46 protein-coding genes and 1 pseudogene are annotated in these 50024 nt (G+C 66.9%); 33 read left to right on the top strand and 14 right to left on the bottom strand.

The genetic code is table 11. The annotated features are described in order from the left end of the window. Window positions 1-124 precede the first annotated feature (124 nt). Both ACZ4AA_RS36325 and ACZ4AA_RS36320 read left to right on the top strand, forming a co-directional pair. Complete coding sequence (locus ACZ4AA_RS36325) at window positions 125-1246, top strand: hypothetical protein (protein ID WP_467612302.1); 1122 nt, start codon at window positions 125-127, stop codon at window positions 1244-1246. A gap of 270 nt (window positions 1247-1516) precedes the next feature. Then, entirely contained in the window at window positions 1517-2674 is a 1158-nt protein-coding gene (locus tag ACZ4AA_RS36320) for an ISAs1 family transposase (protein WP_467612299.1), read from the top strand. 122 nt (window positions 2675-2796) lie between these two features. Here ACZ4AA_RS36320 and ACZ4AA_RS36315 read toward each other — a convergent pair whose 3' ends face one another. From ACZ4AA_RS36315 to ACZ4AA_RS36300, 4 genes are read right to left on the bottom strand one after another with little or no spacing between them, the layout of a single operon-like run. Further along, on the bottom strand, window positions 2797-3858 hold the full coding sequence (locus ACZ4AA_RS36315) for a Wadjet anti-phage system protein JetD domain-containing protein (protein ID WP_467612296.1): 1062 nt from the start codon (window positions 3856-3858) through the stop codon (window positions 2797-2799). Beyond that, entirely contained in the window at window positions 3855-8312 is a 4458-nt protein-coding gene (locus ACZ4AA_RS36310) for a hypothetical protein (RefSeq protein WP_467612293.1), read from the bottom strand. Before ACZ4AA_RS36310 ends, ACZ4AA_RS36315 begins: the two co-directional genes overlap by 4 nt. A 24-nt stretch (window positions 8313-8336) precedes the next feature. Beyond that, complete coding sequence (locus tag ACZ4AA_RS36305; RefSeq protein WP_467612290.1) at window positions 8337-9158, bottom strand: hypothetical protein; 822 nt, start codon at window positions 9156-9158, stop codon at window positions 8337-8339. Next, a complete protein-coding gene (locus ACZ4AA_RS36300) occupies window positions 9155-10705 on the bottom strand; it encodes a hypothetical protein (protein WP_467612286.1) in 1551 nt (516 codons plus the stop codon). Before ACZ4AA_RS36300 ends, ACZ4AA_RS36305 begins: the two co-directional genes overlap by 4 nt. Before the next feature lie 287 nt (window positions 10706-10992). Between ACZ4AA_RS36300 and ACZ4AA_RS36295 the strand changes: the two genes are divergently transcribed. The 3 genes and pseudogenes from ACZ4AA_RS36295 (at window position 10993) to ACZ4AA_RS36285 (ending at window position 12138) form a co-directional block, all read left to right on the top strand. Then, the gene (locus ACZ4AA_RS36295) at window positions 10993-11208 is read left to right on the top strand and encodes a transposase domain-containing protein (protein ID WP_467612283.1); all 216 of its coding nucleotides are present in this window, start codon (window positions 10993-10995) and stop codon (window positions 11206-11208) included. After that, window positions 11168-11360 (top strand): annotated as a pseudogene (locus ACZ4AA_RS36290) (IS110 family transposase); the annotation flags it as partial. The gene ACZ4AA_RS36295 and the pseudogene ACZ4AA_RS36290, both read left to right, overlap by 41 nt. A gap of 208 nt (window positions 11361-11568) precedes the next feature. After that, a complete protein-coding gene (locus tag ACZ4AA_RS36285) occupies window positions 11569-12138 on the top strand; it encodes an HD domain-containing protein (protein ID WP_467612280.1) in 570 nt (189 codons plus the stop codon). Between the two features lie 10 nt (window positions 12139-12148). On the opposite strand, the gene ACZ4AA_RS36280 is transcribed toward ACZ4AA_RS36285, so the two are convergent. Together ACZ4AA_RS36280 and ACZ4AA_RS36275 are read right to left on the bottom strand one after the other, a co-directional pair. After that, on the bottom strand, window positions 12149-12616 hold the full coding sequence (locus ACZ4AA_RS36280) for an NUDIX hydrolase (RefSeq protein WP_354814710.1): 468 nt from the start codon (window positions 12614-12616) through the stop codon (window positions 12149-12151). Window positions 12617-12623: 7 nt separating this feature from the next. Then, entirely contained in the window at window positions 12624-13373 is a 750-nt protein-coding gene (locus tag ACZ4AA_RS36275; protein ID WP_467612277.1) for an XRE family transcriptional regulator, read from the bottom strand. A gap of 98 nt (window positions 13374-13471) precedes the next feature. On the opposite strand from ACZ4AA_RS36275, the gene ACZ4AA_RS36270 reads away from it, so the two are divergent. The 10 genes from ACZ4AA_RS36270 (at window position 13472) to ACZ4AA_RS36225 (ending at window position 22647) form a co-directional block, all read left to right on the top strand. Continuing rightward, window positions 13472-14170 (top strand): haloacid dehalogenase-like hydrolase, encoded by a 699-nt coding sequence (locus ACZ4AA_RS36270; protein ID WP_467612274.1) that lies wholly within the window; start codon window positions 13472-13474, stop codon window positions 14168-14170. A 226-nt stretch (window positions 14171-14396) separates the two neighbouring features. Beyond that, entirely contained in the window at window positions 14397-15413 is a 1017-nt protein-coding gene (locus ACZ4AA_RS36265) for a hypothetical protein (RefSeq protein ID WP_467612271.1), read from the top strand. After that, window positions 15413-17458 (top strand): phosphoketolase family protein, encoded by a 2046-nt coding sequence (locus tag ACZ4AA_RS36260; RefSeq protein ID WP_467612308.1) that lies wholly within the window; start codon window positions 15413-15415, stop codon window positions 17456-17458. The genes ACZ4AA_RS36265 and ACZ4AA_RS36260 overlap by 1 nt, the downstream gene beginning before the upstream one ends. After that, complete coding sequence (locus ACZ4AA_RS36255) at window positions 17455-18525, top strand: enolase C-terminal domain-like protein (RefSeq protein ID WP_467612269.1); 1071 nt, start codon at window positions 17455-17457, stop codon at window positions 18523-18525. The genes ACZ4AA_RS36260 and ACZ4AA_RS36255 overlap by 4 nt, the downstream gene beginning before the upstream one ends. Further along, complete coding sequence (locus ACZ4AA_RS36250; RefSeq protein WP_467612266.1) at window positions 18507-18953, top strand: hypothetical protein; 447 nt, start codon at window positions 18507-18509, stop codon at window positions 18951-18953. The genes ACZ4AA_RS36255 and ACZ4AA_RS36250 overlap by 19 nt, the downstream gene beginning before the upstream one ends. Beyond that, window positions 18950-19615 carry an HAD family hydrolase gene (locus ACZ4AA_RS36245; RefSeq protein WP_467612263.1) on the top strand — a complete coding sequence of 222 codons (666 nt, stop codon included), beginning with the start codon at window positions 18950-18952 and terminating at the stop codon, window positions 19613-19615. Before ACZ4AA_RS36250 ends, ACZ4AA_RS36245 begins: the two co-directional genes overlap by 4 nt. Then, window positions 19612-20409: a class I SAM-dependent methyltransferase gene (locus ACZ4AA_RS36240; protein WP_467612260.1), complete on the top strand. Its 798-nt coding sequence runs from the start codon at window positions 19612-19614 to the stop codon at window positions 20407-20409. The genes ACZ4AA_RS36245 and ACZ4AA_RS36240 overlap by 4 nt, the downstream gene beginning before the upstream one ends. Continuing rightward, entirely contained in the window at window positions 20406-21245 is an 840-nt protein-coding gene (locus tag ACZ4AA_RS36235; RefSeq protein ID WP_467612257.1) for a creatininase family protein, read from the top strand. Before ACZ4AA_RS36240 ends, ACZ4AA_RS36235 begins: the two co-directional genes overlap by 4 nt. Beyond that, window positions 21229-21993, top strand: a complete 765-nt coding sequence (locus tag ACZ4AA_RS36230) for a phytanoyl-CoA dioxygenase family protein (protein ID WP_467612255.1) — start codon at window positions 21229-21231, stop codon at window positions 21991-21993. Before ACZ4AA_RS36235 ends, ACZ4AA_RS36230 begins: the two co-directional genes overlap by 17 nt. 3 nt (window positions 21994-21996) lie before the next feature. After that, window positions 21997-22647 carry an L-threonylcarbamoyladenylate synthase gene (locus tag ACZ4AA_RS36225; RefSeq protein ID WP_467320111.1) on the top strand — a complete coding sequence of 217 codons (651 nt, stop codon included), beginning with the start codon at window positions 21997-21999 and terminating at the stop codon, window positions 22645-22647. A gap of 366 nt (window positions 22648-23013) precedes the next feature. Here the strand turns inward: ACZ4AA_RS36225 and ACZ4AA_RS36220 are convergent, their stop codons facing one another. From ACZ4AA_RS36220 to ACZ4AA_RS36205, 4 genes are all read right to left on the bottom strand, one after another. Beyond that, window positions 23014-23853: a phosphotransferase family protein gene (locus tag ACZ4AA_RS36220; RefSeq protein ID WP_467612305.1), complete on the bottom strand. Its 840-nt coding sequence runs from the start codon at window positions 23851-23853 to the stop codon at window positions 23014-23016. Between the two features lie 32 nt (window positions 23854-23885). Next, the gene (locus ACZ4AA_RS36215) at window positions 23886-25364 is read right to left on the bottom strand and encodes a helix-turn-helix domain-containing protein (protein WP_467612252.1); all 1479 of its coding nucleotides are present in this window, start codon (window positions 25362-25364) and stop codon (window positions 23886-23888) included. A 105-nt stretch (window positions 25365-25469) separates the two neighbouring features. Continuing rightward, window positions 25470-26201 carry an HAD family hydrolase gene (locus ACZ4AA_RS36210; protein ID WP_467612249.1) on the bottom strand — a complete coding sequence of 244 codons (732 nt, stop codon included), beginning with the start codon at window positions 26199-26201 and terminating at the stop codon, window positions 25470-25472. Then, window positions 26198-27715, bottom strand: a complete 1518-nt coding sequence (locus tag ACZ4AA_RS36205) for a helix-turn-helix domain-containing protein (protein WP_467612246.1) — start codon at window positions 27713-27715, stop codon at window positions 26198-26200. The genes ACZ4AA_RS36210 and ACZ4AA_RS36205 overlap by 4 nt, the downstream gene beginning before the upstream one ends. A 348-nt stretch (window positions 27716-28063) precedes the next feature. On the opposite strand from ACZ4AA_RS36205, the gene ACZ4AA_RS36200 reads away from it, so the two are divergent. From ACZ4AA_RS36200 to ACZ4AA_RS36165, 8 genes are all read left to right on the top strand, one after another. Then, the gene (locus ACZ4AA_RS36200; RefSeq protein WP_354822161.1) at window positions 28064-28258 is read left to right on the top strand and encodes a hypothetical protein; all 195 of its coding nucleotides are present in this window, start codon (window positions 28064-28066) and stop codon (window positions 28256-28258) included. A 214-nt stretch (window positions 28259-28472) separates the two neighbouring features. Then, window positions 28473-29477, top strand: a complete 1005-nt coding sequence (locus tag ACZ4AA_RS36195; protein ID WP_384362382.1) for a hypothetical protein — start codon at window positions 28473-28475, stop codon at window positions 29475-29477. Between the two features lie 79 nt (window positions 29478-29556). Next, window positions 29557-31086 (top strand): amino acid permease, encoded by a 1530-nt coding sequence (locus ACZ4AA_RS36190; protein ID WP_467612243.1) that lies wholly within the window; start codon window positions 29557-29559, stop codon window positions 31084-31086. After that, the gene (locus ACZ4AA_RS36185) at window positions 31086-32516 is read left to right on the top strand and encodes a glutamine synthetase family protein (RefSeq protein WP_467612240.1); all 1431 of its coding nucleotides are present in this window, start codon (window positions 31086-31088) and stop codon (window positions 32514-32516) included. Before ACZ4AA_RS36190 ends, ACZ4AA_RS36185 begins: the two co-directional genes overlap by 1 nt. Window positions 32517-32547: 31 nt before the next feature. Next, entirely contained in the window at window positions 32548-33396 is an 849-nt protein-coding gene (locus ACZ4AA_RS36180) for a helix-turn-helix transcriptional regulator (RefSeq protein ID WP_467612237.1), read from the top strand. Further along, window positions 33393-35363 carry an ABC transporter ATP-binding protein gene (locus ACZ4AA_RS36175; RefSeq protein ID WP_467612234.1) on the top strand — a complete coding sequence of 657 codons (1971 nt, stop codon included), beginning with the start codon at window positions 33393-33395 and terminating at the stop codon, window positions 35361-35363. Before ACZ4AA_RS36180 ends, ACZ4AA_RS36175 begins: the two co-directional genes overlap by 4 nt. A 431-nt stretch (window positions 35364-35794) precedes the next feature. Continuing rightward, window positions 35795-36214, top strand: coding sequence for a hypothetical protein (locus ACZ4AA_RS36170; protein WP_467612231.1), 420 nt, complete (start codon window positions 35795-35797; stop codon window positions 36212-36214). Beyond that, entirely contained in the window at window positions 36211-37413 is a 1203-nt protein-coding gene (locus tag ACZ4AA_RS36165; protein ID WP_467612228.1) for a hypothetical protein, read from the top strand. Before ACZ4AA_RS36170 ends, ACZ4AA_RS36165 begins: the two co-directional genes overlap by 4 nt. Before the next feature lie 634 nt (window positions 37414-38047). Here ACZ4AA_RS36165 and ACZ4AA_RS36160 read toward each other — a convergent pair. Genes ACZ4AA_RS36160 through ACZ4AA_RS36150 form a run of 3 tightly spaced genes read right to left on the bottom strand, consistent with a single transcriptional unit; the run spans window position 38048 to window position 40969 of the window. After that, window positions 38048-39232: a cytochrome P450 family protein gene (locus tag ACZ4AA_RS36160; RefSeq protein WP_467612225.1), complete on the bottom strand. Its 1185-nt coding sequence runs from the start codon at window positions 39230-39232 to the stop codon at window positions 38048-38050. 4 nt (window positions 39233-39236) lie between these two features. Next, a complete protein-coding gene (locus ACZ4AA_RS36155; protein ID WP_467612222.1) occupies window positions 39237-40406 on the bottom strand; it encodes an MAB_1171c family putative transporter in 1170 nt (389 codons plus the stop codon). A 17-nt stretch (window positions 40407-40423) separates the two neighbouring features. Continuing rightward, on the bottom strand, window positions 40424-40969 hold the full coding sequence (locus ACZ4AA_RS36150) for a regulator component (protein ID WP_467612219.1): 546 nt from the start codon (window positions 40967-40969) through the stop codon (window positions 40424-40426). A gap of 351 nt (window positions 40970-41320) precedes the next feature. Between ACZ4AA_RS36150 and ACZ4AA_RS36145 the strand changes: the two genes are divergently transcribed. Continuing rightward, window positions 41321-42163 (top strand): helix-turn-helix domain-containing protein, encoded by an 843-nt coding sequence (locus tag ACZ4AA_RS36145; RefSeq protein WP_467612216.1) that lies wholly within the window; start codon window positions 41321-41323, stop codon window positions 42161-42163. 54 nt (window positions 42164-42217) lie between these two features. On the opposite strand, the gene ACZ4AA_RS36140 is transcribed toward ACZ4AA_RS36145, so the two are convergent. Beyond that, window positions 42218-42664, bottom strand: a complete 447-nt coding sequence (locus ACZ4AA_RS36140) for a Secondary metabolite protein (protein ID WP_467612213.1) — start codon at window positions 42662-42664, stop codon at window positions 42218-42220. Window positions 42665-43087: 423 nt separating this feature from the next. Here ACZ4AA_RS36140 and ACZ4AA_RS36135 point away from each other — a divergent pair, with 423 nt between their 5' ends. The 9 genes from ACZ4AA_RS36135 (at window position 43088) to ACZ4AA_RS36095 (ending at window position 49791) form a co-directional block, all read left to right on the top strand. Further along, complete coding sequence (locus ACZ4AA_RS36135) at window positions 43088-43414, top strand: transcriptional regulator (RefSeq protein WP_359316062.1); 327 nt, start codon at window positions 43088-43090, stop codon at window positions 43412-43414. 1 nt (window position 43415) lies between these two features. Then, complete coding sequence (locus ACZ4AA_RS36130; RefSeq protein ID WP_467612210.1) at window positions 43416-44435, top strand: hypothetical protein; 1020 nt, start codon at window positions 43416-43418, stop codon at window positions 44433-44435. Further along, window positions 44435-45142 carry an ATP-binding protein gene (locus ACZ4AA_RS36125; protein ID WP_467612207.1) on the top strand — a complete coding sequence of 236 codons (708 nt, stop codon included), beginning with the start codon at window positions 44435-44437 and terminating at the stop codon, window positions 45140-45142. Before ACZ4AA_RS36130 ends, ACZ4AA_RS36125 begins: the two co-directional genes overlap by 1 nt. A gap of 116 nt (window positions 45143-45258) precedes the next feature. Then, window positions 45259-45858 (top strand): WhiB family transcriptional regulator, encoded by a 600-nt coding sequence (locus tag ACZ4AA_RS36120; protein ID WP_467612204.1) that lies wholly within the window; start codon window positions 45259-45261, stop codon window positions 45856-45858. Further along, window positions 45855-46859 (top strand): DUF2637 domain-containing protein, encoded by a 1005-nt coding sequence (locus ACZ4AA_RS36115; protein ID WP_467612201.1) that lies wholly within the window; start codon window positions 45855-45857, stop codon window positions 46857-46859. The genes ACZ4AA_RS36120 and ACZ4AA_RS36115 overlap by 4 nt, the downstream gene beginning before the upstream one ends. An 89-nt stretch (window positions 46860-46948) precedes the next feature. Then, the gene (locus tag ACZ4AA_RS36110) at window positions 46949-47173 is read left to right on the top strand and encodes a hypothetical protein (protein ID WP_467612198.1); all 225 of its coding nucleotides are present in this window, start codon (window positions 46949-46951) and stop codon (window positions 47171-47173) included. 146 nt (window positions 47174-47319) lie between these two features. Next, window positions 47320-47793 carry a plasmid mobilization protein gene (locus ACZ4AA_RS36105; protein ID WP_467612195.1) on the top strand — a complete coding sequence of 158 codons (474 nt, stop codon included), beginning with the start codon at window positions 47320-47322 and terminating at the stop codon, window positions 47791-47793. A gap of 2 nt (window positions 47794-47795) precedes the next feature. Continuing rightward, window positions 47796-49541, top strand: coding sequence for a relaxase/mobilization nuclease domain-containing protein (locus ACZ4AA_RS36100; protein ID WP_467612192.1), 1746 nt, complete (start codon window positions 47796-47798; stop codon window positions 49539-49541). Window positions 49542-49614: 73 nt separating this feature from the next. Continuing rightward, complete coding sequence (locus ACZ4AA_RS36095) at window positions 49615-49791, top strand: hypothetical protein (protein ID WP_467612189.1); 177 nt, start codon at window positions 49615-49617, stop codon at window positions 49789-49791. The last annotated feature ends 233 nt before the right edge of the window (window positions 49792-50024 follow it).

Genomic DNA, 50024 nt, shown 5'->3' with positions numbered 1-50024 from the left:
GCGGCGAGAACCCGGAGACCGCCTCTGGCATATGCCCTGTCTCGGCTCAGTTACATTGAGCGGTTCACGCGCGGCCGGGCGACAAGCATGAAAAAATTAAGCAATTGTACCGACTGGGGGAAATATGGAAAATAGCGGACTGATTTCTACGGTAGTCGAAATATTCGTCGGGGCGGCAAGTGGTGCAGCGAGCACAATCGGGCAGGGTGCTGGCACTGCAGTGGTCGACCTGGTCCGCCGGCAGTTGGGCGACTCCGAGGAGGGCGAGACCGCTCTGACGAATGTCACGAGCAATCCCACGGATCTGGCCTCAGCAAATGCGCTTCGTTCCCTGCTCGCACATGAGTTGGATTCCAACAGTGATTTCCACGATAAGATCGTACGCGCGCTGGCCGATCCGCAGTCATCCGATTCACCCCAGTCCTACTCGCACAGCGTAGTAATCGGTGGTTCCTCCCGGGTTCGCAACAGTCATATTTCACTCGGACCGCTGACGATCAACAACACGCGGGGAAGTCGAATCTCACTGGCTGTTTTAGGCGCCGTAGCGGTTGCGCTCATTTCACTGGGAGGCTACGGCGCCGTGCGACTCATTTCCGACAGCGGAAATAAATCCACCGATTCTGGAAATTCTTCAGTTACTAGCGGCGGTCAAGCCGAAAAAACCTCTCCACGGGCGACACCAAAAAGCGGTTCAAAAGCTTCAGATCCGTGCATTGCTGCAGGTGGTACGCCTCCGCATAAGCCGTCTTTGGGTGCGGGTAATATCCGCTCCGGCGGCTATCCTTGCATTCTTGATGCAGGGAAATCTTACGCCTACAGCGATGGGCTCACCCTTAAAGTTGATCCGTTCAAGCAATTTTACGGGACATCGCTCGATGGGCAGCCAATTTCAATCAGGACCAGTCAGGTCGTAATCTCCGTGAGAGTGACCGTTTTGAACGCCAGCAGCAAACATCTCGTGCTTGGGGAAGATTTTTCCTCCGACGGTTACAAATTCGTTTCCGTCGAAGCTGGCGACAATGAATACATCGGAGACTACGTCGGTGGCAGCAACCACCTGGATTCATCCAGTGGAACGCTGGCTCCCGGACAATCCAAGACCTTCGAATATTTCCAAGCCATCGATCCCGAAAAAGACGGAAAGTTGATAAGACTCGTCCTTACCCGCTCCTGGACACCTCCCAGTGGCTCGGAATTCGAAAATGACGTTGCATGGGACAGTTCGATTCCTGGAGTGAACTGACCGCACTGCCAAGCGATGCCACGAGCCGCGGCGTACGAGAGGTAGAGAGCGGTCCTGCCGGTGTAATTCCGCTCTGCGTTCGAGGCAGGGTCGTTGCGTGAAGGTGCTGTGTTCTGATCTTTCGCTGACGTCCAGTGATGTGACGTCATGTACTGCTTTTGGCTGGCGGGTTGACCCGGGTACAGATACAGGCACGGTGCCGGTGATCATGTGAGTGTCGAAGTCCCATGAGTACCGAGCGAGCCCGTGCCTGCACCCGTATCTTCTCCCATGTCCTGCGCGCTGGACCAACTGGCCCGCGCGAACCGGACTCCACCCCTGGCCGCGGCGGTGGATCTGTTCCAGTTCCTGGCGATCGTCCCGGACCCGCGTGATCCCCGCGGACTGCGGTACCCCCTGGCGGCTCTGCTGTCGGCGGCGTCCGCAGCCGTCCGGACCGGTGCCCGGTCGCTGGCCGCCATCGGGGAGTGGATCACCGACGCTCCCCGCTGGGCGCTTCGGGCGCTCGGCTTCCCTCCAGATCCGCTCACGGGGTCAGTTCCGGTCCCGCATCCCGGGACTGTCCGCCGCCTGCTGGCACGACTGGACGGTGACACCTTCGACCGGGCCGTCGGCAGCTTCCTCGCCACCCGCAGCCCCGCTGGCGAACGGAGGGTGATTGCGGTCGACGGCAAGGCCGTGAGAGGTTCCCGCACCCGTGACCGGCCGGCGGTCACCCTGCTCGCCGCGATGGACCAGCACGGCAACGTCCTGGCCCAGCGGCAGATCGCCGACAAGAGCAACGAGATACCCGCCTTCGCCCCACTGCTGGACACGATCGACCTGAACGGTGCTGTGATCACTGCGGACGCCCTGCACACCCAGCACGACCACGCCCGCTACCTCCGTGGCCGCGGCGCCCACTACATCTCGGTCGTCAAGCCCAACCATCCGACGCTTCACGACCGGATCCGCTGCCTGCCCTGGACCGAGATCAGCCTGGACCACATCGAACGCACCCGGGCCCACCACCGGCACGAGATCCGCCGCCTGAAGACCGCCGCGTTCCGCCACATCGCCTACCCGGGAGCCCGTCAAGCCCTCCAAGTCGTGCGCTGGAGGCGAGACCTTACCGCCGGAAAGCTCACGATCGAACGGGTCTACCTGGTCACCAGCCTGAAGCCCGGCGAAGCGAGCGGAGCACAGATCGCCTGCTGGATCCGCGGGCACTGGGGCATCGAGAACAAGATCCACCACGTCAGGGACCGAACCTTCCGCGAGGACGACTCCAAGGTCCGCACCGACGGTCTGCCCCGCATCATGGCCAGCCTCCGAAACCTCGCGATCGGTCTCCACCGCCAGATGGGCCACCGGAACATCGCAGCAGCCCTCCGCCACACGGCCCGCGACTACCGCCGGCCCTTGACCGCTCTCGGCATCACCGGATGAACCCCGACAAGATCACTTCACGCAAAGACCCTGTCCGCAGGACAGCCCGTCTGCTCAAGGAGGCAGGCCCGTGCGAAGCCCCACCGGTGAAGAGTCACGACGAACTATTGCCGACGGGAGGCTCACCATCGCCAGTCTGAATCGACGCTGAGTTCGTTCCGGTTGGTCGCCTCCTGCGCTACGCGTTGCCCTTTGGTCAGCAGGGCGTGTGCTGCCTGCCGGAGTTCCTTGGGGAGCCATGCTGTGAGGTTGTGGGCCCGTTCGCTGGCGATGATGTCGCTGGCGGTGGATTCGTGGGCGAGCAGCAGGCGATACAGGCCAGTCGCCGGTTCAACGGGTGGCAGTCCGTGTTGTTCGCCGTTGATGGACGCTCTGGCCGGGATGGCGATGCCTTCGGCGTCGAGGTCGCCGTAGTAGACGATCCGGTGGATGTCGAAGAGTTCGGCGATGCATTCGACGGATGCCTCGAAGGCCCTACCGGAGCCGAAGGCGACGTATCCGATGCGACCGGGGGCGGGCTTGAGTAGGTCTCGCAGGGTGGCGTAGGTGTCGCTGTTCTCCACCACGAGCACGGTGTCGCCGCCACCGAGCCGGCGGTAAGCCAGCGGCGGCGGTTCGCGGTAGGTGGAGAGCTGTTCGAGGGTCAGCCTCCCCGGGGCGAAGAGCGCTCCCGTGATCAGGGTGTCGAGGCGCTTTTCTTGGCGGAAGATCTCGTACGAGCGCTCACGTAGGGGGAGCGGAGCGCGTCGGTCTGGGTGGTTGCGGGTATCTCGGAACCAGCGGTTGCAGGCGAGGAGGTCCTCAGTCTGTGATGCGGTCAGCCGTGCACCGTAGGCCCAGTCGAGTTCCGGCCTCCACGAGACATGCCTGCGCGGAGCGGGAGCTCTTACAGTTGCGGCCGTGGGGAGCCGGACCTGCTCGGGAAGGGCTGGGCGGCCAGCGTCCCATTTCGTACGGGCGGTGGGGAGGTGGACGATGCCGTGTTCGGCGATTTCGTACAGGAGGGTGGCGAGGGTGCTGCGTGCGTGCTCGCCGCTGGCAGGGCCCGGTAGAGCCTCGCGGAATGCCTCGATGAGGGTGGCCCGGGCGACTGTGATGCGTTCGGCGCGGGCCTGGAGTGCGGCGCTGAGTTGTGCTGCTGCTGGGGAGAGCAGAGCGCGGACCTGATCCGGGGGTGAGGTCATCGGGCGTCGTCCTGTTTCCTGTACAGCCGGGCTGAGGTGAGGCAGCCGGCGGGTTCGGGGACGTCTTGGTCGGGGGCGATGAGGGGTGTGGGGATGAGGGCGTTGCGCACCTGGTCTTCAAGTCGGATGAGGGAGAGGCCACTTCGGGCCTCGGCGTCGTTGCGGAGCTGAATGCGCATGGGGAAGCGTGAGGTGACGTCCTCGTCGCTCAGTCCGGTGGTGTAGATCAGCTGGATTCCGAGGGCGGCGGCCATCTCCATCTGGATGTCGACGAGGTATCCGGCATTGGCTCGGCCGATGGGGTTGTCGAGTAAGAGCAGTCCGCCGTTGCGTGTGCGGCTGCGCGGTCCCGGAGAGGTGCGCAGGGCGGCCAGAGCGCAGTACAGGAGGATGGCCCCGGTCAGTTCTTGGCCGCCGGAGAAGACCCGGCTCATTTCCTCGACGGGAACGCGGTCCAGGCGCTGGGAGGCGTTGGGCTTCATGACCTCGGCGGTGAATCCGCGGGGGACGGCGGCGAGGAGACAGCGCATTACGACGTCGATGCCCTTGAGGTTGCGCGTGCGCTGATTGCCGGCCAGCGCGTCGACAGACTCATGCATCTGGGCCGTGAGAGCAGCCAGGTCCGGTTTCTTGTAGCGGATAGTGAGGAACTTCTGCCCGGACCAGGGAGCGTCTCCCTCAGGGAAGGCGGAGAAGCGACTGGCCTGGTCGAGGCGCTGCAGGAGGTCAGTGACGTGGCCGCTGAGCTGTGAGGCGAGGGCCTCGCGGGCTTTGGCCATGCCTTCGAGATCTGAGTTCAGGGCCGCGATGCGGGAGGTCAGCGCGTTGGTCCAGGTGGCAGCCATGGCCGGGATGCGGCGGCTGTCCAGGGCGGAGATCTGCGTACGCAGGGGGATGTCGAGTCGTTCGAATCGGACATCGGCGGGTACTTCCTTGAGCCGGCTGACCCTTCCTTCCAGGTTTCGCTCTGTCTGGCGCGTTGTGTCGCGGCATGTGGTGTGGGCGGCTGTCGCCTGGCGGGCGGCGTATGCGGCTGCTTCCGCGGTCCCGTCGTAGGGCGCCCGGTCCGGCGGGACGGTCAGGCCGTGGACAGCGGTTTCCAGCATCGGCAGGACACGGTCGAATGCCGCCAGGTCCTTGGTGGAACTGGCCTGATCGCGGCGGGCGCCGTTGAAGGCACCGGTGGCAAGACGTTCCTTGTCCTGAGCCGTGGCGAGTTCGCCCATGGCCCGGGCTTCCAGCTCGCGGGCCTCAGCAACGGTGGCCGGTGTCCAGGCAGCGGCGTCTTCTTCGTTCAGCAAGACAGCCGGGTCCAAATGCTTGGCGCGCTCTGCAAGACGGCTCGATTGATCCCGCAGCCGCTGAAGAGCCGTGTCGCAGGATTCGATCTCGGTGGTGAGGGCACGCAGAATGGCGTCGCGCTGAACAGCGTCTCCGGCCCGCCTGTCGCGGCTGTGGGTCACGGCCAGCCTCTGCACCTGTTCGGGGACCTTGTCCCATTCCTCCTGGCTGGCCAGGAGGGCCTTCTGCGCTGTCGCGGCTCGCACTTGCTGGTCCTCGCCGACCTCAACGCCTCTCAGCTCGTCCTGCGCTTGCAGGTAGCGATGCTGGAGGGAGGGGAGAGGCAACAGAGGTGCGTCAGAGGCAGCGTGCGCCTGTTGCGCTTGGGACGTGCTGGTGATCTTTTCGCGCGACCGGGCGTATCCGTCTGCTGCTTGCTCGGCTGATTCGATGGCGCGGGTGAAACGCAGGACCTCCTCGCCCGCCTGGTCGATCTGCGATGCCAGCGACTCGAGTTCGTTGTCACGGGTGATCCTTTCGCTGGTAAGGGTCTTGATCCGGTGCTGTGCTTGGTCGGCGGCGGATTCCCCTTCTGCTAGGCGAGCCAGATCCTCTGCGATCCTCTGCGCGGTCTTAAGGCTTTCGGTACGGCGTTCGCATTCGGCCTCAGCGACCCCCAGCGCAGTCTCGTGCTCATTCGCAGCGGTGCGGGCTGCGGCCAGCGCGCTCTCGGACTCCTCAGCAGCAGTCTCCAGAAGTTCCAGTTGATCAAGCAGGTCGGACACCGTCCGGATGCCGCAGGCGTCACGCCAGTTCGCGATCTGGCGGAGAAGGTCGCGTACAGCGGTGATGCGCTGCACGAGCGTGTCCACCTCGCGGGTGACCTCGGTGATGCGGGTGTCGACCGCCGCGCGCTCGTGTGCGGCGGCTTCCTCGTCGTGGAGGGCGGGGGAGGGCTCGACCACGAACCGTCCCGCATCGGACGCTGCTTGGGTGCTCAGCATCCGCTCTCCGGTGCCCACGGTGACGGCGGCGGAGGGCAGGGGGCGAAGGCGCTCCACCAGGATGCGGGCGGGGTCCAAGCCATCGAGTCCGCCCACGATGATCCCGCCGACCAGGTCGGGGTGCGTACTGATGACCTGCTGGCGCTCCGCGGGAAAGATGTTGTCGCGCATCCACTGCCAGCCGGGTACGGCATGGATCCCGTGGTCCGACAGCTTCCCGCACAGGTCCCGTACCTCCTCGGCGGCGGGCAACAGGCCCTCGCTGGTGTCGAGGAGGGAAAGCAGAGTCTGATCGTTCTGCAGGTCGATGCGCCTGCGTGTCAGCGTGGTCTCGAGGCCGCCAGCGCGACGCTCTGCGAGCTGGTGCAGGGCATCGGCGTGGCCATCCAGCCAGTGCAAAGCGTCGCCGTCGCGGAGTTCGTCGCTGTTGGCTTCCAGCAGCTCGCAACACAGCGGGTTACTGCGAACGTCCTCAGCCTGAGCTCGCAGCCGGCTGGTCTCTTTCTCCGCCGCCGTCGCGGCCGCACGTGCGGACCAGACTAGCTTCTCTTGCTCCGCCAGTACGTTCTGGGTTCGGTCCCGTTCGGTTCGGACGCTCTTGCGGGCCTGGTCGGCTTCCCGGAGCAGCTGCTCGCTGTGGCGTGCCTGGTCCTGGGTGCGGGCGGCGGCATCGGCCGCGCTTTCCTGCGGGGCAAGAAGGTCGTGCTCCCGGGCGGCGCGCAGGCGTAACGCGAAGGCATTGGTCTGCTCCTGCAGGGTGCGGCTTTCCTCCTGGGCAGCGCCCGCTGCGGTGAGCAGCTTGTTGCTGCGGGTACGCCATTGCCCGATCTGTTGCTGCGTTTCGGCTGTGGCGTTGTGGTGGGTCAGGATTGTGTGGCGGGCCTCTTTCTCGGCCCGGGCGTAGCCCGCGCGCAGTGCGGCTGCTGCGGTGTCGAGGGCTTGGACGTAGGGGGCGGCGGTGAGTTCGGCCTGAACGAGGGCCTGCTGGGCGCGGTTGTTGTCGTCCTGCGCCTGTGCGTGGCGCAGGGCGATCGGAACGCTCGCCCAAGCCGCGCTCTCATTCTGCGCCTCCTGCCTGTTCTCTCGAGTTGCCTTCTCTTGGGCGGTGATCTCGCCCAGCTCGAGAGTGTGGGAGCACGCCTGCACGTGCTGAACGCATGCGTGGGCGAGTTCGCTGGTGCGCTTGGAGGCTTCTAGCGCGCGGTGAGTCTCCTTGAGGGTGGCGTTTCTCTCGCTCTCGGTGGTGCTGAGCGAGGTGTGACGCGCCCGGACCGCGGAGGTGAGGTGAACGAGGTCCTTCTCAGCATTCTTGGCTTCACCGGCGTGCCGGGAGAGCATGTCGTGGAGGCTGGCGACGTCCTCGCATGCATGGTGCATCTCCACCGCGAACTGCCGCTCCCTCTCCCACTGGGCACGCTGGTCGTGTGCGGCGGCATAACCATGGAAGGCCGTGCCGAGTTCGGTGTACCGGTCATCGTCTGTGGCCTTGCGCAGGAGCCATTCGACGAAGGCGTTGGCAGTGTTGGTGGTGAAGGCTGCGGCGGCGTCGCTCTCCTTGGCGTTCATCCTGCGCTGTACGTCGAAGAGTTCGGGCTGAAGGCCGAGGCCACGCTGGTGCTTTTCCCACTTCTCCTGGCCATCAACGAGGTGCAGCTCTAGCGCTTCCACTCGTTTTTCCCAGTCGCGCAGTTCGGTGCAGTAGTCCTCGTACGGAGTCCAGTGCCCCTCGCGGTGGAAGGGAAGCCGGTCGGCGTCCAGGGCTGCGGAGGGATGGAAGCTGTAGAAGCAGCGGTGCAGTTTGCCGTCACGCTCGGGCGCCAGGACCTGCGCGGTGACCAGCAGGCGTCCGGTGCGGGCGTCGGCCCATTCGAGCACCACGTGCGACGGCTGGGCCAAGGAGACGGTGAAGTTGCGGAGCGTCTCCAGATCGCTGTGCCGGAAGGGGATGGTGGTGCAGGTGATGCCGGTCAGTAAGACGCCTTTTCCGCCGCCGTTCTGCAGCATGACCAGGCTGGCGGGCGCCGGGCGTTGAGCGACGTGTCCGGCATCGGGAATCAGAGAGGCGGTCTCCACCTCGGCTCCAACACCGGAGAAGTCCAGGGGCACGTCCTCGTAGCGGGCATCTCGCGGCCCGAAGTTTCGCAGCAGGATGCGGTTGAGCTCATACATGGAAGAGGTCCTTGGGGAGGGCGGTCAGCTGAACAGGTCGTTTACCGGCGCGGCATCGTCCAGCGACGGGTGATCATCCGGTGATGGCTGGTCGTAGCCGGGTGTGCCGTCCTCGGGGAGGGCTGCGACGCCAAGCGCTGCGAGTTCCTGCAGCATGTCGCGGGCGGCTTGGTCGCGGATCTGCAGCCGGTACTTGACGTTGGTGACGTAAGCGCCGGCGTCCTCATCGCTGACCTTGCGTACGAAGCCGTGGCTCTCCAGGTGCGTGAACGCCTTTTTCACCAGGGCTCTCGTCGAGGCTCGCGGGGCTCTGTCTGTCTGTGCCTTCGTCATACCCGTGGCATTACGGCGCAGGTAGGCCCGCCACAGCCCCTCCAGCCCCGGCTGATCGGAGGGCGGATCAACGTTCCCGCCACTTTGTGCAAGACGGCGTTCGATGGTCGAGGCCAGGACTCGGACCTCTTCATCGACCTGCCGGACTGAGATCCGCCCGACATGCTCGTCATCGTCAAGGTCCTCGGGACGAGGAAAGGCCATGGCCGCAATCGTCAGCTGGGCCAGTAGGTACAGGGGGCGGTCGGTGGTCTGCGGGACGAGGTCGGAGACGGACACCGCGAAGTCGGTCTCGGGCGTGGTACCCAGGACGAGCCCCGTCATGGGATGGACTTCCAGCACCGTCAGCTCGAAGCCCTGGGCGACCTTCCGCACCACCTGCGCGAAGTCCGGCTCGGTATCGAAGCGTCGGACGAGGCGGGCGTACTCGCCCGAACGTGCGGGCGCCTTGCGGCGGGCCATGGCGAAGGCGACCATCCGAGCGGCCTCGGCAGCATCCTCGTGGCGGTTCATGCACTCTCCTGATCAAGCGGCTGGGCGTCAGGGCCTTGCGTGCGCCGCGGTGCGGGGAACGCGGGCAGTGGCGCGTGCACTTCCTGCGTCATGGCGGCGCCCCCGGTGCGGACCAGCAGGAAGTCGCTGCCGCCGAAGCGCTCGTCATCCAGGACCGTGCCGTCGTCTACGGCCACCACGGCAGCCTCGCCGACGGCGAGCTGGCGCACCGGAATGAGCCGGAACAGCTGCTGGACGCGGAGCGTGAGGAGCTCATCGGTGCCGGAGTCCGGCCCTGTGCCAGGGCCGGGTTGGCGTGTGATCTCCAGCAGGGCCGAGAGCCGCACGCCCTGGTTTGTGATGGACGCCAGCAGCGTGTCCACCGCGTGGTGGTGCTCGTCGCTGAAGGCTGAAGGGACGTCGATCTCCGACCAGTCGTGCTCGCTCTGGACCGGCACCAGCTCCTCGCCTGCCTCGTCGGTGACCTTGGTGAGCCCCTCCAGAAAGTCGGGCAGGTACATCACCCGGGGACGCACGGGCCCCATGACCGCGCGAGTGAACGCCTCCAAGGGGCCCAGGCACGCGTCGAGGGAGAGTTCCAGCGCTGGCTGGAGAAGCTGCTCATGCAAGTGCACGCGTGTGTGGATTGCCGGAGCCACGAACACCTGACGGTCTTGTTGCCGGCGGAACTCCGGACCGACCTTCATCAGCATGTCGATCAGTACCGCATGACGTTGCCAGCACTCATGGATGAGCGCCTCCAGGTCTTGCAGCTGACTGCGCTTGCGTTCATCGGCGGTGGCTTCCAGCAGCTGGTTGACCCGCTCCTTTTGCATCGTCTCGGCCGCGGACCGGCTGCGCACGTGCTCCAGAGCCTCATCGACGGAGTCCTTGACCTCCCTCTCCCAGTCCACAGCCCGCACATTGCGCTTCATCGATTCGATGCGCCCATGGATGTCCTTGGCGTACCGGATGCTGTGGATCCGTGCGTTGTGCGCGGCCTGCCACGCTTCGCTGATCCGAGAACGCTTGAGCAGAGCCTCCAGCTTGGCTTCGGCGGCGATCTGTTCCGAGGCAATATCGACGTCGATCGCATGCACCAGCACGGTGATCGCGGCGTCCGTGACGATGAGAGCGGCCTGCCCCACGTGATCGGGGACTTCCTTGAGGATCTGAAAAGATGTCTCGCGCGTTTCGAACCCGTCGTCTGTCACATGCCCGACGTCGTGACGGAAAGCGCGGTCGCGTTCTTCGGTATTGATCAGCCGCTCGGTCACCCAGCGGGCAACCGCCCGGTACTCCTCCCCGGCCCGTTCCGGCAGTTGCAGTGCGGCGAACTCGGCCACGTGATCCACGACCGCCTCTTGTCGCACGGCCGAGCGCATGTCCGTGCGCAGCGTCACGAAGTCAATCGCGGCCAACGCCAGCTCGGCCATGCGGTACCGCTCCCACCCGCGTTCCTTCTTGGCCTTGCTGTTGTCCAAGGTCAGTAGCGGAAAGACCACTGCCAGGGCCCGCATCCGAGAGGTGATGCTCTCGTAGACTTCCGACGGCTCTTCAAAGATCACCAGTTCTGCCCCCAAATTCATCTCTGGCGCGCTGAGTTCAAGCTAAAACACGGCACTGACAATCACAGTGGAAATCGAACCGATGCTTTATTGCGAGTGTGGCTATTGGGGGGTGTAAATGAGCCATGGGGCGCGCTTGAGGTCGAGGGCGAAGCGGCCGATCGTCTCGTGCTGCCGGGCAAGGTGAGCGGGTAGCCGTTCCCGGAGTAGGTGCCTGGTCCGGAGCGGGTGAGCGGGTCTTTTGTGCCGCGGCGCCACTCCCGTTTCATCGTGTCCTGTCGGCCCCGGTGGTGGACATCACCCGTACGGTCACAGTGGCGGTGGGCTGGTTCGCGCCGGGGCAGGGCGAGCTGACAGCCGTCGTGCCGTTCGAGCTGGTCGACGCGATCCTGGAAGAGACGCGGTCGGTGCAGCGGCGACCGCGTGATCTCCCGTCGCGGGTCGGGGTACTTCCTGCTCGCGATGTGCCTTTTCCGGCATTACCACTGCGTCACGATCGATGAGAGCGGCCGCCGGCTGCTGTCCCGACGCGTCGGCCAACGACGAACCCGAAATCCTCGAACTGCTCACCGAGGTCATGGCCCTGGGCGACGAGGTGACCTGGGGCATCGACCTGGCCGACGGTGGCGCCGCCCTGGCCATCACGATCCTGCTCCTCCGCGACGAACGGACCTACGAACCCGCGCCACCAAGCACACTCGAGGCTTGACAGACCGCATTAGGAATCACTGTGGGAGCAAGTTGCTCGGCTGTACTTCAGGCTGGGTGGAGGCCGATCCGGCCCAGTTGCCCCCGGCCTCTGCTGCAGAGCCCGCAGACGTTGAATGTCAACGTCATCGCTGTCGCCGTCATAACCTCCTCACGTGGCGACGACCGAGGCTGACTGGGCGTATGAACTGGCCGACGAGCTGTTGCGGGACAGCCTTCCGCGTAGATGGGCGCACACGCAGGGCGTTGCCGCGTGTGCCCGGACGCTGGCGCCGCTGGTCGGCGATGAGGCCGGCGTTCTGGAATGCGCGGCAGTGCTGCACGATGTCGGCTACGCGCCCCCGCTTGTCGACACCGGATTCCATCCGCTGGACGGAGCCCGCTATCTGCGGGACGCACACGCGGCGGACGGGCGGGTCGTCCGGCTGGTGGCGAACCACACGTACGCCCTGCTGGAAGCCGAGGAGCGCGGCCTGCGGGACGAGCTGGCCGACGAGTTCCCTCTCCTGAACGATCCATTGCTCGTGGACGCGCTGGTCTACTGCGATATGACCACGACGCCGGACGGCCGGCGGACGACGTCCCATGAGCGGCTCAGAGAAATCCTGGACCGCTACGGCGAGGACAGCGTGGTGGGACGCTTCATCCGACGGGCCGCACCGCACATCCACGCGAGTGTGGATCGTGTGCGGGCGGCCGCGGCCGAGGCCGGCGTCGAGTTGTGAACGCGAACGATCAGCCGAGGTAGGGGTACGCGCCGGTGAGGTAGTGGCCGATCTGCTCGTGCATGCTCGGGTGGATGTCGAGCATGTGCAGGTCGTCCGGGTGGACCCAGCGCACGCCGTCGGCTTCGTCGTTGACGGTGGGCTTGCCGCCGACCGGGCGGCCGATGTAGGCGGCCTCGTACTGCTGTCGGATCTCGCCGTCGGTGTACTCGATGATGTGGTCCGGGTTGGAGTAGACGCCCAGGAAGCCGGTGACCTCTGCGACGATCCCAGTCTCCTCCTGGCACTCGCGGACGGCGCACTGTGCCGGACTCTCGCCGATGTCCTGGGCCCCGCCGGGCAGAGCCCACTGGCCTGTGTCACGGCGGCGCTGGAGCAGGATGGCGCCTTCGTCGTTGACCACGAGCAGGTTGCTTGCGGGGATGAGGGTGTTGGCCTTGGGGGCCTTGCGGTCGTGGTAGTACTCGGTCCTGCCCACGGTGGTGCTACTCCTGCCTGTCGGGCGCCCAGGGGCGCGCGGATGCCCATACGGCCTCGAAGCTGTCGCTGTACCGCTGGAACCACTCCCCGCCGTCTGCATTGCGGAGTTGGAGTAGCGGGTTGGCGCTGGCCGGCTGGCCCCAGATGTGCGGGTTGACCATGAGGTGGTCGTCGTATCGGAAGATCGAGTTGTAGAGCGTCGTGTCGTGCAGGCGCACCTCACAGCCTGGGTAGCCGACGAGGTCGCGGTAGTAGGTGAGGGACGCCTTGATCTTGGCCGCGAGCGTGCCTCCGATGCCCTCCTCCTTGTCCCTGACACGGACCGCCGACCCGTCCGGATCGCCGAAGCACAGCCGGACACGAACGCCTGCCTCCGCTCTTTCCTGGAGCATCCTCGCGATGTGAGGGTTCGTCTGAGCGAAGAAGGTTCCCGAGAAAACGAGCACATCAACCTGCTTCATGGCGCCCAGAAGCAAGGAGAGCCACACATCGCGGGGGACGCTCGCCCGGTTGGGGTAGGTGTCGACGAGCTCCGGGCGGGCCGAGCCAAGCCGTTGATCTCCGTGGCCGCTGTCCGGCCACAGGTATGTCTCGTCGACCCGCAGCAGGTTCGCGACCGTCCAGCGGTGTCGGCGGTGGGGGATCCGCCCGCCGACCCACCGGCTGGCCGTCTTCGGGTCCACGGAGCAGGCTCCTGCCAACTCCTCCACTGTCAGGCCCCGCTGCACGAGTGCGGAACGCAGTCGCTCATTCACCCAGGCAAGCCAACCGGACCGTGACAGCAGGCCGCAAGTGAGATGAGCCCACTGGACGCGGTTGTGGCCGGAACTGTTCGTACGTCTACGCTGGACCGGTGCCACTGATCGTGCTCTGGGATATCGACCACACCCTCATCGAGAACTCCGGCGTGAGCAAAGAGATCTACGCCGCCGCGTTCGAAGGCGTCGCTGGCCGTGCCGCCGACCATCCAGCCCGCACAGAGGGCCGGACCGACCGGCTGATCCTCTTGGGGATGTTTCAGGACCACGGGATGGAGCCACCGGAGTGGGAGGTGATCCAGTCCGCCCTGGAGGCCGCCGGCGCGGCACGGGAGGCTGAGCTCGCCCGTCGTGGCTGGGTGCTTCCCGGTGCCCGCGAGGCTCTCGCCGCGGTGGCGGCCGAGCCCGGCATAATCTCCTCGGTCCTCACCGGAAACGTTCAGGCGAACGCCCGGGTCAAGCTCAGGGCTTTCGGCCTGGACGGCCTGGTCGACATCGAGTGCGGAGGGTACGGAGCGGACGCGACGGACCGGGCGGACCTGGTCGACGTTGCACGGACCCGTGTCGGGGAGGCGTACGGCACGCCGACCGAGGCGCCTGTGGTCCTCATCGGCGATACCCCGCGTGACGTCCAAGCCGCCCTCGGCTCCGGCGCGCACGTCATTGCGGTGGCGTCTGGCGTCCACAGCGCGGACGAGCTGGAGGAGTCCGGAGCGAGCACGGTGCTCGCTGATCTCACCGATGTCGCCGCCCTGATGTGCCACCTCCGGTCGCTGACTCACGCCGTCTGCTGAAAACGTCCCGGGACGTCCGTGAGAAGTCCCTGCGCGTGGTTCGCCGTCCTGCCTTACGACGGCACGCTCTTGGGAGCCGTCGGCGGAGCGCCCCTTGTGTTCCGCCGACGTGCCATCCCCTCTCCGGCCTCATGGATGGAGCACGCGCGTGACAGCTTTACTCGGCGGACAGGCGGGCGTGACGTCCACACTCGCGGATGTGGAACGACTCGCGCGGAGGTACGGGTTGCCGGTCGAAGACGCCCTGCTGATCGCGATCAACCTCCACGGCGTCGACGGGGAAGCACCGCGACACCGCGCCCGTCTCCAGGTGAGGCTGAACAGCGCGCCGTCGGCGCCCTGGCAGCTCATCGTCCCGCTGAACGCGGCGACATCGCCCTTCCGCCTGATGGAGAACGGACAGCTGCTGCTGGGCGACTCCCCACTCGGCTTGGTGGAGCGTGTCGATGCCGATGAGGCCGTCGGTGGCTACTTCCGTGACGTCGGCACCGCCTTGACGCTCAATCCGAACGCCCGGAGTCGGTGCGTGGGCTGTGCCTTCTGTCCCAACACGCTGGAGGCGGCCGCAGACCCCCGACTGTCGGAGGAACAGGACCTCCGAGAACTCTTCACCGCGCTGCGCGAGCAGCACCCGCGGCGGGACCTGGCGGAAGTTCGAGAGGTCACCGTCTCCACCGGCTGCTTCGAGCGGGAGGCCGCGGCAGTCGACCATCTGCGGGCCTTGCGCTCCGTGCTCACCGAGTACGGCATCGAAGCCAGACTCGGCTTCCTCACGTCAGTGCTCCACTCCCGGCAGGCGTTCGACGAGCTCGCCGACATCGGTCCCTTCGTTCTGCGGCTCACCGCTGAATGCTTCACCCGACGCGACCTCCTGCTGAAGGCCAGCAAGACCGTACTGACGACCACCTCGATGCCGGAAGTGCTGAGGCGGGCGGTCGCCGCCGGCCACGGTACGTCGTTCACGTACATCGCGGGACTGGATGACCTCGACGCGATGCGCACCGGTGTCGAGGCCCTCGCGCCGTATGTGACCGAGTTCCCCAACTTCCAGGTCTACCAGGCCCACAACCGTGTCATGGCCGGCCTGCGCGCGCCTGGGGCACAGGAGCTTGAGTACTACCTCCGCGCCCGCGTCGAGATAGAGAGGATCATGAAGTCCTCCGGCCTGCGACCCGCGGCATGGGAGTGCTACCGCCCTCTGTGGTACTTCACCTTCGCCGACGAGACCCTGGTCGGCGCGTGATGGAGGGCAATGCCGTTCTGGCCGACGCCCTGTGGAGAGCCATCTGCTACGCCTCGGTGTGCCAACTCCACCTACAGGACAACGTCCTGCTCAGCCAGCCGCTCACGGCCGAACACGTGAAGCCGCGCCCCTCGGGACACTGGGGAACCGTGCCGGGTACTGCCTGGGCCTTGTCCCACCTCGCTCTCGCCGCCGGGATCCTTGAAGAAGAAGTCGGCCTCGTGCCGCTGCTCGGTGCCGGGCACGCCGGGGTCGTCCAGCTCTCCGCCTCCTGGGTCACGGGCGAGCTTGGCGGACTGCGCCCCGATTACGGCCCGGACGCGGAAGGTCTGCGACGGCTCTCCAAAGCATTCCCCGATCTGGATGGGCTGGGAGCCGAGGTCTCCCCGGCGCTTCCCGCGGGCGCCTTCCTCGGCGGACGCCTCGGCGGATGCCTGCCCTTCGCCCAGGGAGCCGCTCTGGACGCTCCCGGCCGGATCGTCGTCCCGGTGATCGGCGATGGCGAGTGCGAAACCCCGACCACCGCGGCCGCCTGGCTGGCCCACCGAGACCTCGCCGGCACCGCCGTCCTTCCCATAGTGCACGTGAACGGCTTCCGCATGGGCGGTCCGTCTCTGCTCGGACGGTTGAACGACAACCGCCTTCGCGCGTACTTCGCCGGCCTCGGATGGGAAGCCGAGACCGTTCACGTCACCACAGGATCGCAGGCCGAGCACGCCGCCTTTCACGCCGCCCTGTGGGACGCCGTGGAGTCCACTCGGCAGGACCGTTCCACGGTTCTCGTCCTGCGCTGCGTCAAGGGATGGACCGGCCCCGTTGCCCTCGGCAGCCGGACGCTCCTCGGCACTCCCGCCCTGCACAAGACACCCCTTGCGAATCCGAGGGCGAGCATGGAACAACTGGCGCAGCTCGACGACTGGCTGGCCTCCTACCGGCCTTCGCAGCTCTTCGACGCGTACGGACGCAGCCGAGGGACCCTCGCGGAAGCCGTCGCTCGGATTCGCTGGTGCACCCTTCCTCCCACACAGCTGACAACCCCTACGGCCCGGCGTGAGGTCAGTGCTGTGTCATTCGCGAGCGGGGTCACCGGGGTCGTCCGGCAGCATGCCGAACGAGGGGACTTCCTGCTTCTCAGTCCGGACGAACTGGACTCCAACCGTCTTTCCGATCTCACGGGTGAGCGATGGGCTCACGAGTTGTTGGCGGAGGAGGTGCTGCTGGAGTGGCTCGCCGGCTGGACCGCCAGTGGGCGACGGGGCCTGCTCGTGTCGTACGAGGGCTTCGCCCCTCTGCTCACGAGCGGCCTGGTGGGGCACATCAAGCAGCGCCGCCTCGACGGCGCGCGGGGCCTGCCCAGCCTCAACATCCTTCTGACCTCCTACGGCTGGCACAACGTGCTTACGCACGGCGACCCGTCCCTCGCCACCGCCCTGCTGGGACTTGGCGCGCCCGGTATACGGGTGCTGACGCCGGCGGACCCGGCGCGGACGGTGGCGGTCCTGGACGAGGCGCTCGACTCGGTGGACCGCGTCAACCTGATCATCACCGGCAAGCACAACCGCACTCACCATCCGGAGGGTTACCTGGCCGAGGAACAGAACCGTGGGCTCGCGGTGTGGTCGCACCTCAGCGACGATGACGAACCCGACCTGACGATCGTGACAGCGGGGGACATCCCCGCAGCCGTGGCCACGGAAGCCGTCGACCGCATTCGCGTACGTCACCGGTGCCGGATCCGAATCGTCAGCCTGCTGGACGTCACGGTTCTCGGTGCTCCAAGCGTGTGGCCACGGGGTCTGAACGGTCGTGAGACCGAGCACTACCTCGGTGCCCACGCCCCCGTTCTCATCCTCACGTTGGGGCACCCGGCGGCCTTGTGGGGCCTGCTGGCGGGAAGGCTCCACCGCCCCGTCGACGTAATCGGCTGGCAGGAGCCCGCCGGCCCGATGCCGCAGCGGGATCTCGCTCGCACCATGGGCATGGACGTGGCGGGAGTCGAGCGGGCTGCCGACCTCCTTCTGGCCTCCCGGGAGGTGGTTCGATGAGCTCGTGGACCGTCCAGGACCTCCACGCGGTGCAGACGAGGCAGCCCGTGGCCACCGGAGACGACACCTTCTTCGTCGTGGCCCGCGCCGGGGAGGAGGCGGGCTGGTACGGCCCGGTCGGGGAACGCGTGGCACGCTACGTGAACGACGTACTCGCCCCTGAGACGAAGGGCGCGCTGGTCACCGACCACACTCGCCTGCTCGACGACCTGCGGGCCGCGACTCGCGGGCAGCCGTCCGAGGTGGCCTCATGGGCCGTCGGCACAGTGGACTGCGCCGTCTGGGACCTCCACGGCCGACTCGCCGAGTGCGCCGTGGCCGGACTGCTCACCACCGCGGCACCGCAGACGCTCGTCCCGGCGTACGCCTCCTGGCTCACCCAGGACCTCAGCAGCGTCAACAGCCCGAACGTGCTGACCGGAGTCATGGCCGACGGCTGGAGCTTCACCAAGTGGGGGCTTCGCCGGGATCCGACCGACCCCTCGGGCGAAGCAGCAGCCCGCATGGCTCAAGCGGTCGAGCGCTGCTCTCGCGCTCTCGGCGCGCCGCTGGCCGTCGACGCGGTCGGCACCTGGACACCGGCAGTGGCCCTGGCCTTCGCGCAGGCCGTTGATCCCGCCTGTCTTCGTTGGCTGGAGGACCCGCTCCCGCGTCACGACGCTGACACGTACGAACTCCTTGCGGCGAGTCCACTGCCGCTGGCAGTCGGCGAACGCGCGCACTGCGACGAGGATCCCGCCGGATTGATCCAGTACATACGCCCCAGCGCCCTCACCCTCGACGTCGTCGGATGCGGCGGTCTGACTCGAGCGGCACAGATCGTCCCAGTCGCTGAGACCCACGGCGTCCCCGTGTACCCACACGGCCGCTCGCTCCTGCCCGCCCTTCACCTCGCCGCCGCCTACCCCGATGCCGTCCCGGCCGTCGAATACCGGCTGCGATGGGAGCCCGGTCGGCAACGCCTCTACGAGGTGCCGCTCCGCCCTGAAAGTGGCCGTCTCCGCTTGCCCGACACCCCAGGTCTCGGCACCACGCCAAGGAGCACAGCATGCCCAGCGCCCCACTGAACGTTCCCGTCGAGGGCACGGTCGCCCACAGCCCGGAAGGGCCCCTGCTCCGCCTGTCGCGACGGCTCGAGGGCCACGACACCTTCCTCACCGGAAGCCTCGACATTGCGGACCGGTGCGTCCCCGTGCGCATCCTGACCCTGGACGACGTCACCGTCCTGCGGCCCACGAGCGGGTTCCGTACGCCGGCCGACGGCGAGCACTGGCACGGCCGGCTGCACCTGCCGCACGGATTGCGTCCCCGCAGCGTTCCACCCGATCTCAACTCCGCCGCCGATCAGGAAGGACGATCACTGGACGCGCTCGACGGAGCGGAGCTGCGGTACGTCCTGACGTTCCTCTCGGAAGCCACCACCCCGGACATACGGCAGGCCCGTATCGAAGCCGTCGTCTCCGCCCTTCCGGTCGCCGCAGGGAGGAATCAGTGACGTCACGACCTGAACTGCTGGTCTCCGTGGACGTCGGGGGCACTCTGGGCATGGCCGACGGTCCCGGCCTGACGATGCGGCTGGTCGAGGCGTCACCGCTTCCTCCCGCCCGTACCCGCGAGATCCTTCGGTCCAGCCTCCACATCCGCCCGGCCTTGACCGACTCCGTGGTGCACGAGATCTGCGAAGCCATCCAGGTGCCAGCGGAGACGTTCCCACACGATGTACTGCCAGCCCCGTTCAGCCTCTACCCCGGCACGACCGGGGCCCTCCGCCGTATCAGCGCAGTAGCGACCGTCGTCACCCTCTCGAATGTAACCTGCATCGATGCCGACACCGAGGGAATGCGCGGGCTCCTCTCCCCATGGGTGAGTGACTTCTTCCCGTCCTGCCGCATCGGTCTCACCAAGCCCGACCGCCGAGCCTTCCACGCCGTGACGGACCACTTCCGCACGGATCCAAGTGGCCTGATCCACGTCGGTGACGACTGGACGTGCGACATCGTGGGTGCCATCGAGGCAGGGGCGCGTGCCGTGTGGATCTCGCGCGGGAGGCAGGTTCCCGACGAGTCCCTGCTCGTTGACCACGGTGTGCTCGTCGCCGACGACTTGGCGGCAGCCGCCTCCCACATCCAGCACCTCGCACCACGGAGCGCCACATGAGCCTGTTCACCGGAACCGCCAGCTACTACCGCCAGTTCCGCCCCGGTATCCCGGAGGACGTCGCCGAGTGCCTGGACCAGGCCACTCCGAGCCGGGCCGGCGGCCGACGATGCCTGCTGGACATCGGCACCGGCACCGGACTGGTCGCCGAGGCACTGCTCGGCCGGTTCGACGACATCATCGCCATCGACAACGACGCCGACATGCTCGCCGCGGCAGAGTCGGCGCTGCGCCCGAAACTGCCCGAAAGTACACGCCTGTCGCTCGTCGAGAGCACCGCCGAGGACTTCGTGCCGCCCGCCGACTGGAAGGCCGACCTGGTCACGATCTGCCGCGCGTTCCACTGGCTCGACCAGGCCGCCGTACTGGTCCGCCTGGAAGACCAGGTCGCCCCCGACGGTGTCGTGGCCATCTTCGGCGACAGCAGCTTCTGGACCGCGACCAGCCCCTGGAAGGAGGCCGTCCGGGACGTCATCAAGTCGTTCCTCGGCGAGGAACGCCGCGCCGGCTCCGGCACCTTCCAGCACCACAACCGTCCCTACAGCGAGATCATGGAGGAGTCGCCCTTCGACCAGGTCGAGGAGGCACGGATCCCCGTGTACCGCACCTGGACCACCGAGGACATCCTCGGCTACCTCTACTCCACCTCCTTCGCCGCACCCCACCTCTTCGGCGACCGGCTGCCGGAATTCGAGACCGCGGTCAAGGAGCGGCTCACGGACTTCAGCGAGGACGACACCTTCCCGGAGGAGAACGAGTTCCTGATCCGCTTCGGGCGACGGAGCAGGAGGTGACGACCAGCGGCACCAGGCGGGCGTTCGCCGTGCTCAGCGCCCGTCGTGCGGCGGCCGAGCTCGGCGAGCGGTCCGTCCTCTGCCTGCCACTCGGGTCAGTCGAGCAGCACGGCCCACACCTGCCCCTGGACACCGACACCGTCATCGCCGAGTGCTTCGCCCACCGCCTGGCCGCACACGTGGCGGGCCGACACGACCTCTGGGTAGGTCCAGCCGTTCCCTACGGCCTCTCGCCCGAACACGCTCGCACGCCGGGGACCATCACCCTGGACCTCCACCTGTACGCGACGCTGATCATCACGCTCGTCACCGAGTACATCCGTTCCACACGCGTCCAGTCCGTGCTCCTCATCAATGGTCACGGCGGCAATCGCGGCGTCCTGGAAGCGGTCGTCCACCAGCTCCGCCACTCCCACGGCGTCACCAGTCGCGTCCTCCACCCGGCCGCACTGGCCGCTAGCCGCGTTCCGACCGAGAGCGAGTTGCCCGAGGTGCACGCCGGCGTGCTGGAGACCGCCCTCATGCTCGCCGTCGCCCCGGACCGGGTCCGGCTCGACCTCCTGCCGAGCGAGCCACTGCCGGACCCCGGCCGACGCCGGGCGATCGGCCACCTCGTACTCGATCGCGGCGTCACCTGGCCCTGGACCTCCGACGACCCCGCTCTCTCCACCGACGGTGTCATCGGCGGCGACCCGCGCAAAGCCACCCCGGAAGCCGGTCAGAAGCTCCTCACCGCAGCGCTCGACGCCGGCACACACGTACTCGACCGCATCGACACGGCCACGCCCCACGAGCCGTCGCAGACCTTACGGAGGCCCTATGCCCCTCACACTTGAGGAGAAGGACACGTTCAAACGCGACGGAGTCCTCATACGCCGCGCCCTGGTAGCCCCCGCACTCGTCCAACGCGCCACCTCCCTCGTCGGGACCTGGTACTGCGACCTGAAACCCGGCGACATCACGGCCTACAGTCGGCGCACCTTCGCCCCCGAACTCGGCAGCCACCCCGACATCCTCGCCCTGTACGGGGAGACGAGCGCGGCCGAACTCGCCACCGACCTGCTCGGGAACACCCTCCCCGTCACCACCGCCCAGATCCAGATCCGCGTACCCGAGTCCGAGTTCCCCAACGCGCAGCCCGAGAAGGCGATGCACGTGGACGGAGTCTCCTGCCCTCACCTCGATCCGCGAGAACTGCGCACCTTCTCGCTCCTCGTCGGGGTCGTCCTGTCCGACGTGAGCAGCGCGCGGGACGGAGCACTGCACTACCAGCCGGGCGGTCACCACACCATGGCGGACTGGTTCCGGACCCAGTGGTCGCTCGGTATGACGGAGCAGGTGCCCCCTGAAATCGACCAGGCGAGCGGTGTCCCTCTGCTCGGTGCTCCCGGCGACGTCCTGCTCATGCACCACCTCGTCCCGCATTCGGTGGGACGGAACCTCACGCCGTTCCCCAGGGTGATGGCCTACTTCCGCGTCTCCCACCCGGCCCACCCGCGCCGCCGCCTCGAAGCCCTGCGCGACCCGTCGCTCGACTATCCGCCTCTCACCGCGGTTCCTCAGCCCGCAGCCGACAAGGAGTAACTCATGCGTGTCATCGGTCCCGAGGACCTCGAAGTCGCAGCACAGGCGATCGAAGACGGTGGTCTCGTCGTCGTCCCCACCCGCCGCTGGTACATGGTCTGCGCCGACGCGAGCAACGCGCGGGCCTGCGACGACATCATCACGGGCAAGCGCCGCCCGAGCGGCAAGCCCCTCGCCTACGTAGCCACCTCCACCGCCTCCTGCGAGGAACGCTTCATCCTCAGTCCGGAGGCCGGGCGCCTCGCGGCGGCCTTCTGGCCCGGCGATCTCGCACTGCTGCTGCCGTGGAAGAACCCGGAAGACACCGCCCAGTTCGCGGCAGTCGGATCACCCGCCCTGGTCACCATTGCCCCGGGCATCCTCGGGGACCTCGCGTCGACGGTGAAAGTACCGCTCGCGGCCACGACAGCGAACATCTCCGGGGACGCCGGCCCGAACGACCCCGGGCCGGCCATCACCCTCGACCAGGTCCACGCCTTCCTGGCAGTCTCCGGGCTGGAACCCGACTTCATCGTCGACGGTGGAGTGTGCCCGGCGGTGAACCACTTGACCATCGTCGACTGCTTCACCCCGGAGGCCCGGCTGGTGCGAACAGGCCTTATCCACCAGCGGGCCATCTCGGCGGCGCTCGGCACCGAGATCCGGACCGCCTGACGACCTCGCCTCCCCCTACTGAGCAGACAGGAGCGGGCTACCGGAGCCAAACCACGTCCTGGAAACGCTGGTGGCGCTACCGCGCACCTCGTCCGCACGCCTGCTTCGCCGACGACGCCAACTACCTCGCACACGTCCTGTCGTTCGCCAACCGCCACAGTGAAGTGGCGGAGGTCTTCGACGCGATCGGACCAGGACGGCGACGGCGCGGGACGATCGCTGTCCTGCGGCAGGGGCCGGTGGGCGTGCCCGTGGACATGGAGGCGGCTTTCGAGCGGTTGCGTAGCGACGGTTTCACGAGCCGACTCGTACTGGAAGAGGCGGAACGGGCCTGAGCCTCGGTCCACCCGTCCGGTCTGCGTTCTTTCAGGCTGCACCCCATTGAGCTTGGGCATCCATGCTTCTGAGCGTCTTAATACGATAGGACAACTGCTGGGCAGCAGCAGTACCTCCTTGATCCGCACGCCGAATGAAAGACCCGAGTGTGTGAAGGTCTCGGATTTCACAGAGAACCGAAAGGCCAGACCACTGCCGTAGGTCGTAGCCGTACCGTTCGCTGAAATCATCCAGTTCTCCGGCGGTTCGCCCGAAGCGGACTCCTTGGAACGTATTAGCCAAGTCGATCTCTCGCGGGCCGAATGCTGCCTCGTCCCAGTCGCCGAGTCTGACGCCCTCGCCGTCCCAGAGCGTGTTGCCCGGATAGGCGTCGCCGTGGATGTGCCCGTGCCCCAAAGGAAATTCCAGCTGTTCGTATGCCTGGAGGAGTTCCTGCCTGCGCTCCATGAGCCACGCCCGGTCGTTCGGCGCCAGATAACTACTTGCTTCCACGGTGGTCTTCAGTGAGGCAAGCGGTTGGTACTGCGGCAGTGACACCGGAGGGGACGGTAGGGAATGCAGAGTCCTCAGCAGACCGCCCAACCGCCCAGGCGGAGGCGCCCCGTGTTCAGGTTGCGGGCAGTGCCGCCAGAAAGTGACGACATATGGCGTGTATGTCACCGGTTGGGGCACATCCACTGGCTCTGTCGCCGGGAAGTGGTTCGCAACGAGCCAGCGCGTGAGGGAGACGGCGGTCGCGAGACGCTGCTGCTGCGAGGCTGGACTGACGCGCACTACGACGCCTTCCGCGGCAAGAAGGAAGACAGACGTGGCGTGGTGGTGAAGCGGGACGAGGGAGTGGTCTGTCAGACCTGACGCCCGGCAGCCCATGCGGGCGGCGGACTCGGGAGAGACCGTCATTGTCATGAGGTGAGGGCCTTCGCTCTCGTGTCGATCACCTGATAGCCGCGAGTGGCGTCGGCGAGCTCGCGAGCGACCCGGCTCCGGGCGAACCGTGGTTCTTCAAGCAGCGTAGCTACTTCCTGCACGGCGTCGCCGAGCTGTCGGATACGACGGTCGACCGGCAGTTCCAGTATGGGCTGGAACTGCTCGCCGGCTCCCTCGATCTCCCCTGAGGCGATGCGTGCTGTGACGATGTCGAGGCGGGCCAGGGCTTCGTCGCCGTACGATCGCTGCTCCTTCGGGCCCATCTCGTACAGATCGATCGCGGCGGCCGCGTGCTGCTCGGCCCTTTCGTGTTCGCCTAGGAGGGCGTACGTTCCGCCGATGTAGTACTCCTGCTTGGCTTCCGGGAAAGTGAGTAACCCTCCGAACCTGGTGAGTCCGTTGGGATGCGTGTGCTGCTCGCGGGCATGCTCAAGTTCCTTGAGCGCTGCCAGTGCCGTGTTCCGGTCTCCGACGCGTGCCGCAGCCCTGGCCCCGATCGCCGCGGTTCTGACCCGGGTCTCGCCGACGGGGGCAAACCGGATCGCCTGTTGCGTGTACTCGAGGGCTGTGTGCCGATGAGTCGACCACTCTGCGATCAGTGCGGCTGTGCCCTTGACCCATGCCCGGAGATCGTCGTGGTCGGCATGCTCGGCGAGCGTCCCAGCCGTCTGGAGTTGGGCGATCGCGGAGTCCTGGTCACCGAGATTCTGTGACGCGTGCGCGAGGAGCAGGCAGCTCGTGCCGGCGAGGAGGTACAGCTCGCGGGTCTGGCCCGGGGGTTGGTGGCCACTCAGCAGCGAGAAGAGTCTGTCTCTTGTCGACAGCAGGTCGTGGAAGAGCGGGTACAGCGGAGCGTGGACGTAGTCCGTCGCGATCCGGGTGATGGCGGACTCCAGCCCCTCAAGCTCGACTTCGCTCACGTTGCTCTTCGTGGCCGCTTCCGCGAACTGCAGCGACTGGGCCGCAGCTTGTGTCGCGAGCTCATAGAGGTCCGCTGCCTGCTCGCCGGTCGCGAACTGGAGATCGACGGCGGGTGGTCCTGTGCGCGGCAACGGCAGCGACGGGAGGGTCGCGTGATGCTCATGGAACGGTGCTGGGAGCAAGAAGTTGGGTGCTTCGATGCCGTTGAGGAATCTCGCGACCTTGTCGAGGTTCGTCAGCCGGCGGGTTCCTGCTTCGAGCATGGACAGGAAACCCTGGCTGAGCCCCGTCATGTGGGCCATGTCGTCCTGGCGGAGCTTCGCCCGCTCGCGGATGAGACGGCTCGCCCGCCCGAAGTCCCATACAGCGATGGCGGACTGGACTTCCGGGTGCTGCCAGACGGTGTCCGGAACGCGGCGTTGAAGGCGGGTGTCGAGCCGCCTTTCGCGTGCGCACGCGGAACACCGGTCCTCATCGTTGTACTGGCTTAAGCGGCATCCGCAGTCAGCGCATACGCGAGAGTGCCTTGGCATCGCACCCCCGTTCCTCGTCTGCGCCCGACAGCGTAGGAGGGGTAAGCGCGTGCCGGTATCACTCACGTAATACAGGCAGTTGAGACACCAGACGAGCAGCCGCCATCAGGCGCGGCCGAGGGTCGTCTTGAGGATCGCGTCCAGGAGCCGTGGGACGTCTTCGAGACTGTCGAGGACCACGTCGGCTCCGGCCGTGGAGAGTTCGGCGGCGGTGGTCTTGCCGGATGCGACTCCGATCACAGGAGCGCCGCCTTCAAGCCCGGTACGGACGTCTTCGAGGGAATCTCCGACGATGACCGTGTTGGAGCGGCTGAAGGCGGTGGTTCCGTACTTGGCCTGAGCTCGCTCCTGTGCGACGGCGACGAGAGCCGGGCGGTGGTCGTCGTCCGAGGAGTATCCGCCGATCTCCGTGTCAAGGAACCCGTCGAGGTGGAACGCTTCGAGCTTCAGCAGTGCGTTGGGCTTGAGGTTTCCCGTGACGACGGTAGGAACGCAGCCCGGTTGTGCGTGCACGGCCTTGAGCGCGTCCACGGCGCCAGGCAGGAGCACGCCTCGCTCACGAAGGTCGTCGACGTGCGCGGCGAGACGCCGCGGCAGGAGTTCCACCATGCGTGGCACCAGGCCGGGGACGTCTGCCTCGGGGACGCCGTTGTCCAGGAGCAGGGACCGAATCGCGAGGGGCATGGTGACGCCGGTGCCGCGGGCTGGAAGGTGTTCCACGGGACGTCCGACGATCTTCGTGAAGGTCTCCCGGTACACCTGCCGGTCGATGTCACCGACGTACAGCAGGGTGCGGTCGATGTCCCACAGCACGAGAATCTGCCTGGCGTCGGTCAAGTTCGGCTCCCTGCTGCTGCCATGGCGGCGCGTCGCTCCAGTACGTCTTGAGCGTACGGGCTGTGGGCGACGGGGCGGAGTTGTTGGATCATGCTCGTGACGTGACTGTCGAACCGTGCCGACTGAAGATTCTCGGCGAGGTCGAGGACCTCGTGCGCCGTGGTGCAGCCGGCTTCGAGGTCGCCCTGCTCGATGTGGGCGGTTGCGGCTCGGGAGAGGAACAGACCCCTGGTGCGGTGGTCCGCCGGGTTGAGTGCCTTACGGGCCTTCGTGAAGCTGGCGACGGCGCTGCGGGCGTCGCCGAGGTCTAGGTAGCAGCTGCCAGCCTGTCCGTGGATCTCGCCCTCGTTGATCCAGTACAACCACTCTGGGTCGTGCTGTGAGCGCCCCTGAGCGCAGAGTTCAGCTGCCCGTCCCAGCGCGGTAAGCGCCGCTTGCCGCTCGCCGAGTTTCGCGTGTCCGCGGGCCTGTCGGGTCAACAGCATGGCTTCGAGGGCGGGCGTGCCGAGCTGCTTGACTCTTTCGCGGGCTCGTCGTGCTGCGGTGACAGCGTTGTGCGGTGCCCCGGTGGAGTAGCCGTGGATGGCCATGTAGGACAGTGCGCCGGCGCCGAGCCGGATGTCTCCTGAGGCCTTGGCTGCACGGAGCGCGGCATACAGGTATCCGAGTGTTCGGTCGCGCTCGCCGGAGTCGAAGACGAACCATCCTGTTTGTATGGCGGTGTCGGCGATGATCGCGGCGAGCCGTCTGCCTGTCGCCTCGTCGTACGAGGTCTGTTTCAGGAGGCCCTTAAGTAACTGTAGGTGCGCGTCGCCCAGTTCCGTGAGGGTGCCGCTGCCGTCGCTCGCGTCCATGGTCCGCAGGCTGTCGGTGGTGCGCTGGAGGCCATCGAGCAGTTCGTGGGAGAGGCGGCTTCCGCCTGCCGCGCGGTGGAGGGGTTCGGTTTCGGCGATGTCCCATTGGTTCACGAAGGCGGTGAGTGCTATGCCGCTTGCGGTGAGGAAACGTCGACGGTCCATGGCGCTACCTCCTACCGCGGTGTCCAGTGCTGCCACCATACGGGCGGTGGTCCAAGGCAAGGCCGGATCGGCGTCGCCGGCGAACTGGTCCGGCTTCTGCTGCGCCTCTTTGACGGTGGTCCGAGGGAGGGGAAGCGGGACGAGTTCGGCAGGCACACCGAGGCCTGCCAGGAACTGGACGATCTTGTCGATGTTGGTGAGTCGGCGGCTGCCGGATTCCAGCATGGACAGAAATGCCTGGCTCAGGCCGGTGAGTTGTGCCATGTCGTCCTGCCGAAGGGTGCCGCGTAGTCGGATCAGGCGGCTGGCTCGGCCGAAGTCCCATGCCGTGAGTGCCTTGCGGACGTCTGGATCGAGCCATACGTGTTCCCGCACGATAGGTGTGTGCTCTTCCAGGACCCTGGAGCGGGTGCATGCGAAGCACAGGGTTTCGGTGTTGTAGTTGCTTAGTTGGTCACCGCACCGGTCGCAGCTTCGCAGCGACTGCTGATGCACCTTATGCCTCCCCGTGAGTGAGCGCGCGCAACCTCAATTACTCCTGGTGGAGCGGTAATCACACAAGTGATATCACCCTGGGAATGTGTGCGCGGGATGTTTTGCCGCCAGTGTTGGGGGAGTCCCGCAGTACGACATGGAGACGAACTGGCCGAGAGCATGGTCATTCGGCCGAGCTGGAGCTTGTCGTGTTGCAGGGAACGCGAAGCTGTTGCTGATCTCTTCCAACGGAGTCCACGTTGTCTTCCGCCACACGAGCGGGGTCGGCCCGGAGCCCGCTCCTGTCGCTCCGCCGCCCGCATGATGCAACCCACCCATCAGGAGTGCACTGTTGCTGGACGGTGTGCGGTGGCCATTAGTATCTCCGCCGTCGTGCTCCTGGGCATTCTCGTTTTCGTCTTCGTCAGGAAGAGTGGCCTGAATGCGGCGCACGCAATTGTGTGCAGCCTCTTCGGGTTCTTCTTGGCGAGCACCTCGATGGCTCCGAGCATCAGCCGGTTCGTCAACGGTGTTGCGGACATGATCGGCCAGATTCGCTTTTAAGGTCATACATCCTATGGGCGAGGTGTTTGTCGTTCGCCCCGAACCAGTTCGTGCCATCCATTCTGTGGCTCATTCACCCCCCATCCTTCTGAGGCCCCCCGATGACATACGCGATCAATTTGAGAAGCCCGTCGCATCGCACCGTCCGTGTTCCTCAGGCGGGCAGTCCTGTTCCTGCTTCGGAGCGTCGTCGTTCCCGGTTCGAGGGGCGGTGATGCGTCTCGTGTATCACCCGGCCGGCCATGACGACGAACTCCGTGTCGCCTTGGTCGAACTGCAGGCGGGACGTTGGAAGACGGCGCGGGAACTGCTGTTGGACACGGGCACGCACTGGACATTGCGAACGTCACGTACCCAGCTCTTGGCGGTGGCAGCAGCCCGATCGGATGTGGTCGGCGTGTGGCTCGCCGAAGAGCCCGGCAGTTACGACGCGCAACTGATGGGGGTTCGCGTGGCCGTCGAGCGGGCCTTGCGTGCGCACCGTCAAGAACATCCACAGACTTTGGAGTTCGAGATGAGGGCGCGGCGTGAGGCCCTGCTGGCGGCTCGTCGTGCGCCGCACGATCCCGTGCCGTGGGTGTGCCTTGTCGCGTTGGCGCAGATCGATACGCGGCAGCTGCGCCATGAGCATCGCCTGAGGCCCGCCGAGCCGATGCTGCCAGCGGGGCCGTGGGGGCTGCTCTACGAGGTCAACCAGCGTGATCCGTACAACCGTGAGGCCTATCACCGCGTCCTGCAGTTCCTGCTCGCCCTTGAGGGGCCGCGCGCGGCTTCCTTGGCCGCGATCTTTGACTTCGGGCGGTGGATCGCGTCGCAGCGGCCCGTCGGATCGCCACTGTTGCTTCTGCCCGCGTACGCGCAGATCGAGCAGCGACGGCGATCGCGGGCCGATCCGCTGTGGCGGCGCCAGTGGGCGCAGGAGGCGACGCTCGACTGCACGTTGAACGCCTTTTACGACTGGTTTCAAAAAACGACGGTCAGCCAGTGTTCGGTGGCTGATCTGAACCTTCTCGCCTATGCGTTGTGGGCCGGCCACCAGTATCTGGAAGCAGCCGAGGTCTTCGAGGCGATGGGCCCATATGCAGCCCGTGAGCCGTGGACTTCGGTCCATGACGGGGCCGCGGGACCGGACCCCGGCGAGACGCTGCTTCTTCGAGCACGCACGGAGTCTCTTTCCTTCGCCCGTACCCACAGGCCGCGCACCGGGCGGCACCCGTGATCAGTATCGGCCGCCAACCGTCCGCGCATTGGCATGAACCTGCCCAGTATCCCACCTTCTCTGAACCTAGGAGCTGTCCATGTCTCGTGTGAGTCCCACCCACCGTGCGGTGCCTCGCAAGCCGGACGATACGTATCTGCGGGAGCTCGGCTACGAGCCCGTGCTGACCCGGCGCATGGGGCCGTTCGGGAACTTCGCGATCTCCTTCTCCGTCATCAGTGTCCTGTCCGGATGTATGACGCTGTACGGATTCGGCCTGAACACCGGCGGTCCCGCCGTGATGCTGTGGGGCTGGGTGCTCGTCGGTGCCATGGTGATGTTCATCGGTGCCTCGCTGGCCGAGGTGACCTCCGCCTATCCCACCTCTGGAGCCCTGTACTACCAGGCGGAGCAACTCGGCGGCCGCAAGTGGGGCTGGTACACGGGCTGGCTGAATCTGCTCGGGTTGCTCGGCGCAATCGCCGGCATCGACTACGGGGCCGCCCTGTTCACCGGCGCCCTACTGAACCTGCAGTGGGGCTTCGAGCCGACGCCGGGCAAGATCATGATGATCTACGTGTGCATCCTGGCCCCGCACGCCACCTTGAACCTGTTCGGCGTCCGGCTGGTCAGCATTCTCAACAACATCAGCGTCTGGTGGCACCTGGGCGGCGTCATAGCGATCGTCGGCGCACTGGTGATCGTGCCCTCCCACCACCAGTCCGTCGACTTCATGTTCGGCGAGTTCGTCAACAACACCGGCTGGTCCAGCCCCCTGTATGTGGCGGTGCTCGGTCTGCTGCTGGCCCAGTACACGTTCTGCGGCTACGACGCCTCCGCGCACCTGTCGGAAGAGACCACGGACGCTCAGGTGTCCGCACCCCGCGGGATCATCCATTCGATCGGATGGTCGTGGCTGGCCGGATTCGTTCTGCTGGCCGGGCTCACGTTCGCCATCCAGGACTACGCGGGCACCGTGGGGACAGCCACGGGCGTCCCGCCGGCACAGATCTTCCTGGACGCCCTGGGCCTGGCCGGGGCGAAGGCACTGCTCCTGGTCGTGATCATCGCCCAGTTGTGCTGTGGCAATGCCGAGACCGCTGCCGCCTCTCGGATGGTGTTCGCGTTCTCCCGCGACGGGGCGCTTCCGGGCTCGCACCTGTGGCGGCAGGTCGACCGCCGCACCGGTACCCCGCGCAAAGCCGTGTTGCTGTCCGTCGTGTGCGCTGCCCTGCTCGCCCTGCCGAGCCTGTACAGCCCGGTCGCGTACGCGGCGATCACCAGCATCAACGTGGTCGGCATCACGCCGGCGTACGCCCTCCCGATCTACCTGCGCATCAGGAACCGGGACCGGTTCCAGCCCGGTCCGTGGAACCTCGGCCGCTGGGGCGTGACGGTCGGCACGATCGCCGTCATCTGGGTGGTGTTCGTGACCGTGCTGTTCTGCCTGCCACAGACCCGCCCCGGCGGCGCCCTGGTGTCCGTCGAGACCTTCAACTACGCGCCGGTCGCTTTGCTCGTCGTCCTTGCGCTGGCTTGGGGATGGTGGCGCAAGCAGGGCAGCTCGTACGAAGTCCCGGCGCAGAACTTCGACCGCTCCGCGAGCACGTACGAAGACGAGGTCGTGTGATGACGGGGGCCGCGACGAGCAACGGCGCTCTGGCGCGCCTCAGCGCGGCAGCCGCTCCTGCTTTGGACGGGCGCTCGGAGAAGGCCTTCTCGCTGACTGACCTGCGGAACCTCGTCAAGGCGGGCGCGATCGACACCGTGCTGCTGGCCGTGCCCGATCTGCAGGGCAGGCTGAAGGGGAAGCGGTACGACGCGAACCACTTCCTCAGGCGCGTCGCACATCAAGGCGCTGAGGTATGCGCCTACATCCTGGCCACCGATCCCGAGATGAGCCCGGCGGACGGCTTCTCTCTGACCTCGTGGGAGACCGGATACCAGGACTTGTCCGTGCAACCGGCTCTGGCGACCCTGCGCGTCGTGCCGTGGCTGCCGCGCACCGTCGTCGTGCTCGGCGACGCCGTGCACGACGACGGAACACCCATCGAGATCGCGCCTCGCCAGATCTTCCACCAGCAGATGACCCGGCTGTCCCGGCACGGTCTGCACCCCAGGGCAGGGATCGAAACCGAGTTCGTTCTTTACAAGGGCACGTACGCGGACGCGGACCAGGCCGGCTATCAGGGCCTGCGGCCGTTGACGACGGGGAACCTGGACTACGCCCTCGACCACGACCCTGTGTCCGACCAGTTCTTCCGACGTCTTCAGCGGGCGCTGGCAGGCGCCGGGATGCCCGTCGAAGCCATCAAGACCGAGGCCGGCCCCGGACAGGTCGAGGTGACCTTCCCGTACGGCGGCGCACTCACCGCCTGCGACCGGCACCTGCTCTTCAAGCACGCAGTGCGCACCCTGGGCTCGCGCGCCGGTCTGGCACCCACGTTCATGGCGGCCCCGGAAACCGGCCGAGCCAATGGCCTGCACCTGCATGTGTCGCTGTGGTCGAAGGCCATCAGCCAACTCAACGAGCCCGGCAGCGAACACGAACTGTCCCGGACCGGTCAGCATGCCATTGCGGGTCTGCTCGACGGCTTGCCCGAGCTGGCCCTGTTCTACGCGCCCAGCGTCAACTCCTACAAGCGGTTCACGCCCGGCTCGTTCGCACCGACCACCTTCACCTGGGGCCACGACAACCGCACCTGCGCGGTCCGCGTCGTCGGCCGCGGCGAAGGCCTGCACCTGGAGATCCGTGTGCCAGGTGCGGATGCCAACCCGTACCTGGCCCTGTCCGCGGTCCTGGCGGCCATCGACCATGGTCTCGAGCGGAGGCTCGCCCTTGGTCCCGAAGAGACCGGTAACGCCTTCCGCGCAGGCGGTCCCCCCGTTCCATCCACTCTCGGCCAGGCTCTGACCGCCTTCCAGAACAGCGCCCTCGCGCAGGAAGCCTTCGGCGCCGAGGCGGTTGAGCACTATGCCCGGCTCGCCCGACTGGAACTCGACCATGACCAGCGCCTGGTCACCGATGCCGAGCGGCAGCGGTGGCTGGCCCGGGCCTGACACTCCCTCTCCCCAGAAAGGATCTACACCCGTGAGTGCCCGACCGGCTCGCCCTCCCACGACGCTGCTTGATCTCACACCGGCACAGCTTCGGATCGCCAACAAGATCGCGCAGGGCCAGAGCACCGAAACGATCGCCTCCGACCTCACGATCACCGCCGGGACCATCAACGTGCAGATGAAGCACTGCGGTCAGAAGCTCGGCGTGCGCGGTCGTGCGGCCGTCGTCCATGCCTGCTTCGTCACCTGGCAGATACAGCGCCCCGAGAAAGCCGCCTTGCCGGATGCCTTCTCGGACGAGGAGATCAAGACGTGGCAGATGGTCGCCGCCGGTGCGACGTCGAAGGACTACGCGGAGAACGCCGGTATCAGCCGCAACGAAGCTCTGCGGAGGTTCAGGGCGCTGCGAGAGCACGTAAAGGCGGACAACGGCCCGCATCTCGTGTCGCTCGGCTGGAGGTACGGCGTGCTCGACGAGTCCCTCGTCGAGATGGTCTCAGGCACAGTCCTTCCCGTCCTGGCGTGCAGATGGCCAGGTCAGACCGCAATGTCAGTGGCTCTTGCCAAGCTACCCACCTGCATGCGAACACTGAGTGCATCCACGCAATCACGCCTTGTGGTACAGCGGGATGCTCGACAGACGGAAGGGCGCACCGACGTGACCGATATGCCCGGCGCACTCCATCAGTTGGTGGAATCGGCAACCAACGCGTACACGTCGGTTGCCGAACACCCTCGGCCTGGAGGTATCCGGCCGTCCGGGTGGGAGAGCAACGGCCCAGGCGGCGAGCGGTGGTTCGCCAAGCAGCACGCCGGCCCAACCGCGCTCGACGGCATCCCGGCCGGGCACCGCGTGTCGGCGGAGGGCTGGAGCCGATGACCACCATCCCGAAACCCGCTGCCACAACCGTGCCGACCCGCGAAGCGGAGGTGTCGGACGAGGTGCTGAAGTTCGTCATCCCCGGCGACCGCCGCATCGAGGCGGCCAACGCGATCACAACCCGCTCGATGGCCCGGCGTCTGCCCCAACTGATCCGCCGATCCCTGGCACTGGGCTGGCAGGTCGACCGCGCCGCGGTCATCGCCTTGCTCGGCATCCAGCTCCTCTCGGGGGTCTTGGAAGCGTTCGGGCTGATGGCGACCACCGGTGTGATCAAGCCGCTGATCGCCTCCCAGCACATCAGCAGCGACCAGATCCGCTCCGCCGTACCTTCTCTTGTCGTCCTGTCGGGGGCTATCGGTCTGCGTGCCCTGCTGGGCATCGCGTCCACCGCGCTGTCCGCCCGGCTGGCCCCGCGTATTGCCCGGGAGGCCGAACTCAAGCTCCTCGACGCCGCGACCAAGGCGGAACTGGCCGCGTACGACAACCCCGGATACAACGACCGTTGGGACGCCGCCGACAGAGGCGTGGAGGTCTCCAGGGACCTTCTCACCGAAGCCCAGTACATCCTTGCCGCATCAGCATCGCTGGTCGCCTCGGCGTGCGTCCTGACCGCCGTGCACCCGATCCTGCTGCCACTCCTCCTCCTGGCGGCCCTGCCGAAGGGGGTGGCCAGCGTACGGGCGGCGCGCATCAGCTACATCGCCTCGCTCGCCACCACGAAGGACCGGCGGCTACTGGGCATGCTGCGCTGGTACACGGTCGACAAGCAGACCGCCGACCAGGTCCGCTCGGGCACCATGGCACCGTTCCTGCTCGACAAGTACCGCACGACCGGGGCACGGATCGACACGACGACCGACCAGGCCACCTGGCGCTCCGCCAGGATCTCCCTGGTGGGCGGGGCTGCGGGAGGTCTCGCCCACGCCGTGGTGTGGGTGGCCCTGGCGCTGTTGGTGTCCGCCGGGCAGATCTCGGTCGCCGCCCTCGGCACCGCGTTCCTCGCTCTGGGCCGCGTCAGCGCAGGACTGGACGGGATCGTCGGCTACGGAGCCCAACTCTTCCGTACCGGCATGTACTTGGACGACTGGGTGGACTTCATCGACGAAGCCGGCGGACACCGCATCGACCGCGGTCCTCGGGCGCCGGTCGCGCCCACACTCGTACGCGCCGAGAACATCACCTTCCAGTATCCGAGCGCAGAGCGTCCCGCCCTCGACGACATCTCCTTGGAGGTCCGGCGCGGCGAAGTCGTCGCGCTGGTGGGCGAGAACGGTTCCGGCAAGACCACCCTCAGCAAGATCCTGTCGGCTCTGTACCTGCCCGATCAGGGAGCCGTCACCTGGGACGGCACCGACACCAGGGACCTGGACGCGCATGCCACCTGGGCGCGCGTCGCTGTCGTGCCGCAGTCCTACGCGAGCTGGCCCCTGTCGGCGAGGGAGAACATCACTCTCGGCCAGGCCACCGAGGAAGGGGATGCCGCCGTGCTCGCCGCAGCGCATGCCGCGGGTGCCGACGAGGTCATCGACGATCTGCGGAGCGGCCTGAACACCCTGCTGGCCAAGGAATGGTGGGGCGGGCAGGAACTGTCCGGCGGGCAGTGGCAGAGGATCGCGCTCGCCCGCGCCTTCCACCGCCCAGCCGGACTGCTCGTCCTGGACGAACCGACTGCGGCCCTCGATCCACGAGCCGAGCACCGCATCTTCACCGGGCTGCGCCGCCTCGCCGCCGACCGGGCGGTCGTCCTGGTCACCCACCGGCTCACCAACGTGACGATCGCAGACCGCATCGTCGTCCTGGACAAGGGCCGCATCATCCAGCACGGAACTCCCGAGGAACTGCTGGCCCAGCAGGACGGTTTGTTCCGTGAGCTGTGGGATCTACAGAACGAGCGCACCGGCCGCGTTCCCTCCCACCTAGGGTCCGCGGATCGATGCGCAATGTCGGCTGAGGATGCGCAATGAATGCGCAAATCCGGGGCTCGATGCGCATTCACTACGGTCCGTGGCCGCCGTCTTCGATCTCTTGTGGTCTTTCTGGTCGGGATATGCGGAGGCTCCGTACCGTCCAGAGCATGACAGCACGGAGCTTGGGCAGCGCGGGTCGTACGCGCAAGGTTCCAGCGACATCAATCCGGTACGAGGACATGCAGGCACGTGAAGTGCCGGTTCGGCAGTTGCGGGTGGCGGACTTCGCCGAGTCGAAGCCGTGGGGGCTGTCCGGTCGCTCTGGCTACGCGGAGGCCCAGCAGCGAAGCAAAGAGGATGTTGACGGCTGAGTGGGGTGTTCCGCCCTGCTTGTCGGCCCAGACCCTTCACGCTCTGGTTGACGCCGTTTGGTGATCTCCACCGGGGTCAATAAGTGCACTAGCAGGGCAGTCGAGGGAAGGCGGCACATGCAGAAGCCCAGCGACGTGGTCATTGATCTGGACATCTTCGCACCGGTCGACGACGACTCGGCGGCCGTGATCGCCTCCGCACTCGCTGCGTCGGGTGTCGAGGCGACAAGAGTCGGCTCCCTAGGCAGCGCACCGCTCGGCGAAGTTCTCATCGCCGCCTCCGTCACACTGCCCGCTCTGGCCCACGCGGTCAACTCCCTGCGCAATTCCTTTCGTAAGGGAGTCGTGATCGACGCTTACGAGCAGCAACTCGTGATCCGCCAGGCACCCGAATTGCCGCGCGGCCACGTGCTGGTACGAGGTTCGAACGGTGATGTCACCGTGCAGGACAGCGCCGTACTGTCATCCGTCGTGGAGGCTGCCGCCGCACCGGGACAAACGCCACTGGAGGTTCCCCCGGTGAGTGACGCCCAGTGAGTGCAGAACCACTGCGCAGCACCCTCTTCGAAAAGGTTCAGAACCTCGAGTTGGCGGGAGAAGCACTGCGGCAGTGCCGGACAGAAGCAGACCCGGTCTATCTGCGCTGGGTGACCGGGATCGATGACCGCAGTGAGGCGCTCAAGGTGCACGCCGAGACAAACCTGATGGTGCGGCGCTTCCTCGATGGGCTCCTAGCCTCGCGGTCCATCACATGGGAAGGGGCACCCCCCGAAAACCCCTGGCTTCTGGGGCTCTTCGGCCCAAAGCGGGCAGAGCGTACTTTCGAGTTGGCCCGACAGGTGGAGCCATTCGTCCTGCCGTCGTTCGCATCCGAGTCCCGGACTATCGAGAATCCGAGACGGATTACGGGCTATCTCATCGGACTGTCACCACTCGTGGCCGAGCTCTCCACTGAAATCGCCTATCTCGTCTCCATGGCTTACCCCATGCACGAAAGTCCGCCGGGAGATACCTTGGAAGCCTCTGCTCGTCGAGATCTCGACGAATCCGTCGTGTCGTATCTCCGCTGCGCCGACTCGAGCGGAACCGCTCAACGCCCCCCGACCCCCCTCTCATTCTCTTTCCGCTCAGCCGAAGCCATCACGGACGAAACTCCGATGCCGCTGGGCGGCGGGCCCAACGAGATCTGGGAAGCGTGCACGCTGTTCTCTCTCGCCCATGAACTGGCCCACATCGAAGCGGAGCATTTCGCAGAAATACTTCCGCACGAGCCCATGTCGCAGTTCGCGCCCCTCGACCCTCAACTGCGCCGCGAAGTAGAGGCCGACGCCGCAGCGTACATGGCCCATGTGAGTTTCCGTACATTCGAGAATCACTACTTGGAACTACGGTCGCCTCAGAAGGGTTTCCGGGCTCGAAGGAAGCAGATGAAGCGCGAACGCCAGACGATGTTCTGGGCAGACCGACAAGCCATCGAGGCTGTAGAGTCCTTCTACACGACTATGAGGATTCTGTCCGCTCATGCGCGCGCCAAGGGCGACGCGGCCAAATCGGAGCGGCTGCGTACGGTTGCCGAGCGCCAGCCACACTACGGGAATACATCGACTCCGCCAGGAAGCAGCTGTTGGGTTTCCTGGGATTCCGGTGGTCTTTCCTGGATGAGTGGCTTTCCCTCTACCGCCGGAGCCACGAGCGGTTCACCGACCACTTCTGCACCGACGTGCTGCCACGGCTGAGCGCCGAAGTCTGACGCGAGCGTGCCCCGTCGAGTCGCACCTCACTCAGCGTGACGCCCATAGATGTCAGACAGATGCCGATTGCTCACAACGAACCGACACGATCAGTGCTCACGAAGCCCGGATTTCGGCGTTTCCACAGGATCCAGTGCGAACGAGGTCGTGGACCCTACATCCCAGGCCAACTCCGACGAGAGTAAGCCGAGCACACCGTGACCGCCTCTGCCATCGGACGAACCGGGACGCGTACTGGGCCATTCCGGCTGTTCCGCGGCCAGATGGCCGACCAGGCAGTCACCGCCCATCACCTCACCGGCAAGCTGCGGCGCTACGGGCTCCCGGCCCTCTGCCCTCGGAAGTCCGCGCTGACCACCCTGGCTACCGTCTCCGAAGAGATCAGCATTCTTGGAGGCCGGCCACGTGCGGGGCCTGCGCCTCCACACGGAACGGCGTTAACACGCACGGCTCCGCGACACTTTTCGGTGCCGCGGTCGACGAGCAGCTTGTACGGCACTGGCTGTGTGAGGCGACGGCAGATGTCGTACCCCTGACGCCCCTGCCGTTCACTACCACCTGTTTCGTGCAGAGTGGGCCTCAGGTCGAGCACATCCCATGCCGGAATTCCCCGCCGACCTCATGACGAGGTCAGGACGGGAAGTGAGGCCAGTCCGCGCACAAGGCGGGTGCGCCGCCAGTCCAGTTGATCAGGCGATACGGCAAGCCGGATCCCAGGGAAACGGGGCAGGATCGCGCGCAGGGCGATGTCGGCTTCGGCTCTGGCGAGGGGAGCGCCGACGCAGCGATGGATGCCGTGGCCGAAGCTGAGGTGGCCGGCGGCTTCCCGGTCCAGATTGAACTGGTCCGGCAAGGGGAATCGCTCCGGGTCTCGGTTGGCGGCTCCAAGAGCGACCATTACCGGGACACCGGCGGGGATCTCGGTGCCGCCGAGCGTGACGGCTTCCGTGGTGAATCGGAAAGTGGCCGTGCTGACGGGCGAGTCGAAGCGAAGCAACTCGTCCAGCGAGGCAGGGATGTCCTTCGGGTTGCTGCGCAGGCGCTCCAGCTCGGCCGGGTGCTGGAGGAGCGCCAGGGCGGCGTTGCCGAGGAAGTTGGTCGTGGTCTCATGTCCGGCGACGAGCAGCAGCACGCTCAGGGAGACCAGCTCCTCCTCGCTGAGGCGGTCGTTGCCATCGCGCGCTGAAATGAGGCGGTCGAGGAGAGAGTCACCGGGTCGCAGGCGCTTGGCGGCGATCAGGCCGGTCATGTAGTCGGCCACGGCGTGCGAGGCCGCGTCGATGAGGTCGGGCTTCCCGGCGGCGAACAACTCGGCGGACCAACGCTGGACCTCGGGCCGGTCGACCTCCGGGACCCCCAGGAGTTCGCAGATCACGATGACCGGTAGGGGCACCGCCAGGCTGGCGACGAGGTCGACCTGCTCGCCGACGGACCACTCGTCCAGCAGCGCGTCGGTCACCTGGGCGATGAATGGCCGCAGCTCGGCGACAGCGCCCGTCGTGAAGGCGTTGGTCACCAGCTTACGCAGGCGGGTGTGCTGGGGTGGGTCGCTGGCCAGCATGTTGTGCGCGACCGCAGGGTGCAGACGGCGCCGCGACCCCTTGTCGGCGAAGAAGGCGGCCGTGTTCTTCGAGAGCCGCGGGTCGCTGAGGGCTTGTCGGGCCTCCGCGTATCCGGTGACCAGGTAGCTGCCGTGCCCGCTTGAGCCGGTGGGAACGGCCTGCACGGGGCACGCGGAGCGCATGGCCGCGTAGGTGGGATAAGGGTCGCGCAGGAAGCGAGGGTCTTGGGTCGGGTTGTCCATGCTGTCAGGCTCCAACTGGTTCCGGGTGGCCGTCGTCGGCGACACGCACCGGGACGCGGTGCACGTAGGCATCGGTGACCTGTAGAAGCCACTGCGTGTCCGCGCGGAGGTCCTTCCGCGAAGCGGCGTCCACCGTCGACGGCGCAGCGACTTCGTCGACGAGGTGGCCGCCCTGCAGCGCGGCCAGCGCTGCCTTGACGACAGCGGCCTCGATGATCGCGGCACCCTTATCCGTTCCGGCGTCGACAGTTCGCTGGGCGGCCTCCTGGACGAGCTGGGAGCGGTAGGGCCGAAGGGCGAGGATGCCGTCGCTGATCTCGATGACACGCCGTTGAAGGCGGAAGTCGGAGTCGCTCGCCGCCTCCTCGTCGAGGCCCCCTGATGGCAGAACGATTTCCGGCATTGCGGCCGAGAGGTCCTGCCAGAGAGGGCCGAGCGCGTTGAAGGAGCGCACCTCCCAGCGGTGGAGGCGGGTCTGACTGATCGGATACACCACGGCGGGCAGTGTGAGGCCGAGGCAGATCAGCAGCACGGCGAGCGCGGGGGAGGTCACGCTGAAGACGCAGGGCGAGGTGACCAGCGAGGAGCACTGCGCGTGGTCGGGTATGAGGTGAAGGCCCAAGCCCAGGGAGAAGAGGACCGTGAGCTTGTACGCGGCGTAGACCAGGGCGAACGCGCAGCCCGCCGCCGCCATCCGGAGACCGATCCGAACGCTGCTTCTGCGGGTCGACTTCGACTGCCGCACGGCCTGCCACAGAAAGTCGACGATGGCGAAGCCCAGGTACGAGATGAAGAGAAGCAGATAGAGCGCGTACACCTGCGGGGAACGGTGCGTCATCTGCTCGTACACGAACAACACCGTCATGCCGAAGACCGAGGCGGCGAGGAGGACGAGGCGTAGGCGGATGCGGCGCCGCGCTTCCGCAGGTTGCAGATTGACCTGGAAAGAGACAGCGAGGACCGAGGTGGCAGCCGACAGAGAGGCGGAGTTGCTCAGGAGCCGAGCCACGTGCGGTACGACTGCCTCAACCGCGTTCTCGAACAGCGGCGCGTATGAGGCGAAGGCCAGGGCGAACGAGGCGAGGAGAGCGCCCATGGCCCACGTTCCGGCGGGGCGAGGTGTGCCCCGACCGAGGACCCAGTAGCCGGCAGCTGCTGTGAGTAGGCAGGCCATGCCAAGAAAGAGGGCATTCATCGTGAGCGGAATCGACCTTTCTTGATGGGTTGGGCGAAGAGTGCATCCCAGCTATCCGATCCTTTTTCGGGTTGGCGGGAAGGGGATTCGCGTTCGCGGTAGATGCGCTGGCGAATGATGGTCGCCATCATCTCCGCTTCGCGTTCGTCAGCCGTCGAGTAGCTCGTGCGCCCCGACATGCGCATCACCAGTGTGGGATTCACTCCGAGGGAATGTGTCGTTTCGGCGTCGACCGCTAGGCTCCCTGGATGGTCGCAGTACACGTGGCACAGCTCATGCGTGAGAATGTGCCGCTGGTGATGCACGGAAGTCCCCTCCTCGTAATAGAGAAGATCGGCTTCCGGCATCTCTAGACGTATACCGCACGGTGCGTCGATCGAGCCGAGCGTGCTCAGAGGTTTCAGGACTATTGGCTTCCCACGAAGTGCGGCTACCGTCTCGCGAAATTCGCGTGTGCTGAAGCGATGCGGCAGGCGCAACCGGTCGACCTTCTCTTCACACGATTCACGCAGTCGACTCTCGTCGATTTCTGGCCAGGGCATGGCAATCTCCCCTCAGCCTGGGCTGAGCAACAACTTGCTCGTGAGTGATGGCTGGAGGATGCCAAAAGGAGGGGGGAAGTCACGCTTCCCGGAAGTGGTAGTTCCGGTTACGGATGGTGACCTTCTCGGAGTGTGGGGTGGGAAGGTCTGGCTCGCATGCTTCCTCGATCCTGGGTGTGCGCTTGCTGCTTCCCGGCGATCGCAAGGTGTTGCGGTTCTCGCCAAATTTGCTTGAATGGTCGACTATCCGTTACGTCTGACTACGCTGAATGACTGTTTCATGATCACTTGATGGCCGGTTAGGGCGTGTTGTGGGCCATCTCATGTGATCTAGTGATCCAGTCTCACGTCATGGAATCCCGGGGCCGGCAGGGCGACAGTGGCGAGCCCGAAGGTGAATCCCTGTCTGAGCTGCTGCGTTCGTGGCGCGGCCGGTCGGATCCTCGTGCGTTCCCGGGCCTGGCGGTGCCAGGCCGGCGGAGTGTCGGCCTGTCGCAGCGTGAGGTGGCTCGCCTGACGGGCGTGAGTGAGCGCTGGTACAGCTCCTTGGAGCGGGGCAACGAAGCCAACTACTCGGCAGACTTCCTCGACCGCTTGTCATCCGTCCTGCAACTGAGCCGCGCTGAACGTCGCGCCCTGTACTTGAGGGCCGTCGGGCGACCGCCGGCCCTTGCCGCCGTACCGGAGGCGGGTTCAGTTGCCGAAATAGACGAGGTGCTTCAGCAATTCCTCGATAACCAGTCGCCTAATCCGGCCTACGTATCGGACCTGGCGTGGAATGTGATCGGACACAATGAGCCGTTGCGAGAATGGTTCCCCTGGGCTGCCCATCAGGCCAATCTCGTACGATGGGCATTTCTCAACCGGGAAGCCCGCGAGCAGCTTGTCAACTGGCGGGAAGACTGGGCGCGGCCCTACTTGGGGCAGATTCGCTACGCGAGAGCCCATTATCCGGAAAGTGAAGCCCTGCTGCGTCTGGAGCGCGACATCCTCGCGGGATCGCCGGACGCGCAGGAAATGTGGGGTCGCCGCGAGGTCTACGAACACCCTGATGGTGACCTGCGCAAGCTCAGGTTGCCGTACCACCGAGGCCAGGAAGTTCCTGTCCGCATCATCGCTTTGCGGCCTATGCGCAGTGACCGGATTCGCGTGATCGTGCTGATGGAAGCCGCCGAAGATATCATGAGCGGCTAATCGGCCTATGTGTGTCGGGTTGACCCCGTGCCGCGGTTCATGCCGAGGCGGGGATCATTCGTCGTCGAGCAGTCCGGAGTCGTCCGAGTCGTCAGACATTCCCTCTAGTCGCCGGGCTTGGTCGATCACGGTGTTCAGCATTTGCAGGCTCGACGTGCTGAGTCCGTTGGCGCGCAGGGCGACCCTGCGCACCTCCTGGTCGCGCATCGCTGCGACCAAGTGGATCTCCGCGCGCTGTCTCTCGGCCTCCTCTTCGTCGAAGAAGTAGCCCGGGTTCACTCCGAAGAAGCCGGCCAGCGCCCGGATGGTCTGCATCTTCGGGTTGCTGTTGGTCCCTGTGCGGAGCTGCTGGATGGCGCTTGCCGAGATGGCCACGCCGGAGGTGTCCCGGATGCCCTGCGACACCTCCGCGTACGTGTACGGGCCCCGGCCCTTCGGGTGTACCTCCTTGAAGAGGTAGTCGAGCAGCTCCGCGAAGGTGCGCTCGTTCTTCTCGGTCATCTCCAGCCCTTCGTCATGGCCGCGATCCTATCCACTCCAGTGGTGATCACGCCTCCTATCGCTCTAGGCGCCGACACCGCAGTTGACGCAATGGCGCAACCGCGGTGTACGTTGATCTCCGATCTTATCCAGTGCAGTGTTCCATGCCTGGTGAGAGTGGGTGCGAAGAGGCTGGACTTGTGCCAGGGGTCGCCATACGGTTCTGGTCCCCGCCCAAGCGAATCACTGGCGGCCAGGAAGGGAGGGGCGATGCACGCACTGGGGCCATGACACCCACGGGGTCGAACGAGACCGGCGCCTGGGAGCTACCAACTCCCAAGCGCCGGGCGGGCACCCCGAAGGACACCGATTCACATCTCGCGGGCAGCGGGGCTTTTACACGAGAACCGCCGCACCGCACTCCTACGAACAACGGAGTATCCCATGCTCGCCATGCCGAGCGGAACCCTGGCATGCCCGGACACGGCACGCCAGCATCGACTCGCGGCCCAGCTCACCGGCATGATCTCCGGGGCGGCCACCATCCGCGTCAGCCTCACCGACCCGAAGCACGCCTGGCCCCACCCGCACGCCATCGCCAAGGATGCGGCCGGGGAGGCGATCGAGCTGAACCGGACGACCGCCAGGGTTGTGGCCCGGTGGGTCCTGCGGGTCTGGCCGGACGCGGACTGGAGTCGGCCCCACATCTTCGACCTCGCCGCCGCATCCCTTACCCGCAGCGACCTCGTCGCTGCCGGCCGAGGTCGCTGACATGGCGCGGATTCGAACAATCAAGCCGGAGGCATTCTTCTCCGAGTCGCTCGCCGAAGTGAGCGTCGAGGCCGAGCGGACCTTCTTCGGCCTCCTCACCCAGGCCGACGACCACGGCCGTCACCGTGACAATGCCGCGATCATCGCGGGGCTGCTCTGGCCCCTGCGGGCCGAGCACACCTCGGTCCATGTCGAGGACGACCTTCAGCAGCTCGCCAACGCGGGCCTGATCTGCCGGTACACCGGCTGCGACGCCCGCCGCTACCTCCACGTCGTGACCTGGTCCGAGCATCAGAAGATCGACAAACCCAGCCAGTCCCGACTGCCCTCCTGCTCGCAGCACCAGGCGGCGGCCCGGTGCGGGCCCTGTAAGGGGACCTGCACCAAGCGCACCGAGGCGTCGCCCACCCCTACCCGAGGGCTTGTCGAGACTTCGCCGAACACTCCCCGAGCCCTCGATCTGCCTGCGAAGCCCGCTGCGACGCCTCCCGCCCCCCGAAGCGAGGCCCCGACCGCCCAACAGGACGCCCTCACCGGCCCCGTCGGCACCCCTGACCCCACCGGTAAGAAAACCGGAGGTCAGGCGGCATTGCCCGAGGGCTCTCCGAAGCCTCCCCGAAACCTCGAAGAGGGCTCGGCGCCTGGATCTAGGATCTTGGATCCTGGATCTTCATTCCCTACGGGGCGCACAGCGCCCGTCGCCACAGTCTCCGCAAACCAGCTCGTCGGCGAGTACATCGCCGCCTGCGACGAGCGTCCGCCCGGCGACGTGATCGGTCACCTCGGGCGGATCGCCAAGAAGCTCCTGGCCGAGGGGATCGCTCCGGAGCATATCCGGGCCGGGTTGCAGAACTTCGCCACCAACCCCAAGCACCCGAGCGTGCTGACCAGCATGGTCAACGAGGCCATGAACTCACGCTCCGCCGGTTTGGCGCGGACGGGAATCCGACCTACCGTGCCCGCTCACCAGGCGTGGACAAACCCGGTCAACGCTGCAGCCGCCTACGCCGAGGAGCTGTGATGCGCACCCACACCCGCGACCCGCAGACCCTCGGCGGCGCGGGCACCCTGGACCGGATGGCCCGGATCCTGGCCGCCCGCAACATCGACCCGGCAGCCGTCGCCGCCCTGGCCGACGAGCCCGAGTCCTTCTCCCCGCTGGACGCCCTGTTGGCCGGGATGCCCCCGCGTTACCAGGGCGCGGTGGCCGACCATCCGCAGGTCCTGGCCTGGGCCCGCGACGTCGCCCAGCAGGCCGTGGCTCCCAGCCTCGGAGCCCGGCGGCAGGTGACCAGTGGCCCGAGCCTGCTAATGGCTGGGGCGGTCGGCGTGGGCAAGACCCACCAGGCGTACGGCGCGGTCCGACGACTGGTGCAGAGCGGCGTCGGCGTGCGCTGGCGCGCGACCACCGCCGCTGACCTGTACGCCGACCTTCGCCCCCGGGCCGGAGTGGACAGCGAGCGGGAGCTGGCAGCCGTCGGTCGCTGCCCGCTGCTGATCATCGACGACCTCGGCGCGGCGAAGGCCAGCGAGTGGGTCGAGGAAGTGACGTACCGGCTGATCAACCGCCGGTACAACCACATGCTCCCGACGCTGATCACCACCAACCTGGCAATCAAGGACCTCCGGGCATACCTCGGCGACCGCGTCACCTCCCGGCTCGCGCAGATGACCACCCGGGTCGAGTTCGAGCCCGTCGACCGCAGACGCCACCGCACCGCCGTCTGACCTGACCAAGGAACCCGGACCGGGCCGCGCCCACGAGTGTCGGCCTGTGTACCTCCCGACCCAGCGCACCCCTCCGCCGACGCCCCTGCGCGCGGAGAGCGATCGGAGCAACCCGCATGACCATCACGACGATCAGCCCTGCCCACCACCGGTCGCTCGGCGACCACACGTGGCAGGACCAGGCTGTCTGCCAGAGCACCGAGTACAACCCGGTGGACCCCGACATCTTCTTCCCCGGGCCCGACGAGACCGAGAAGATCGCTGCTGCCAAGTCGCTGTGCGGACAGTGCCCTGTCCGTGCTATCTGCCTGGACGCCGCCCTCGAAAACGGTGACCGCGACGGCATCCGGGGTGGCATGACCGAAGAGGAACGCGACCTCCTGCACCGCAAGTTCCAAAGCCGCTTTGACTACGCCCGCGTGAACGCCGCGTTGGCCGGCCGCGACATCCACCTCACGCATGCGGAGCGCGACGCCGTCGTCCGGGCCGCCTACCAGGCCGAGATGCCGGCCGAGCGGCTCGCCTGGCTGCTCAAGGTCACCGAGGAGCACGCCGAGAAGCTCTACCGCCGCACGCGCCGGGAGATCCGCAACCGGGCCGTCGACCAGCAGAAGAAGGCGAACAAGGGGAAAGAGAAGCCCAAGAGCTGTACCAAGGCGTTCAAGGCATTCGCAGCGGAGACACCCACACGCAACGATCTCGGGACGGCCGCGTGAGCCACAGCGCGCCCATACCGGCGCGGATCACCGGCTGGGACCGAGCCGCGATCGTCACCCTCGGTGGCGCAGGCTGCGCTCTCTCGTACGACGCTCTGCAGCAGATGGCCACCGCCATCCACGTTCGAGGCCCCCTCACCTTCGTCTTCCCTCTGGTGATCGACGGCTTCATCGCTTACGGGGTACGCGCTCTCCTGGTCCTGCGCGCCGCCTCCTTCGCCGCCCGCCTGTACGTGTGGATGCTTTTCGGTACGGCGACCGCCGCCAGCATCTGGGCCAACGCCCTGCACGCCGTACGCCTCAACCAGCAGCGTTCCGAAGGCGGCGGACTGCGGCTCGGCGACGTCACCGTCGGCGCGCTGTCCACCCTCGCCCCGCTCGCCCTGGCCGGAGCCGTCCACCTCTACATCCTCATCGCCCGGCGGGTCACCGAAGCCGGTCACCACGGACACCCGTCCACCTTCGGTGTCCGGACCGACCGGATCACCGCTGACCGACCGGAGACCCCGCTCGCGGCGGACGGACACCGGCCGGTCCCGGTCACCTCCGGACACTCGGCTGCCCTCTCCGGGCCGGAGGTCGGCCGTCCGGCGGTCACCTCCGGCTCGGACGTACCGCGAGTGGCTGACCGGGAGAAGCCGTCCGGACACCCGGAGAGCGTCCCGGAGCCGGCGGACGGCGGAGACGCCGCTGACCTGGGCGGACAGCCGGTCAGTAGACCTGCCCCGGTCAGCCGCCTGCGGCTGGCCTCCCCGTCGGTCACTGAGCCGGAGACTGGTCCGGACACCTCGGACAACGGCGGTCCGGACACCGCCCCGTCGGCGGACACCCTCCTGCCGATCGCCCGCCAGGCGGTCGCCGAAGCGGGCAAGGTCACCCGCGAGGTCGTCGCGGACGCCATCCGCGGACAGGGCAAAACCCTGGCCAACGACCGGCTGACCGCACTGATGCGCCAGCTCCGCGCCGAGACCGGTCAGGACTCGGCCACCAAGACCGGCTGACCGAACGGCCCGGACGGACGGGCGGCCAACGGCAACAGCCGGGCCGCCCGTCTCATACCCCATCAACTCCCGTCCACCGGAGACACATGATGCGCACCACCCCGGTCACCCCTGCCGAAGCCGACGCCTGGATCACCGTGCTCCGTAAGTACGGACACCTCCACCGCGCCGAACCCGGCCCGGACTGCACCTGGACCGTACAGCGCACCCACGCCAGCACTCCCCGCACACTGCACCACCCGGTCCTCGCCCTCGACTTCGTCGCCGAGGTGCTCCACGACGTGCGCCGTACGAAGACCCCGACGCCCCGATGACACGCTCCGAGTCGTCCGAAACAACCTCTGACCTGCAGCGAGACGACTGCCTGGCACGAAGCCGAGCAAGCTGTAGCTTCCGAAACTCCTCCGCTGCCACGGGCTGCGGAGGAGTTTCGGAAGCGCATGCCCCCACCCCAGAAGGGGTGGGGGAGGACCGGCACCAGGGGGTGCCGGGCTCGGAGGTTGCGACCGAGGGTGGATCGCAGCCAGGAGAAGAAGCCGAGCCGAACGCCGCGACGCGTACGCGCCCTCGCCTGCGCCAGAGCGTCCACCGCGACCAAGTCCGCAGCGTCCGTCTGACCCGAGACGAACTCGACACCGTGAAGCGCGCCGCGGAAGCCGTCGGTCTGAAGACCGCCGGGTTCCTCGCCGACGCCGCGGTTGCGGTCGCCCAGGCGCAAGGCGGTCCGAAGACATGGCTGTTGGACCAGCGCGGCCGAGTGGAGGAACTGATGGCGGCCAGCGCCCAGCTCGCCCGCGCCGGCAACAACCTCAACCAGGTCGCCCGCGTCCTGAACTCCGGTGGTCAGGCCAACTACGCCGACGAGTCGGTCGCCCGCGTCCTCCGCGCTGCTGCCCGCATCGAAGCCGCCGCCATAGAGATGGCGCGGCGCTGACGGTGGTCCCCGACATCTCCACCGGCAGCCGTACGTACGGACTGCTCAAATATCTCTACGGGCCCGGCCGTCGGGACGAACACACCGACCCGCACCTCGTCGCGTCCTGGATGCCGGGGCTCGCCCCCGACCCCGGACGTGACCTGTCCGCCATGATCAAGCAACTCACCGACCGACTCGACCTGCCCGTGCTCGCCCTCCCGAAGAACCGCCGCCCGGCCCGGCACGTGTGGCACTGCCCTGTCCGTACGGCGCCCGGCGACCGTCACCTCACCGACACCGAATGGGCCGAGGTCGCCCGTCGCATCGTCCACGCCACCGGCATCGCCGAAGGAGGCGACGACAAGGCCTGCCGATGGATCGCCGTACGCCACGCCGACGACCACATCCATCTCGTTGCCACCCTCGTCCGCGAAGACGGCCGCCGCCCCCGCCGCCACCAGGACGGCATCCGCGCCCAGGCCGAATGCCGGGAGATCGAGAAGGAGTTCGGCCTGCAGATCCTCAACGGCGGCGACCGCACCGCCGCCCAGCGCCCCACCAGCGCCGAACACTCCAAGGCCGAGCGATTCGGCCGGACCGAGACACCCCGCGAGACGCTGAGGGAAATCGTCCGCCACGCCCTGGCCGGAGCCGCCAGCGAGGAGGAGTTCTTCCACCGCCTCGCCGAAGCCGGCCTTCGGGTCGAACAGCGCATCGCCCCATCCGGCGACACCCTCGGCTACAAGGTCGCCCTCCCCGGCGACCGCAACCGCGACGGCCAACCCGTCTGGTTCTCCGGCTCGAAACTCGCCCCGGACCTCTCCCTCCCCAGGATCCGCCAGCGCCTCGACTCCGGACGGCCCGACGACGAGCCCGTCACCGACCATTTCGATGAACGAGTACCTCGCCCGGACCTCGCCCGGCGCCAGGCAGCCCCGGTTGCCGAACGGGCGGTGTCGATCCTCGACGGGGACGACGACGAAGACTCCGCAGCCCAACTCGCCGGCGTCGGCGAACTCCTCGACGCACTCGCCCAGACCGCCCCGGCCTCAACCCGCAGGGAACTCGCCGAGGCCGCTCGCGCCTTCGAACGCGCCACCCGCTCCCACATCCGCGCCGAGCGCGCCGACAACCGAGCCATCCGCTCCGCTGCCCGCGGCATCATCCGCGCTGGCAACGCCCTCGGCAAGGGCGAAGACGGCGGCGCCACCGCGATGCTCCTGTCCACGACGATCCTCGTCGCCATGGCCGCGGTGCGCTGGCACTCCGCCCGGGGGCACGCCCAGCAGGCGGCCGCCGCCCAAAGAGCCGCTCAGCACCTGCGCAGCGCCTACCGATCGGCTTCGGCCGTTCCCATGAACGCGATGCGCGAGCACGGCCAGCGTCTCCCCGAACCTGTACGAGAGCGGTACGCCGGCACCCTCAAGGCCGTCCTGCCTGATCAGGCCGACCACGTCCGCCGCGAACTTGGCTGGGACGCCCTCGTCGCCACCCTCGACCAGGCCGAGCGAGCAGGACACGCCCCCGACGTCCTCCTCCAGCAGGCCATCGAATGGCGCGAGTTGGACACCGCGGACAGTGTCACCGAAGTGCTCGTCTGGCGACTGCTCCGGATCGGCAAACTGCCCGCCACCACGGCTGCGCCCCGCGCGCGTACGAACGGGCGGACAGCGCAATCGCTCACTCACCCGTCTCCGTCCCAGGTGCCCGAGATGGCAGTGGGGCCACACCGCGTCGATGGTCGCTCTCGGGGGCCGAGGCGCTGAGCAGCGCAAAGAGCTGGACACCGACGGCTGGCGCCTGTTAGGGCTGGTAGATATGGAGAAGGAGACGATGCGGATGTTCAACGAAGGCCTCCAGTCCCAGAGAGCGATTCTGTCCGAAATGGCCTTCGGTGAGGATCCTCTGCTGCGACTCCAGCAGGAGGACCAGCTCGGCGACGGCCACGTCGGTCTCCGCGCTACGACCCACCCGGAGGAAGTCGTCATCACCGGGCTCCCCGTGATGTGCCCGTAGTGCGGTGCTCGGCGCGACTGGATGGTCATCTGCGACGGGAACGAAATCAGCCTCCGCTGCCGCTGCACACACCAGTGGATCGAGCGTGAACTGACTCGCGCGGACTACGAGGCGATGATCGACATCGGTGGGCAGGACTATCCAAGCTTCGAAGCCGCGACCAGGGCCGTGGGGTACGACGGCACGTGGGCCGGCACCTACCTGGCTGAGCCCAGGCCCGCATAGCAACTACG

The organism is Streptomyces sp. NPDC024698 (assembly GCF_055559015.1).
The sequence above is the reverse complement of the archived record's forward strand: the minus strand, read 5'-3'. Positions and strand labels throughout refer to the sequence as shown.

Bases quoted from the DNA above. Each gene is read 5' to 3' on its own strand.
- ACZ4AA_RS36320 (WP_467612299.1), top strand. From the start codon at position 1,517: ATGTCCTGCGCGCTGGACCAACTGGCCCGCGCGAACCGGACTCCACCC.
- ACZ4AA_RS36140 (WP_467612213.1), bottom strand. From the start codon at position 42,664: ATGACCGAGAAGAACGAGCGCACCTTCGCGGAGCTGCTCGACTACCTC.
- ACZ4AA_RS36175 (WP_467612234.1), top strand. From the start codon at position 33,393: ATGACCACCATCCCGAAACCCGCTGCCACAACCGTGCCGACCCGCGAA.
- ACZ4AA_RS36230 (WP_467612255.1), top strand. From the start codon at position 21,229: ATGCCCCTCACACTTGAGGAGAAGGACACGTTCAAACGCGACGGAGTC.
- ACZ4AA_RS36220 (WP_467612305.1), bottom strand. From the start codon at position 23,853: ATGGGCTGCCGGGCGTCAGGTCTGACAGACCACTCCCTCGTCCCGCTT.
- ACZ4AA_RS36215 (WP_467612252.1), bottom strand. From the start codon at position 25,364: ATGCCAAGGCACTCTCGCGTATGCGCTGACTGCGGATGCCGCTTAAGC.
- ACZ4AA_RS36190 (WP_467612243.1), top strand. From the start codon at position 29,557: ATGTCTCGTGTGAGTCCCACCCACCGTGCGGTGCCTCGCAAGCCGGAC.
- ACZ4AA_RS36160 (WP_467612225.1), bottom strand. From the start codon at position 39,232: ATGGACAACCCGACCCAAGACCCTCGCTTCCTGCGCGACCCTTATCCC.
- ACZ4AA_RS36145 (WP_467612216.1), top strand. From the start codon at position 41,321: ATGGAATCCCGGGGCCGGCAGGGCGACAGTGGCGAGCCCGAAGGTGAA.
- ACZ4AA_RS36135 (WP_359316062.1), top strand. From the start codon at position 43,088: ATGCTCGCCATGCCGAGCGGAACCCTGGCATGCCCGGACACGGCACGC.
- ACZ4AA_RS36225 (WP_467320111.1), top strand. From the start codon at position 21,997: ATGCGTGTCATCGGTCCCGAGGACCTCGAAGTCGCAGCACAGGCGATC.
- ACZ4AA_RS36170 (WP_467612231.1), top strand. From the start codon at position 35,795: ATGCAGAAGCCCAGCGACGTGGTCATTGATCTGGACATCTTCGCACCG.
- ACZ4AA_RS36150 (WP_467612219.1), bottom strand. From the start codon at position 40,969: ATGCCCTGGCCAGAAATCGACGAGAGTCGACTGCGTGAATCGTGTGAA.
- ACZ4AA_RS36110 (WP_467612198.1), top strand. From the start codon at position 46,949: ATGCGCACCACCCCGGTCACCCCTGCCGAAGCCGACGCCTGGATCACC.
- ACZ4AA_RS36325 (WP_467612302.1), top strand. From the start codon at position 125: ATGGAAAATAGCGGACTGATTTCTACGGTAGTCGAAATATTCGTCGGG.
- ACZ4AA_RS36155 (WP_467612222.1), bottom strand. From the start codon at position 40,406: ATGGCCTGCCTACTCACAGCAGCTGCCGGCTACTGGGTCCTCGGTCGG.
- ACZ4AA_RS36310 (WP_467612293.1), bottom strand. From the start codon at position 8,312: ATGTATGAGCTCAACCGCATCCTGCTGCGAAACTTCGGGCCGCGAGAT.
- ACZ4AA_RS36185 (WP_467612240.1), top strand. From the start codon at position 31,086: ATGACGGGGGCCGCGACGAGCAACGGCGCTCTGGCGCGCCTCAGCGCG.
- ACZ4AA_RS36305 (WP_467612290.1), bottom strand. From the start codon at position 9,158: ATGAACCGCCACGAGGATGCTGCCGAGGCCGCTCGGATGGTCGCCTTC.
- ACZ4AA_RS36315 (WP_467612296.1), bottom strand. From the start codon at position 3,858: ATGACCTCACCCCCGGATCAGGTCCGCGCTCTGCTCTCCCCAGCAGCA.
- ACZ4AA_RS36240 (WP_467612260.1), top strand. From the start codon at position 19,612: ATGAGCCTGTTCACCGGAACCGCCAGCTACTACCGCCAGTTCCGCCCC.
- ACZ4AA_RS36095 (WP_467612189.1), top strand. From the start codon at position 49,615: ATGTTCAACGAAGGCCTCCAGTCCCAGAGAGCGATTCTGTCCGAAATG.
- ACZ4AA_RS36255 (WP_467612269.1), top strand. From the start codon at position 17,455: ATGAGCTCGTGGACCGTCCAGGACCTCCACGCGGTGCAGACGAGGCAG.
- ACZ4AA_RS36260 (WP_467612308.1), top strand. From the start codon at position 15,413: ATGGAGGGCAATGCCGTTCTGGCCGACGCCCTGTGGAGAGCCATCTGC.
- ACZ4AA_RS36195 (WP_384362382.1), top strand. From the start codon at position 28,473: ATGCGTCTCGTGTATCACCCGGCCGGCCATGACGACGAACTCCGTGTC.
- ACZ4AA_RS36250 (WP_467612266.1), top strand. From the start codon at position 18,507: ATGCCCAGCGCCCCACTGAACGTTCCCGTCGAGGGCACGGTCGCCCAC.
- ACZ4AA_RS36120 (WP_467612204.1), top strand. From the start codon at position 45,259: ATGACCATCACGACGATCAGCCCTGCCCACCACCGGTCGCTCGGCGAC.
- ACZ4AA_RS36130 (WP_467612210.1), top strand. From the start codon at position 43,416: ATGGCGCGGATTCGAACAATCAAGCCGGAGGCATTCTTCTCCGAGTCG.
- ACZ4AA_RS36125 (WP_467612207.1), top strand. From the start codon at position 44,435: ATGCGCACCCACACCCGCGACCCGCAGACCCTCGGCGGCGCGGGCACC.